General features: G+C 41.5%; 56 protein-coding genes (1 of these 56 running past the window's edge). 31 read left to right on the top strand and 25 right to left on the bottom strand.

Annotation, left to right across the window (positions count from 1 at the left end; genetic code table 11):
• The 5 genes from PROVALCAL_RS13320 to PROVALCAL_RS13300 form a co-directional block, all read left to right on the top strand.
• Positions 1–347, top strand: the end of a protein-coding gene (locus PROVALCAL_RS13320) for an EamA family transporter (protein WP_006659814.1). It extends 532 nt beyond the left edge of the window; the window shows 347 of its 879 coding nt (coding positions 533–879); its start codon lies beyond the left edge, outside the window; its stop codon occupies positions 345–347.
• Between the two features lie 45 nt (positions 348–392).
• Positions 393–1,034 (top strand): DNA oxidative demethylase AlkB, encoded by a 642-nt coding sequence (gene alkB / locus PROVALCAL_RS13315; RefSeq protein WP_006659813.1) that lies wholly within the window; start codon positions 393–395, stop codon positions 1,032–1,034.
• 102 nt (positions 1,035–1,136) lie between these two features.
• Entirely contained in the window at positions 1,137–2,162 is a 1,026-nt protein-coding gene (locus tag PROVALCAL_RS13310; protein WP_006659812.1) for a threonine aldolase family protein, read from the top strand.
• Between the two features lie 155 nt (positions 2,163–2,317).
• On the top strand, positions 2,318–2,776 hold the full coding sequence (locus PROVALCAL_RS13305) for a YaiI/YqxD family protein (RefSeq protein WP_006661738.1): 459 nt from the start codon (positions 2,318–2,320) through the stop codon (positions 2,774–2,776).
• A 121-nt stretch (positions 2,777–2,897) separates the two neighbouring features.
• The gene (locus tag PROVALCAL_RS13300) at positions 2,898–3,542 is read left to right on the top strand and encodes a LysE family transporter (protein ID WP_039862128.1); all 645 of its coding nucleotides are present in this window, start codon (positions 2,898–2,900) and stop codon (positions 3,540–3,542) included.
• 104 nt (positions 3,543–3,646) lie between these two features.
• On the opposite strand, the gene PROVALCAL_RS13295 is transcribed toward PROVALCAL_RS13300, so the two are convergent.
• Together PROVALCAL_RS13295 and mnmH are read right to left on the bottom strand one after the other, a co-directional pair.
• Entirely contained in the window at positions 3,647–4,855 is a 1,209-nt protein-coding gene (locus tag PROVALCAL_RS13295) for an ADP-ribosyltransferase family protein (RefSeq protein WP_006659809.1), read from the bottom strand.
• A 128-nt stretch (positions 4,856–4,983) separates the two neighbouring features.
• On the bottom strand, positions 4,984–6,105 hold the full coding sequence (mnmH, locus tag PROVALCAL_RS13290) for a tRNA 2-selenouridine(34) synthase MnmH (protein WP_006659808.1): 1,122 nt from the start codon (positions 6,103–6,105) through the stop codon (positions 4,984–4,986).
• Positions 6,106–6,249: 144 nt separating this feature from the next.
• Here mnmH and PROVALCAL_RS13285 point away from each other — a divergent pair, with 144 nt between their 5' ends.
• Together PROVALCAL_RS13285 and gss are read left to right on the top strand one after the other, a co-directional pair.
• Positions 6,250–6,513, top strand: a complete 264-nt coding sequence (locus PROVALCAL_RS13285) for a YjbD family protein (protein ID WP_006659807.1) — start codon at positions 6,250–6,252, stop codon at positions 6,511–6,513.
• A 161-nt stretch (positions 6,514–6,674) separates the two neighbouring features.
• Positions 6,675–8,570 carry a bifunctional glutathionylspermidine amidase/synthase gene (gss, locus tag PROVALCAL_RS13280; protein ID WP_006659806.1) on the top strand — a complete coding sequence of 632 codons (1,896 nt, stop codon included), beginning with the start codon at positions 6,675–6,677 and terminating at the stop codon, positions 8,568–8,570.
• 55 nt (positions 8,571–8,625) lie between these two features.
• On the opposite strand, the gene PROVALCAL_RS13275 is transcribed toward gss, so the two are convergent.
• The 7 genes from PROVALCAL_RS13275 to PROVALCAL_RS13245 form a co-directional block, all read right to left on the bottom strand.
• Complete coding sequence (locus PROVALCAL_RS13275) at positions 8,626–9,720, bottom strand: porin (RefSeq protein WP_006659805.1); 1,095 nt, start codon at positions 9,718–9,720, stop codon at positions 8,626–8,628.
• 267 nt (positions 9,721–9,987) lie between these two features.
• Entirely contained in the window at positions 9,988–10,884 is an 897-nt protein-coding gene (locus tag PROVALCAL_RS13270; RefSeq protein ID WP_006659804.1) for a GNAT family N-acetyltransferase, read from the bottom strand.
• Positions 10,881–12,146, bottom strand: a complete 1,266-nt coding sequence (locus tag PROVALCAL_RS13265) for a phenylacetate--CoA ligase family protein (protein WP_039862051.1) — start codon at positions 12,144–12,146, stop codon at positions 10,881–10,883. The genes PROVALCAL_RS13270 and PROVALCAL_RS13265 overlap by 4 nt, the downstream gene beginning before the upstream one ends.
• A 62-nt stretch (positions 12,147–12,208) precedes the next feature.
• Positions 12,209–12,523 (bottom strand): hypothetical protein, encoded by a 315-nt coding sequence (locus PROVALCAL_RS13260; RefSeq protein WP_006659802.1) that lies wholly within the window; start codon positions 12,521–12,523, stop codon positions 12,209–12,211.
• 321 nt (positions 12,524–12,844) lie between these two features.
• Entirely contained in the window at positions 12,845–14,026 is a 1,182-nt protein-coding gene (locus tag PROVALCAL_RS13255) for an MFS transporter (RefSeq protein WP_039862050.1), read from the bottom strand.
• A gap of 87 nt (positions 14,027–14,113) precedes the next feature.
• Entirely contained in the window at positions 14,114–14,536 is a 423-nt protein-coding gene (locus tag PROVALCAL_RS13250) for a MerR family transcriptional regulator (RefSeq protein WP_006659800.1), read from the bottom strand.
• Entirely contained in the window at positions 14,533–14,955 is a 423-nt protein-coding gene (locus PROVALCAL_RS13245; protein WP_006659799.1) for a GNAT family N-acetyltransferase, read from the bottom strand. Before PROVALCAL_RS13245 ends, PROVALCAL_RS13250 begins: the two co-directional genes overlap by 4 nt.
• Positions 14,956–15,098: 143 nt before the next feature.
• On the opposite strand from PROVALCAL_RS13245, the gene PROVALCAL_RS13240 reads away from it, so the two are divergent.
• Positions 15,099–15,269, top strand: coding sequence for a VOC family protein (locus PROVALCAL_RS13240; protein ID WP_006659798.1), 171 nt, complete (start codon positions 15,099–15,101; stop codon positions 15,267–15,269).
• Between the two features lie 27 nt (positions 15,270–15,296).
• Here PROVALCAL_RS13240 and PROVALCAL_RS13235 read toward each other — a convergent pair whose 3' ends face one another.
• Entirely contained in the window at positions 15,297–15,575 is a 279-nt protein-coding gene (locus PROVALCAL_RS13235) for a VF530 family protein (RefSeq protein WP_006659797.1), read from the bottom strand.
• A 495-nt stretch (positions 15,576–16,070) separates the two neighbouring features.
• Here PROVALCAL_RS13235 and PROVALCAL_RS13230 point away from each other — a divergent pair, with 495 nt between their 5' ends.
• Positions 16,071–17,192, top strand: coding sequence for a ribosomal protein uL16 3-hydroxylase (locus tag PROVALCAL_RS13230; protein WP_006659796.1), 1,122 nt, complete (start codon positions 16,071–16,073; stop codon positions 17,190–17,192).
• A 302-nt stretch (positions 17,193–17,494) separates the two neighbouring features.
• Entirely contained in the window at positions 17,495–19,120 is a 1,626-nt protein-coding gene (locus PROVALCAL_RS13225; RefSeq protein WP_039862048.1) for a mucoidy inhibitor MuiA family protein, read from the top strand.
• 216 nt (positions 19,121–19,336) lie between these two features.
• On the opposite strand, the gene PROVALCAL_RS13220 is transcribed toward PROVALCAL_RS13225, so the two are convergent.
• On the bottom strand, positions 19,337–20,203 hold the full coding sequence (locus tag PROVALCAL_RS13220) for an SGNH/GDSL hydrolase family protein (RefSeq protein WP_165480222.1): 867 nt from the start codon (positions 20,201–20,203) through the stop codon (positions 19,337–19,339).
• 168 nt (positions 20,204–20,371) lie between these two features.
• Between PROVALCAL_RS13220 and ydfG the strand changes: the two genes are divergently transcribed.
• Both ydfG and PROVALCAL_RS13210 read left to right on the top strand, forming a co-directional pair.
• The gene (ydfG, locus tag PROVALCAL_RS13215; RefSeq protein ID WP_006659793.1) at positions 20,372–21,118 is read left to right on the top strand and encodes a bifunctional NADP-dependent 3-hydroxy acid dehydrogenase/3-hydroxypropionate dehydrogenase YdfG; all 747 of its coding nucleotides are present in this window, start codon (positions 20,372–20,374) and stop codon (positions 21,116–21,118) included.
• A 90-nt stretch (positions 21,119–21,208) separates the two neighbouring features.
• Positions 21,209–21,580: a DUF1283 family protein gene (locus PROVALCAL_RS13210; protein WP_006659792.1), complete on the top strand. Its 372-nt coding sequence runs from the start codon at positions 21,209–21,211 to the stop codon at positions 21,578–21,580.
• Positions 21,581–21,649: 69 nt separating this feature from the next.
• Here the strand turns inward: PROVALCAL_RS13210 and bioD are convergent, their stop codons facing one another.
• The 3 genes from bioD to PROVALCAL_RS13195 all read right to left on the bottom strand — a co-directional run bounded on the left by bioD (position 21,650) and on the right by PROVALCAL_RS13195 (position 24,696).
• Positions 21,650–22,327: a dethiobiotin synthase gene (bioD, locus tag PROVALCAL_RS13205; RefSeq protein WP_006659791.1), complete on the bottom strand. Its 678-nt coding sequence runs from the start codon at positions 22,325–22,327 to the stop codon at positions 21,650–21,652.
• Between the two features lie 141 nt (positions 22,328–22,468).
• Positions 22,469–23,680 carry an ROK family protein gene (locus tag PROVALCAL_RS13200; protein ID WP_006659790.1) on the bottom strand — a complete coding sequence of 404 codons (1,212 nt, stop codon included), beginning with the start codon at positions 23,678–23,680 and terminating at the stop codon, positions 22,469–22,471.
• 110 nt (positions 23,681–23,790) lie between these two features.
• A complete protein-coding gene (locus PROVALCAL_RS13195) occupies positions 23,791–24,696 on the bottom strand; it encodes a LysR family transcriptional regulator (protein WP_006659789.1) in 906 nt (301 codons plus the stop codon).
• A 112-nt stretch (positions 24,697–24,808) separates the two neighbouring features.
• Between PROVALCAL_RS13195 and PROVALCAL_RS13190 the strand changes: the two genes are divergently transcribed.
• The 3 genes from PROVALCAL_RS13190 to tus all read left to right on the top strand — a co-directional run bounded on the left by PROVALCAL_RS13190 (position 24,809) and on the right by tus (position 27,819).
• Positions 24,809–26,071, top strand: coding sequence for an MFS transporter (locus tag PROVALCAL_RS13190; protein WP_039862046.1), 1,263 nt, complete (start codon positions 24,809–24,811; stop codon positions 26,069–26,071).
• A 115-nt stretch (positions 26,072–26,186) separates the two neighbouring features.
• On the top strand, positions 26,187–26,756 hold the full coding sequence (locus PROVALCAL_RS13185; protein ID WP_006659786.1) for a lytic polysaccharide monooxygenase: 570 nt from the start codon (positions 26,187–26,189) through the stop codon (positions 26,754–26,756).
• Between the two features lie 157 nt (positions 26,757–26,913).
• Positions 26,914–27,819, top strand: coding sequence for a DNA replication terminus site-binding protein (gene tus / locus PROVALCAL_RS13180; RefSeq protein ID WP_006659785.1), 906 nt, complete (start codon positions 26,914–26,916; stop codon positions 27,817–27,819).
• 61 nt (positions 27,820–27,880) lie between these two features.
• Here tus and fumC read toward each other — a convergent pair whose 3' ends face one another.
• The gene (fumC, locus tag PROVALCAL_RS13175; protein ID WP_006661708.1) at positions 27,881–29,278 is read right to left on the bottom strand and encodes a class II fumarate hydratase; all 1,398 of its coding nucleotides are present in this window, start codon (positions 29,276–29,278) and stop codon (positions 27,881–27,883) included.
• Positions 29,279–29,456: 178 nt separating this feature from the next.
• Here fumC and manA point away from each other — a divergent pair, with 178 nt between their 5' ends.
• The 3 genes from manA to add all read left to right on the top strand — a co-directional run bounded on the left by manA (position 29,457) and on the right by add (position 33,518).
• The gene (manA, locus tag PROVALCAL_RS13170) at positions 29,457–30,632 is read left to right on the top strand and encodes a mannose-6-phosphate isomerase (RefSeq protein WP_006659783.1); all 1,176 of its coding nucleotides are present in this window, start codon (positions 29,457–29,459) and stop codon (positions 30,630–30,632) included.
• A gap of 109 nt (positions 30,633–30,741) precedes the next feature.
• Complete coding sequence (locus tag PROVALCAL_RS13165) at positions 30,742–32,382, top strand: YdgA family protein (RefSeq protein ID WP_039862043.1); 1,641 nt, start codon at positions 30,742–30,744, stop codon at positions 32,380–32,382.
• A 134-nt stretch (positions 32,383–32,516) separates the two neighbouring features.
• Positions 32,517–33,518, top strand: a complete 1,002-nt coding sequence (gene add, locus PROVALCAL_RS13160; RefSeq protein WP_006659781.1) for an adenosine deaminase — start codon at positions 32,517–32,519, stop codon at positions 33,516–33,518.
• Between the two features lie 179 nt (positions 33,519–33,697).
• On the opposite strand, the gene PROVALCAL_RS13155 is transcribed toward add, so the two are convergent.
• Together PROVALCAL_RS13155 and PROVALCAL_RS13150 are read right to left on the bottom strand one after the other, a co-directional pair.
• Positions 33,698–34,675, bottom strand: a complete 978-nt coding sequence (locus PROVALCAL_RS13155; protein ID WP_006659780.1) for a bile acid:sodium symporter family protein — start codon at positions 34,673–34,675, stop codon at positions 33,698–33,700.
• Positions 34,676–34,734: 59 nt separating this feature from the next.
• Positions 34,735–35,778 (bottom strand): oxidoreductase, encoded by a 1,044-nt coding sequence (locus PROVALCAL_RS13150; RefSeq protein WP_006659779.1) that lies wholly within the window; start codon positions 35,776–35,778, stop codon positions 34,735–34,737.
• Positions 35,779–35,906: 128 nt separating this feature from the next.
• Here PROVALCAL_RS13150 and PROVALCAL_RS13145 point away from each other — a divergent pair, with 128 nt between their 5' ends.
• The 10 genes from PROVALCAL_RS13145 (at position 35,907) to osmB (ending at position 45,128) form a co-directional block, all read left to right on the top strand.
• A complete protein-coding gene (locus PROVALCAL_RS13145) occupies positions 35,907–36,347 on the top strand; it encodes a DUF2569 domain-containing protein (protein ID WP_006659778.1) in 441 nt (146 codons plus the stop codon).
• Between the two features lie 87 nt (positions 36,348–36,434).
• Positions 36,435–37,016: an electron transport complex subunit RsxA gene (gene rsxA / locus PROVALCAL_RS13140; protein WP_006659777.1), complete on the top strand. Its 582-nt coding sequence runs from the start codon at positions 36,435–36,437 to the stop codon at positions 37,014–37,016.
• On the top strand, positions 37,016–37,618 hold the full coding sequence (rsxB, locus tag PROVALCAL_RS13135; RefSeq protein WP_006659776.1) for an electron transport complex subunit RsxB: 603 nt from the start codon (positions 37,016–37,018) through the stop codon (positions 37,616–37,618). Before rsxA ends, rsxB begins: the two co-directional genes overlap by 1 nt.
• The gene (rsxC, locus tag PROVALCAL_RS13130) at positions 37,611–39,521 is read left to right on the top strand and encodes an electron transport complex subunit RsxC (RefSeq protein ID WP_006659775.1); all 1,911 of its coding nucleotides are present in this window, start codon (positions 37,611–37,613) and stop codon (positions 39,519–39,521) included. The genes rsxB and rsxC overlap by 8 nt, the downstream gene beginning before the upstream one ends.
• Positions 39,522–39,532: 11 nt before the next feature.
• Positions 39,533–40,612, top strand: a complete 1,080-nt coding sequence (rsxD, locus tag PROVALCAL_RS13125; RefSeq protein ID WP_006659774.1) for an electron transport complex subunit RsxD — start codon at positions 39,533–39,535, stop codon at positions 40,610–40,612.
• Between the two features lie 9 nt (positions 40,613–40,621).
• Positions 40,622–41,251 (top strand): electron transport complex subunit RsxG, encoded by a 630-nt coding sequence (gene rsxG / locus PROVALCAL_RS13120; RefSeq protein WP_006659773.1) that lies wholly within the window; start codon positions 40,622–40,624, stop codon positions 41,249–41,251.
• The gene (locus PROVALCAL_RS13115; protein ID WP_006659772.1) at positions 41,251–41,967 is read left to right on the top strand and encodes an electron transport complex subunit E; all 717 of its coding nucleotides are present in this window, start codon (positions 41,251–41,253) and stop codon (positions 41,965–41,967) included. Before rsxG ends, PROVALCAL_RS13115 begins: the two co-directional genes overlap by 1 nt.
• Positions 41,968–41,986: 19 nt before the next feature.
• Complete coding sequence (nth, locus tag PROVALCAL_RS13110; protein ID WP_006659771.1) at positions 41,987–42,628, top strand: endonuclease III; 642 nt, start codon at positions 41,987–41,989, stop codon at positions 42,626–42,628.
• 121 nt (positions 42,629–42,749) lie between these two features.
• Positions 42,750–44,693 (top strand): exoribonuclease II, encoded by a 1,944-nt coding sequence (locus tag PROVALCAL_RS13105; protein ID WP_006659770.1) that lies wholly within the window; start codon positions 42,750–42,752, stop codon positions 44,691–44,693.
• A 228-nt stretch (positions 44,694–44,921) separates the two neighbouring features.
• Positions 44,922–45,128, top strand: a complete 207-nt coding sequence (gene osmB / locus PROVALCAL_RS13100) for an osmotically-inducible lipoprotein OsmB (protein WP_006659769.1) — start codon at positions 44,922–44,924, stop codon at positions 45,126–45,128.
• A gap of 55 nt (positions 45,129–45,183) precedes the next feature.
• On the opposite strand, the gene yciH is transcribed toward osmB, so the two are convergent.
• The 5 genes from yciH to PROVALCAL_RS13075 all read right to left on the bottom strand — a co-directional run bounded on the left by yciH (position 45,184) and on the right by PROVALCAL_RS13075 (position 48,651).
• Positions 45,184–45,510, bottom strand: a complete 327-nt coding sequence (gene yciH / locus PROVALCAL_RS13095) for a stress response translation initiation inhibitor YciH (protein WP_006659768.1) — start codon at positions 45,508–45,510, stop codon at positions 45,184–45,186.
• Positions 45,507–46,244, bottom strand: a complete 738-nt coding sequence (pyrF, locus tag PROVALCAL_RS13090; protein ID WP_006659767.1) for an orotidine-5'-phosphate decarboxylase — start codon at positions 46,242–46,244, stop codon at positions 45,507–45,509. Before pyrF ends, yciH begins: the two co-directional genes overlap by 4 nt.
• Positions 46,245–46,289: 45 nt before the next feature.
• On the bottom strand, positions 46,290–47,462 hold the full coding sequence (lapB, locus tag PROVALCAL_RS13085) for a lipopolysaccharide assembly protein LapB (protein ID WP_006659766.1): 1,173 nt from the start codon (positions 47,460–47,462) through the stop codon (positions 46,290–46,292).
• 6 nt (positions 47,463–47,468) lie between these two features.
• The gene (locus tag PROVALCAL_RS13080) at positions 47,469–47,786 is read right to left on the bottom strand and encodes a LapA family protein (protein ID WP_006659765.1); all 318 of its coding nucleotides are present in this window, start codon (positions 47,784–47,786) and stop codon (positions 47,469–47,471) included.
• Between the two features lie 154 nt (positions 47,787–47,940).
• Positions 47,941–48,651, bottom strand: coding sequence for a phosphatase PAP2 family protein (locus PROVALCAL_RS13075; protein ID WP_006659764.1), 711 nt, complete (start codon positions 48,649–48,651; stop codon positions 47,941–47,943).
• 214 nt (positions 48,652–48,865) lie between these two features.
• Between PROVALCAL_RS13075 and ribA the strand changes: the two genes are divergently transcribed.
• Together ribA and hemB are read left to right on the top strand one after the other, a co-directional pair.
• Entirely contained in the window at positions 48,866–49,462 is a 597-nt protein-coding gene (gene ribA / locus PROVALCAL_RS13070; protein ID WP_006661700.1) for a GTP cyclohydrolase II, read from the top strand.
• A gap of 247 nt (positions 49,463–49,709) precedes the next feature.
• Positions 49,710–50,687 (top strand): porphobilinogen synthase, encoded by a 978-nt coding sequence (hemB, locus tag PROVALCAL_RS13065; RefSeq protein ID WP_006661699.1) that lies wholly within the window; start codon positions 49,710–49,712, stop codon positions 50,685–50,687.
• Between the two features lie 94 nt (positions 50,688–50,781).
• Here hemB and PROVALCAL_RS13060 read toward each other — a convergent pair whose 3' ends face one another.
• The 3 genes from PROVALCAL_RS13060 to cysB all read right to left on the bottom strand — a co-directional run bounded on the left by PROVALCAL_RS13060 (position 50,782) and on the right by cysB (position 55,158).
• A complete protein-coding gene (locus PROVALCAL_RS13060; RefSeq protein WP_039862037.1) occupies positions 50,782–51,231 on the bottom strand; it encodes a hypothetical protein in 450 nt (149 codons plus the stop codon).
• Positions 51,232–51,417: 186 nt separating this feature from the next.
• Complete coding sequence (gene acnA / locus PROVALCAL_RS13055; RefSeq protein WP_006659760.1) at positions 51,418–54,090, bottom strand: aconitate hydratase AcnA; 2,673 nt, start codon at positions 54,088–54,090, stop codon at positions 51,418–51,420.
• A 93-nt stretch (positions 54,091–54,183) separates the two neighbouring features.
• Positions 54,184–55,158, bottom strand: coding sequence for an HTH-type transcriptional regulator CysB (gene cysB / locus PROVALCAL_RS13050; RefSeq protein ID WP_006659759.1), 975 nt, complete (start codon positions 55,156–55,158; stop codon positions 54,184–54,186).
• 287 nt (positions 55,159–55,445) lie between these two features.
• Between cysB and PROVALCAL_RS13045 the strand changes: the two genes are divergently transcribed.
• The gene (locus PROVALCAL_RS13045) at positions 55,446–57,479 is read left to right on the top strand and encodes a M13 family metallopeptidase (protein ID WP_006659758.1); all 2,034 of its coding nucleotides are present in this window, start codon (positions 55,446–55,448) and stop codon (positions 57,477–57,479) included.
• Positions 57,480–57,671: the final 192 nt, after the last annotated feature.

The raw sequence follows: 57,671 nt of genomic DNA, 5'->3' as shown, positions 1-57,671 counted from the left end.
AATTAACTGCCGGAGGGGTAGTTTTACTGCCATTCGCATTGCTTCTTGAGCCTGCATTGCCATCGTTGAGTGTCTTAAATATTGTCGGGTTGAGCTATTTAACGCTGATTGGTGGCGCACTGACGTATGCATTATGGTTCAGAGGACTCGCCATTTTAGGTCCGAGTTCTGTGGCATCATTGGGCTTTTTAAGTCCGATGAGCGCAGTGATTCTGGGGTGGTTATGGCTTGATCAACAGTTGAGTCCATTGCAGTTACTGGGAATGTTAGTGATTTTACTCAGTGTATGGGGGAGCCAAAGAGTGGAGAGCAAATTAGCCTTGAAAAGGCGACAGCAAGAGGTTTAAATAGAAAAGCGCCGAATAGGCGCTCATTTCTGATACGTGGTGATTATGCTATTTCCAGATGAAGACAATACGATCGACATTGCCTCAGATGCTTACCTTCTTAAAGGTTTTCTGCTTGGGCAAGGGGAACAAATACTCGCTGAATTATCGGCGGTGATATCCCAAGCACCTCTACGTCATATGGAAACACCCAGTGGCTATGCCATGTCAGTCGCGATGACCAATTGTGGAGATTGGGGCTGGGTGGCTGATCATCATGGTTACCGTTATTCTTCGATTGACCCGAACACTCAACAAGCATGGCCGCAAATGCCTGCATTATTTAAACAATTATCGATAAATGCCGCTGAAAAAGCAGGTTTCGTTGGTTTTGCCCCCGATGCCTGCTTAATAAATCGTTATGGAGTAGGTGCGAAAATGTCGTTGCATCAAGATAAAGATGAAGCCGATTTTTCTCAACCCATTGTCTCTTTTTCATTAGGGTTACCGGCGATATTTGATTTTGGCGGCTCAACGAGAGAGCATCCTCGTAAATCCATTGAATTGGAACATGGCGATGTATTCGTTTGGGGGGGACGTTCACGACTGAATTACCATGGTGTACGCCACATTAAATCAGGGGTTCATCCTCAATTCGGCGCGTATCGATTTAACCTCACATTTCGTCGTTCACAATCAGCAAAGTAATGCGATATCGATCCCCGATAAAATATCATTGAATATTGAATAATATACGCATATAACTGTTGGCTTGTTTTTAACACAACACGAGTTAACGGTAGGTTGCCAATGTACAGTTTTATTAACGATTATAATGAAATAGCGCACCCAGCAGTGATGGAAGAACTCAATAGTTTAGTGGGTAAGCGTTTTGAAGGGTATGGTACCGACACGTTATGCGCCAGTGTGGCTGAGCAAGTAAAACAGCGTATTGGTCGTCCAGATGCAGATATTCATTTCTTTAATGGTGGAACGATCACCAATTTAACGGCTATCTCCCATGTATTAAGACCGCATCAGGCAGCTATTGCTGTGGATTCGGGGCATATCGCCGTACATGAAACGGGTGCGATTGAAGCAACAGGACATAAGGTATTCACGGTACCTTCAGCGTCCGGTAAGTTGACACCCGCATTGATTAAACAAGTATTAGCGCACCACACTGATGAGCATTGTGTACAGCCAAAATTGGTATATATCAGTAACTCGACAGAGATTGGAACGGTTTATCGCAAAGATGAACTGATTGCACTGCGCCAGATTTGTGATGAACAGGGTTTATGGCTCTTTATGGATGGCGCGCGTTTGGCATCAGGATTAATGTCTCATGCAAGTGATGTCACCATTGAGGATCTGGCTCAATTGACCGATATTTTTTATATTGGCGGCACTAAAATTGGCGCATTAACTGGCGAAATTTTAGTGATTCTAAACCCAAGCTTAAAATCTGATTTTCGCTTTAGCATCAAGCAAAAAGGTGGGTTACAGGCTAAAGGTTGGTTACTTGCAGCGCAATTTAACGCCCTGCTTAAAGATGATCTTTATTTTAAATTGGGTAAACATTTAAATGAGATGGCAATGCACTTAGCGGCATTCTTTACTCAGCAAGGTTTTGAATTCTTAGCGCCAGTTGAATCGAACCAAGTGTTTGTCGTATTACCGGACGATTTAGCGAAAAAACTGCTCACTCACTATGTATTAAGTAGTATGCCGGCACCGGAAGCGGGTAAAACGTGTGTGCGTTTATGTACTTCGTGGTCAACAAGCGAGCAAGATGTTGAGGCGTTTATTCGCGTATTCAAATCACTGCGTTAATTAAGTTAGTGTAAGCCCTGTGATTAGGGCTTACTTTCCAGCTTTCATGCTATCATCCTCAGCTTTAACGCTAAGCAGTGAGTTCCTTCTCAATTTTCATCACTGCTATAGATGTGTGGCAACAAATTTTTAGATACATAGGTTATAAGTTAATGATGGTAATTTGGGTTGATGCGGATGCTTGTCCGAAAGTAATTAAAGAAGTGTTATATCGAGCAGCAGATAGAGAGAAAGTGCAAATTACGTTTGTGGCCAATCAGCGCTTGTCCGTTCCGCCTTCACCATTTTTAAAAACGTTACAAGTACCTGCGGGCTTTGATGTTGCGGATAATGAAATTGTTTTACGAGCGCAAGCGGGGGATTTAATTATTACCGCGGATATCCCATTGGCAGCAGAAGTGATGGAAAAAGGGGCTGTTGCGTTAAATCCACGAGGTGAACGTTACAGTGAGGCAACCATTCGTGAGCGTTTAACCATCCGAGATTTTATGGATACGATGCGAGCAAGTGGTGTGCAAACAGGAGGCCCCGCGAGTTTAAATCAGCGAGATCGTCAACAATTTGCTAATGAATTGGATAAGTGGTTACTGCAACGCAGAAAATCGTTGGCATAGTTGTTTTTGGGGAGCACATTTTTCGCTTAGGATGGATTTTCAATAACCTGACATAGATTGCACTACGGTGAGTTATCTGTGTCTATAATAAAAAAATCCTCCTCAAATGTGAGACACCATGATGGATCCACTGCACAGTATTGTGATTACGCTGTTTTTATTTGTTCTGACTTTTTTTAATCCCGGAGCTAACTTATTCACCGTCGTCCAAACGACGTTAAGTTCAGGTAAGAAAGCCGGATTAATATGCGGTTATGGTGTTGTCTTAGGGGATGCGATTTATTCAGGATTAGGGTTATTTGGGCTGGTGGCTTTAATGACCCAATTTGAATCGTTATTTTCTCTGATTAAGATTTTAGGTGGTTTATACCTACTGTATTACGCGATCAGTGTTTTTCGAAATAAAACGCAACTGTCTCTTGCAACTGAAAATAAAACTGAAATTTTTCCGACAGGGGTTTATTTCCGTAGAGGATTAATTGCTGATCTATCTAACCCGCAAACCGTTTTATTTTTTATGAGTATTTTCTCTACGACGATTTCACCGTCAACACCGCTTTGGGCTAAACTTTTGATTTGGTTTGGAATTGTTTTGGCATCTCTTATTTGGCGTATTATATTGTGCCAGACATTCTCATTATCCTCTGTTAGACGTACTTATTCCCGTATTCATAAAGTTATTGGTAAAGGGGTGGGATTGATTATAAGCGGATTAGCTTCTAAATTGATTTACCAAGGTGTTACTGAGCTTGTCTTTAAAAAATAGACTCATTGGAAGATCAAGCATAGGAATAGGGTTTTGTTAATTGGCTATATCATCAATATTCCGTGACGGTGTCATGTTTTTCGATGATATAGCCGAGGTTTGGCTTAGTAAGGAAGTAATTTTGCCCCTTTCTGTGATGGGACTTCTTTTAATGTAACATGATACATATTTTTCGCTGAATTTCGGGTTAAATCGGTCACCGTAAAATTTGCGAATGGAGAATAAAGCATCTCACTCTCATTATCCTTAAAGCCAAATCCATTAGAAACATAAATCCCGTCTCCACTATTACCCATGACAGTAAACATGACTTTTACCTTATCAAGGCTACGCTGAGCGAAGTCTTCAGCGATAGCTAATCTTGAAGAGGTGGAGAAAAACTGCCCTGGTTGATAAACCGTTTTATTATCGTGATTTTTATCAGCATTAAAATGCTCTATTAATGTCTGGATCCCTCGACTCGTCATTCCTTGCCCACGATACGTTGTCGTATTTGTACTTGTTGGGGTATACCAGTTATTTGCAGCAGTTGTGACCAGTGTTGTCAGTCCCTTGGCATAAGAGTTTAAGTCAGATTTGTAATGTTTATTGCCTTTGCTAAAAATATTATCGCCATGAACACGCTCATATTCTGCGATGATGTCACTACCTTTTAAGCTTGCGCTTCGAGTGGATGAACCATAAAGATGTCTCGCTTGCGCATTAATCGCCTTACAGCCAGCATTACTTTGGTAAATCAATGCAAAATTTCTACAATCTTTTTTGCGTTGTTCTGCAATTTTTTGGGCTTCGACTTCTTGTGATTTAATATCTTCTAATTGTTTTGTAATTGGCTTCCGTTCATCTCTAACTTTATTGAGAGCATCTTCTTTAATGCTCATGTCATTTAGTAATGAATCACATTGTTTGAGACTCTCTTCCGATTTTTGATGGTAATACATCATGCCTTCAATGACTGTCACGCTACTCTTTGAAGGCTCTATTTTACCAGCCGCAGCCTGCAGCTCTAATTTATAACGGCTGCCAAACAAGAACTGTTTAAGAAAATTGCTACTTGGTTGCTTTCGAAACGTGTTGTTTTTGAAACGGATCAGACTGTTACCGCCCACGTCATTGCATATAATTTTCAATTTCTTATAAATTTGTCTTTCATTCAAAAACTTATTTTCGCTTACTTTATACCGTGATTCATAGTTATCCAGTGTACGCTCGATTTTTATAATCTGGTCGGTGAGCGTTTTTTGTTTCTCAATAAGTGCTTGCTTAGAAAGTATAGGTGTATGTTGAGTTGATTGAGTACTAATAGTAGACATTGTTTTCTTCCAAAGTTAATTATATGTGTTGATACATTCATAGCTAACATACCAAACGGTTATTAAGTAACTTGCAAAAAGCAATGTTATGCATGGAAAATCACCAATATCTAAAAAAATGGCGAAGGTTATTTATATGATGGAGGGGGGCATTCCTCGTTGGCGGTCAGTTTGACCCATTCAGAGACTTCGTCATATGTCCCTTTGAATACCACTCGATCCAATTTTTTACTCAATTGATAACGATACATCGGGTCATAATATTCATGGAGAAGTGGGGTTAGCCACGAAAAATGGACATCTGTTTTTTCGGTTTGGCGCTGAGCGATTAAAGCTCCATCGAGTAATTTTGTTAGCTCAATGGCTCGTTGGGAGCCTAAACGTTTGCGTATCGCATACAATCCATGATGTAAATATTCACTGTAGGCAATCCAACCTTGTTCTTCACCGAATGCAGCCCAAAAATCATGGGTCATTCGGTCAAAGTATTCTTCTTTTAACCTTTCAAGGCGTCGCTCAAAAGGATCCTCAACGACAGCGATGGTTGCGGTTTCCATTGCTCGACGTAGTGAATCAGGCAGGCTGTTAACACCAATCGCACGACCTTCATCTTCTACTATCCATCGGTTATGCTTGGGGGCTTTTTTTAACATAGAAACCGCTAGATGGTTCTCGAACGTGGCTTGTGAAAACTGGGTTTCTAATGTACGACCAAAAGAGGAGCCGCGATGATGAGCAATACCTTCGAGATCAATTCCATTATCGAAGCTTTGGACCAATAATGTTTTTCCATTCCCCGTACAGCCACCAATTAATAGTATTGGGCGCAGTGCTAATTCATCAATGGCATCAAGGGTGGTTTGGCGCAAATTTTTATACCCTCCATTGATGAGTGGGTAGTCTATACCGGCGTCTTTTAGCCATTGTTGGGCTATATGCGAACGCATTCCACCACGAGCACAACAAAGATAGCCCTCAGGGTGTTGTTGGCACATTGTTTTCCAAGCATTAATTCGATTTTCTCGCACTTCTCCAGACACTAATTGATGACCTAACTCGACGGCTTTTTTTGAGCCTTTTTGTTTATAGCACGTACCTACAGCAGCACGTTCCTCGTCATTCATTAACGGTAAATTGAGTGCAGATGGCATGGCACCTTGTTGAAACTCAATAGGAGCACGAACATCAATAATTGGGGTGTCAGAAGCGAGGATCTGGCGAATTTCAAGAGTGGATAGCGCTAATTCCATAATAAATAAAATGATTCATATCAATTCAGATTTCAATGAAGGCTACTATACTCCTAAATAGGCAGGATGGCACCTTATCTGGGACGAAAAGAGAATGGAGTGCTATATTGAAAGTCGTCTTTCAACTTTCGAAGGGGTAATGACATGAAAATACTAACGCTGCAAGAAATGACTGAAACTCAAAAAATGCGGGTGAGACAACGGTTAGCTCAAGAGCGTAAAAGTGTAGGGCGTGATTTAACCAATTCAGAAGAGAACAAAGTCAGAAAACAGATCATTACTGAAATATCAGCTGAAGTTGAAAAAGAAGTGAAAGCAAAAAGAACCCAAAAGAAAAAAGAACGTGTAAGTGAAAGTTCTGCGACATACAACTGGTCATCGAATAACCATACTCGAGGTCATCGCTAGCAAAATTTTAGTATTCCATCCCATATTCACTCGATGAGCACTTACTGGTAAGTGCTTTTTTTTATGCCATAAAAAAGCCAAGTTTTTTAAATATTACAGGCGTATACTGATTATTAGCATTCTTATAATTGCAATTTAAATAATATCAGTGGGGCTGTAATATGACTCTGAGCAAGACAGAAGAACATGAACCGTTTGGTACTTTACTTGGCTATGCCCCTGGTGGTGTTGCGATTTATTCATCAGATTACAGCTCTATTCCTGATCTCGAAAAGCAAGAAGATATCTCTTTTCGCAGCTATATCAATAATGAGTACATGGGCTATAAATGGCAATGTGTTGAGTTTGCCCGCCGCTTTCTTTACCTCAACTATGGCGTCGTATTCACTGATGTCGGGATGGCGTATGAAATTTTCGCATTACGCTTTTTACGCCATGTGGTAGACGATGGTATTTTGCCATTGCGCGCCTATCAAAATGGCAGTCGCATGAAACCTTCCGCGGGGAATTTGTTGATTTGGGATGAAGGTGGAGAATTTCAAAATACTGGGCATGTCGCTGTTATTACACAGGTTTTTGACAACAAAGTGAGGGTTGTGGAGCAAAATGTTTTACACCATAAACTACCTGTGGGGCAACAATGGACTCGCGAACTTCCGTTAACGTGTGATGACGGAATCTATACGTTATCTGACACATTCACAGATACCACAATCCTCGGTTGGATGGTACAGACGGATAATGACCTGTATGCCTATGAAGAGCCTGAGATTGATCCCCAATTAATGAAGTTGCATGCTGCTAGAGTAGATAGCCAAATTAATTTCAATCAGAATTGGTTAGATGAATCTAACCCTATCGAATTAGCGTATGTTAAGGCGAATCACGGTCATAAGATTAGTGCCGATCCGCACGAGTATTTCACGATTTCAAGTACCGCTGAAAACCAATTGATGCAAGCGACAAACGAAGTTCACTTGATGTATTTACATGCGACTGAAAAAGTTTTGAAAGATGATAATCTTTTGAAATTATTTAATATTCCTGAAATCCTTTGGCCTCGTTTACGTTTGTCATGGCAAAATAGAAGGCATGACATGGTAACGGGGCGACTTGATTTTTGTATGGATCAGCGAGGACTGAAAGTGTATGAGTATAATGCGGACTCAGCATCTTGCCATACAGAAACTGGATTAATCATTGATAAATGGTCAAAAATCAGTGGGATAAGCACAGGGTGGAATCCCGGTGAGCGCTTGCAAGAATTGCTCACAGATACTTGGAAGCATACAACAGCAAAACCCTTTATTCATATCATGCAGGATAAAGACAATGAAGAGGACTATCACGCACTGTTTATGGCTCAATCGATCATTGCTGCAGGATTTGAATGCAAGATTATTCATGGTTTAGACGAATTAGTCTGGAATGAAACGGGTCAAGTTGTGGATGGTGATGGGCGAATACTTCAATGTGTATGGAAAACATGGGCATGGGAAACTGCGTTGGAACAATTACGCCAAGAAAGTGAGAACGATATTGAATTTTCGGGTTTGCCTATCCGAACAGGACACCCTCACCATAATGATGTTCGATTGATTGATGTGTTGTTGCGCCCAGAAATTTGTGTTTTCGAACCGTTATGGACCGTGATCCCTGGTAATAAAGCTATTTTGCCTATTTTATGGTCACTGTTTCCGCATCACCCATATTTATTGGATACCGACTTTGAAATTAACGATGAGTTACGTCAAACCGGTTATGCCGTGAAACCGATAGCGGGGCGTTGTGGTAACAATATTGGCTTGGTGGATCATCAAGATGAAGTTCTTGATGAAACGTGTGGTCAATTTGCCTATCAAGAGAACGTTTATCAACAACTGTGGTGTTTGCCTAAAGTTGCTGACCGTTATATTCAAGTGTGTACCTTCACCGTTGGCGGGCATTATGGTGGCGCATGTTTGCGTTCAGATCCTTCTTTGGTGATTAAGAAAGACAGCGATATTGAGCCTCTTTGGGTGCTTGAAAACGACGAGTATTTAAAGCAAGGTAAGTAAAAAAATGGCGCTATCTTTGATATTGAAGATAGCGCCACTTTCGACAGACGACTAATTAGAATTGGTACACTAAACCAAGACCTAATACGTTATCAGTGTTGATATCGTGATCACGTGTAAAATCATTTTTATTGAGTAAGTTAATTTTGTAATCAATCACGGCCGACATGTTGTTATTGAAATCATAAGCGGCACCAACAGCCAAATATTTAACTAAATATTTGCTACCGTAATCACCCAAATCTTTCCCTTTAGATTGGTTATAGCCAATAGAAGGGGTTAGACCAAAATCTAAAGTATAAGTCGCTACAACTTCTAAGTTTTCTGATTTATTCGCAACAGCCTCTGCATCATCATGACCATAACGGGTTGTATTCAGCGCTTGACCATACATTGCGGCGAGGTAGAAATCTTCCCATTCAAATTTACCACCGACATTCCAAACTTCCGCTCGTTTACCGGTTGCGCCAACTGAGCCATCACGTTGTCCAGGAGTACGCGTTGAATTGGCATAGCCACCACCCAACGTGACGCCGTAACCTAATTCATAAGCGGTTGAAAAGCCGTAACCATCACCGTTGTTTTGTAATGCATCATCGCCTGAAGATTTGTTTTGATCGCCATTTTTTCCTTGGTATTGCAGGGCAAAACTTAATCCATCAACATAACCGAACATATTATTATTACGGTAAGTGAGTAGATTACGGTTACGACCTGTCATGAAGTTATCTTCTTGATCCATGGTGTCTGCGCCCCATAAAGGCAGAACATCAGTCCAAGCGTTAGTATCGTAAATCACACCATAGTTACGACCATAATCCAGTGAACCAAAATCAGCAAACTTTAACCCTGCATAGGCTAAGCGATTTTGGTTTTCATTGTCACTCTCAGATTTATTGGTTGGTGTTTCCCACTCATAGCGACCATAGCCAGTGAGTTGATCGTTGATTTGAGTGTCACCACGGAACCCTAAACGAACGCGTGAATCATCACCATCCTCACCACTTTTCGAGTCTGCAATATAGTGACGTACGTCAATTTGTCCGTAAACATCAAATTTATTGCCATCTTTGTTATACACTTCGGCGGCATTCGCTGAACCGGTGACTGCTATAATTGTGATAAGTGTTGCTAATTTATTGTATTTCATATGAAAATCCTTTAAAAATCGTATAAATCAGTTGATTTTATGCATAGATAAGAAATAAATCGCACATATTATCAATGTAAGTTACTAATTCAGGCAATAAAAAATTAAATGAGAATTATTCAATAAGTCGATTCAACTGAACTAAATGTGATTACTCGCAAATTATATCACTAAGTCATTGTTTGAACGGTAATAACAGAATACTGAGGAGTTCAGGGTTATGGCCTCATTGTGGTGAGCCATAACCCTTTAAGAATGAAACTGGAGCTAATTTAAAAATAAATCTGTTTGTAGTTTTTGTGCAATGGGGCAACATAATTGAAGATATTGCCGTTTAAACCCACGCTGAAATAGCCAAAACCACTCTCCGCTATTGTCGAGTATTAGACCTGCATCTCGATAGCCGGCTTGATAAAGTACGGGATGGTATTTTGCTAATCCGCCATTTATTGGCACTTGAAGATAGATAAGCCGACCATGAGGCAACTCACTGAGTTCATTGACAATTTCTTTTGTTACTTGATGAATAATGACGTTTATGCGCGCATTAACATCAGTTATTTCTATCGGGAACGCGTGTGGTGTTGACTCGATGGAAGACGGTGATTTGTTACCGAATGGAACACTCAGTAATGAAAGTGTATTGGGTTGTCCGTTGATCTTACCTAATGTTGGCACGGGTCTAGGTTGTAAAGCCTGAACACCGACAACAACGCTCTCAAAATGACTCGATTCAAATGGTGAACTGACATAGTCCCGTAAAAGAGCTGTCGTATGGAAACCTAGATTTATTGCCAACTGCTGTGAACGAGAATGGCTACATACCATTTTAATAGTGAGTGTTGTTAATTGCTGTTTATGTGCTTCATCATATAGGTACTTGCCAAGTTTGAATGCTATACCACGATGCTGGGCCATGGGATGGACAACAATCATCGCCAACTCTGCACAAGTGGCATGGCTATTCTCCCGCCTTAAGGCTGCGTGTCCGATAATCTTATTGTTTATTACTGCGACAGCACTGTACCAGTCGTGTTGTGTATTACGCCAAGTGATCATTGCTGGAACATAAAGATCAGAATAAACATAGCGTTCAGCGTATACCTCACGAAAGAGAGCGCTGATTTCATTGGCATCTGTGACTTGAAAGCGTCTGATAATCATCTTCTACTCTTCTTCGTCACATATGTACGGCGATCGATGATGCGCTGTAATTTACCCGTTCGAGTGCTACAGATGAGCTCATCGGGTTTGCACCATTCAATAATCCAATGTAATGATTCAGATTTATGCCCCTCTCTTTGGATGATATTAAACAGCATATCGGAATGCGTTTTATTGCCGGAAAAAGCAATACGTAATGTTAATTGGTTACTGTGTTCATCGTGCGTCAATATTATTTGCCATTGTTGTCTACCGAGTTTTTCGGTAATAAGCATGTCAATATCGTCAGGGTAAATCGTCGAGATACCAACTCGGATGCGATGACCAAAACTACTTCGACCATGCAAAATAAACTTACGAGCCGGTTTTCCCATAGGTTCCGACCAAGCAGCAATATCACCAACAGGGTAGCGAATCAGCGGCATAAGTTTGCGCGTTAAGTTTGTGACAACCAGCATGCCTGTCCGATTTTCATCCTTAATAGGTTCACCTGTCATTTCATCAATAATTTCGACAATAGTTTCGGGTTCAAAAACTCGGTGCTCACCAACATGACACTGTGGGTCACTCTGGCCTATCAAACCTGAATCAACACCGGCACACCCGATAGAGGCAATACGGGCATGAGGAAAAATACGTTTAAGTAATAATAATTGTTCTGCAAATAAGCTTTCGCCGCCAAAGAGAATAAGCGAAATTTCAAATAGTTGTTTATGTTGCTCCTCGGCTTTTGCTGCTAACCGTAATAACGTGGCGGGCACACCAGCGAGGACATTAATTTTATATTGGCTTATTTGATCAAATAAGCTTTGAGGCTCTATTGACCCAGTAAATGGATACACACATATGGGAATATCCACATGGGAAAGCGCCTGATGAATGAATAAGAAGCTAGAGTATAGGTCTCCAGCAAAGAATAGATTTCCAACGCGATCGCCCGATTGTAATTGGGCTGATAGGCTACGGCTAAAGCTGTTCACGAAGGTATGCCATTCGCTATGAGTATAGAGGGATAATTTACAGGCGCCACTGGTGCCTCCTGCTGTTTTAAAGGCAAAACCATCGGTAAAAGGGGCAGTTAATACTGACCAACGGGTCAACTCATGACTTTCAGCCCAATAATTTGCAGGTTCTATCAGAGGTAAATCACATAGCTGCCAGCCATGTTTGGGAACTTGCTGATAATGTCGAGCATAATAAAGAGAATGCTGGCGAGCAAATTCGACAAGTTGTTCAAGAGATAATGTGGACGTGTCATTCATACATGTTTTCATTGTAGTTATACTCATCTATTCCAACAGTTATATTTGGGAATGCTTAACGTTTATCTATGACTAATTTTTTGCCCCATCGTGCCTGAAGATGTTAGCTCCAGTGCGTCATGATCCGTATGACTGAGTAAAAAGTTATATTTGAAATAGTTAGCAAATATTGGGGATAAATCACCCCATGAGCTGAGCTGTGGAGACTCAGGATCAATATGATGATGAATTAACCACAGCGCATATTTGGGTGTGTTTTTGACATGAAAAGCAGTGAGTTCTCGCATCGCGTTGTTGAACAATAATTCACTTGCCGCTGTACAATGATAAGGGTGCTGTAGTTTACATAACTCATCTACAGCAGGGACTGATATCATGAGATATTTCCTTTAAAAATGGTTACATCCGAGGAATACTCAGAAAGTATCCAGTTTAGGATGTATTTCATTATTTTTTATATTTCAATTGATTAATGATATTAGTGCGTGAGATATGTCAACATTACAATAGCTGCCTAATACCATTAGAGGATGATAAACGGATGGAAAAAAAACAAAATTATTAAGATTGTTAGACAGTAACAGCAAAATAAGCGAGTTATGCAGGAGGGTGCTACGGTTAAAAGGAAGATATTGTTGGTGAGCTATCATTGTAATGGCGGTCAAAAATAGAATATGACTGCCATTAATTAATGATGGTTAACTGAACGATTTTTCATTCAGGCTGTTTCGTAATAATCCCATCGCTATAATAATGCCAACTCCTATAGCTAATCCCATGATATTAACGAAGTCCCATCCCATAAAATAAAAAGCAAATCCTGCAATTAGACTACCAAAAGCGCCAAAACCAAAAATCAGGAAATCTGTTGCACCCTGAACTTTGGCTCTTTCATGCTCATGGTAAGTTTTTGGTAATAAATGCGTAGTACTGATTAAAATAAAGTTCCAGGCTAATCCTACCAACGTCATTGTGAATAAAAAATGTGCGTAACTAGAGCCAGTGAAACCAATAATATTGGCAATGACTAAACACATTGCTCCCAACCAAACGAAGGTTTTTACACCAAAACAACTAATAAGCTGCCCTGTAAAAAATGAAGGGGCAAACATGCCTAATATATGACACTGAAATACAAAGGTGATAGCCGCGAAATCAAATCCTTGAGCTTTCATTGCCAATGGAAATGTTCCGACCATATATACGACTAAGGCATAACCCACAGCACTGACTACAGCAATTAACCGTAATAGTGGTTGAGAATATAGCTGCCGATATGAGCGATGTACCAAGGTATACTCTGTTTTTATTTGAACTTGGTGCGGTTTTAACGGTAAAAATAGTAACAGAATAAATGCAAGAATATAGATAATGGACAGGGCACCAAAAGTGCCCATAAATGGGTAATTGGCGATTATTGTTCGAGTTGAAACGGCAAGTGATGGACCAATTAATACAGCGACAATTCCACCACTCATGGTTAAGCCAATGGCTTTTGAACGTAATAAAATAGGCGTTTCTTCTAATGCGGCAAATCGGTATTGCTGAGCTGTACCGATAGCAATACCGGTAAAAAATGTGCCAATAGAGAAAAGCAGTAAACTTTGCGTATAAACACCAATAATGGCAAATAATGCGCCAGCTAATCCCCCCATATTTCCAAGAATAAATCCTGACCGCCGACCAAATCGCATCATAAAGTGTGCCATGGGAACGGAGGTAAGAATTAGTCCAATATATTGTGCGAGAAGCGGGACTGTCGCGTAGGCAGGGTCGGCAGAAAGTTGTGAACCGACTAAAACGGCGACAGATAATACCAGTGCATTTCCTGTCGTAAATAGCGCCAAAGCGGCAGCAAGCCAAAAAACAGAACGAGGCATAATCATTCCTTACTGTTTATTAAAACAAGTCAAAGTAGAGGGTAAAAATGAATATGCCGGATGATACAACTTCAAGTTAACTTTAAGTCAAGGGGTGTTTTTAGTCAGCTTTGCGATATTGTGTTTTAAGCTTACGGATAAAATTTTCTGGAATTTAGGGCACTGTAAGTGATTCTCTGCTGTACACTGCTCAACGTGTATTAATCCTTGTTTGAGTTTTTGTAACTCTTGAATTTTCTGATCAATTTCATCTATTTTTGACCGAAGAAGAGGGCGTTCAATGCCTTTTTCTGCAAGCTTACCGAGTATTCCAACGATTTCATCTAATGAAAACTGTGCTTGTTTTGCCAGAATAATCAATGAAAGGTGAGTAAGAACGTCAGGGCTATACATTCGGGTAAGCCCTTTACGACCGATAGGATTAATTAGGCCTTTACTTTCATAGAAGCGGATCGTAGCGGCAGTGAGACCTGTAAGGTCAGAGACTTGGCTGATAGAGAGTGTTTTCATAATATTTTATTTATGTAAAAGATGAGTTCTGGATCATTTTCATCAAGATTATTAATTTGTCCACTAGGAATAAAGCCAGATTTTAATAGCAACTGTTGCATCAATAGGTTCGATTGATTTGTGGATGTGAATAATTTAGGATGTTGGCAATGGTTCTTTAAGGCGTTTAATAACATATTGCCAATACCTTGGTGGCGAAATTGTTTACCAACCATGATCATTTCAATAAACCCACAGCCAAAAAAGTGGTAATTCAATACACCATATCCTAAAACCTCCCCGTTTTCCTCGGCAAGATAACAGTGCTTATTTTCAATCCAATTTTGAATTTGCTGAACACGCGTAAGATCTGTTACCACGCAGGTATCAAGACTAGTTAATACGGCAACATCAGATAAACAAGCGGAGCGAATAATCATAAATATCTTTTTCTCTCAATGAATAAAGGTTGTCCATTAACGGTAGGCTACTTATTTTAAAGTACAAGAATGGATAGGATAGGGCATCAATATTTGGTCGAGGTATTAATTTTCAAATTGAAGTCGATGAAATTGAATCCATTTTGGCATCATTAAAAGAAGCAAATATATCACTATTTTCTGAGCCACAAGAGGTTTGGTACCAAGCGGATGATATTGAGCATGGGCAAATTCAATTTTTAGTACAAGATCCTGACGGTTATTTATTACGTTTAGTTAAAATTATAGGTGAGCGTGACGTTAGACATAATTAAGCTGTCAGCACATTGGGATCTCTACGGCTATTTGCGGTGATTTTCCCATGGATCAGTGGAAGGCAATTGAGCTTCTTCAATAGAATCATCTTCTAGCATATCAAGATAGAGAGCTTCAACTTCAGTCCGTGCCCACGGCGTTCTACGAAGGAACTTTAAACTGGATTTAATACTCGGGTCTTTGTTGAAACAATTAATTTTGATAATACGACCTAGTTGTGACCATCCATAGTGGTTTACCAATGCGGTTACTTGCATTTCAAGTGTAATTCCATGCAAGGGATCTTTAGAAAGGCGCTCATTCATTTTTATTACCTTAACGGATGCTTCATATTTTTAAAGTTTGCGAAGATTACAAGAAATAAAAGATAGAGGCAATCGATACAAGATTGGTCATGAAATAAAAGTCAGCTTATACAAAGTTGACTATCAGGTGTTTGGACTTTTAGATCATGGGAGATAAAAGAAAGGGGTGCACCATAATATGTTCTCAGGCATCGATATTTAAGTCCATTTATTCTATTTAACATAATATGCATTATGCGAATCTATGTATGAAATAAAGAAATCCAGTGTTCTGGCTGGTTAATCGTGTTGGTTCTTTTTCAGCTATAAACTCAGCTCGACCTTATAAATCTTTTGTTTTGAAGTGATTCCTAAAATCTACTGATGGCATCTGTTAGTTCTCATGCTTCAGATATTCCCTCAAAAGTTATTAACCGACGTTTGATGCCAAACAAAAATATGGCAGTGTATTACTTCTATAATGACAGGCTTATTTACTCATATAGATGTGGTCACATGGTTAACAAACTAAATCTTAACTGGCCTGAATTTTTAGAAAAATACTGGCAGAAAAAACCCGTTGTATTGAAAAATGCATTTCCTGATTTTGTCGACCCGATCACTCCGGATGAACTCGCTGGTTTGGCGATGGAACCGGAAGTTGACAGCCGCCTAGTCAGCTTTATTGACAATAAATGGGAAGCGAGTCACGGTCCGTTTGAGGACTACAGCGAACTAGGCGAAAAAGGATGGTCACTGCTAGTGCAAGCTGTTAACCATTGGCATATGCCGGCCGCTGAACTGGTCAAACCGTTTCGGGTACTACCTGAGTGGCGTCTAGATGATTTGATGATTTCATATTCGGTGCCTGGCGGTGGTGTTGGACCGCACATTGATAATTATGATGTATTCATCATCCAAGGAATGGGACGTCGCCGTTGGCGCGTGGGTGACGCCCTTCCCATGCGTCAGTTCTGCGCACATCCGGCATTATTGCATGTCGAGCCATTTGAACCGATTATTGACGTGGAAATGGTACCGGGAGATATTCTGTACATCCCGCCTGGATTTCCTCACGATGGTTTCACCTTTGAAGATACCATGAACTATTCTGTCGGCTTTCGCGGTCCGACCGGACGCGATCTGCTGAGCAGTTTTGCAGACTATGCGCTAGAACAGGATCTGGGTGGGATAAATTATGGCGACCCTGACCTGAAAGTGACAAAAAATGCGGGAACCATGGAGATTCATGAGGTGGAACGCCTACGAGCTATGATGATTGAAATGATCAGCAAGCCTGGTGATTTTGAACAATGGTTAGGTCGTTTTGCAACCACCCCACGCCATGAACTGGATATTGCGCCTGTTGAACCGGTGTATCAGCCGGAAGAAGTACTGAGCGCTCTGAATGCCGGTGAAAAACTGATACGACTGAGCGGGCTACGTGTTATGAGAATCGGAGATCATTTCTTCGTTAATTCAGAAGGTTGGAATACCACAGAAATACAGGCTGCCGACGCATTGTGCCAGTTTACAGAAGCCGGAATAAATGAACTCGGTGAAGCACTGGAGAACCCAATTTTTGTTGCGGAGTTAACAGAATTTATCAATCAGGGATATTGGTATTTCGACGAATAAGTGGTATCAGACTGACAAGATAGAACACCTGTTTGCGGGTGTTCTATCTCAAGTCACTCGGTTACCAAAAGTTGCTGCTACATCTTTCGTATAATTGAACCGAATGACATTTTAATATGCTGATAACCCTACTATCTCCCCCCTTTTTTAAGTAACCCATTGAAGTTAAAAATCATTTCAAAAGGTCCGTTACGAATAACGGTTAGGATAATCACTGTACTTTAGGCTTATTCTGTTATCTCTGTGGATCAAAATCCAATATGATTTATAAAATATATTTATTTAAGTCATGGGGTATTCGCATGTTTGTCATACATAAATTCACTAAAGGGATTTTATTCGTTTCGGCATTAGCGTCATGGCAAGCATTTGCTGAATCTACGCCTGTCCTTCATCCTCTTAAATTAAATCAAGCTACTGTCTTTTTACGTGGTGCAGAGTTAACAAATAGTGCAACCGTAAATTTGCCACAAGGTGAAAGTCAGATCATTTTTACGCATGTTGCGGACCATATTGATCCAAAAAGCCTCTCAATTAGCTTAGATAATGATGATGTTTTAATTCGTTCTATTGATGTGCAAACCGTGGCGGTAAATCCGGTTTATTCGGGAGAAGCGGCAAACTTAAAAGCACAAATAGAGGCAATAACAACACAAATAGCGGAACTCAATATCAAGATAAAAGTAGGCGATGATCAACTTGCCTTACTAAAAGACCAACGTTTTTTTGGGGAAACGACGACACAGTCCCTCGAGCAATCCGCCTCTAAGCTGGAATTTATCCGTAAACAGATGTCCACTATCTTGGGGGAAAACCTAGCATATCAACAACAGATTGAAGCATTGACAGAAAAACAAGGACTCTTACAAACTCAATTTGAGGAGAATATTCCCAGTAATATTGGCGAGCAAACTCAAATTGTGCTGAATATCGAAACGCCCAAGAACCTGACCAGCAACATGCAAGTGTCGTACGTGACTCCTGATGCTGGCTGGTCACCGAGTTACGATATTCGTGCAAAAAGTATTGATAAACCAATCAATATTACTTACAAAGCTGACGTTATCCAAAATACGGGACTGGATTGGAATAAGGTAAAACTCACCCTTTCCTCTGCCAACCCAACTCGTAATATCACCCCGCCATTTTTAACGCCGTGGCTATTGTCTATCTATGATGAATACAATCAAGGCTATACGAATAACAAAATGTCAGCCTCTATGGATATGGCGATGCCCGCAGCCCCCGTTGCTGAAGTTTCCGCAGTAAAAAAACGTAGCCCTGGTATGGCAAACTACGTCTCGACAAATACCAATGGCGTCAATCTTAGCTATGACATTGCATTGCCATTCAGCCTAGCCTCTACGCCTAAAGCAAAATCCATTACCATCAAACAAGCGAATGTGGATGCAAAGTATCGTTATACGTCCACACCTAAAATTGCTGAAGAGGTCTATTTGCAGGGGCAGATTGATGATTGGGATAGGCTGAATTTACTTAATGGTCCCGCCAATATCTATTTTATGAATAGCTATGTGGGGAATTTTTATGTCAATTCCAATCAATTAACCGAGACATTGGATATTCCATTTGGCGTGGATGATAATATTCAAATTTCTCGAGTTAACAATGCCAGTGTACGTAGCAAGCCCTCATTTATGGGGTCTAGCGTTGAACAAAAAGAAAGTTTCTTAATTAAAGTACGTAACACACGGAATAATGACATTAAATTGTCTGTTTATGACCAATTGCCTATCAGCCGCGATACGGATATTAAGGTACTTAATCCTGAATTCACAGGCGGAAAATTGGATGAGAAAGAAAACAAAATTGAGTGGGATTTAACGCTTAAACCTCAAGAAGCTGTTGAATTACCATTAAGTTACACACTGAAGTACCCTAAAAATAAGCAAATTAATGGGCTGTAGTTAACGGAATAAGCAAGGTGTATATAGCACTTTGCTTATTCAACTCAATATTATGCCGCTTAACGTAAGTGTAAAAATGGTGCTCCCTTCCTTGGTGTTCATTTTCTATCGCTTATGCAAACGTTGATTTGATAAATTTTTCCATTTCATAAGCAAGAATAAATTGTACTTCTTGTGAGGGATGTACTTTGTCATTAAAAATATATTTATGATTAATTACCATTTTTTATTTTTAAATAGTTTGATATACCATTTCTTATAGAAGCTTTCTTTGGTGTTGTAATCAGAAATTTGATTAGCTTCATTTATGATGACTTTCATCTTTTCACCAATATCAAAGTAATGAATGCGAATATCGCTGTCTTTATTGCGAGAATTTAGTTTTTCAATCATCAATTTCGTTCTAGCATTATGAGTATCTGTTAGTACTGCTAATTCAGTTTGTCGTTGGTGAGAACGCCGTGCTGCTGCGGGGGTTGATGACATATCGGGAGTACCAACAACCACAATATTTTTAGCCCCTTTCCTTATTAAAGTTTTAAGGTTTGCCAGTTGATCTATCTCGACTTTTCCTGTGTCATATTTATGTAGCGTCATATAATCGTTAGCGCCAGCAAAGACAATGACTAAATCATCACTATTAATCTCAGTCTCAGAAATTTGTTTCTTTAGGCAAGACATGACTGATGATTTGAATCCATCTTTTAGCTTGTAACTTCCTATAACAGCTCCTCCCATTGCTTTATTTACACAGCGAGAAAATAGACCATTTGGACGGGCTAAACTATCAACCCAGGTAAACCCATTAGTAAAACGTCCTTTATAGTGTTGATTTGTAGAGGGAAATATTTTATGGGTCTTTTCATACATATTGCCAGTATCAGATAAGCTATCACCAAAAACGGTTAAACCATGAATCCCATCTAATTTTAGGTGGGTGTTATGGATATTATTGATATGATTATTAATCTGATCCTTATCAATATGATACTTATATAAACCATATTCAACACCAATATATGATTTAGGATTCACGCCATTTCTAGGGCTAATAAAATATTGTGAAGCATTAATTTCAGCCATAACCAACTCCTTGAAGTATAATAAATTTGCAGATAATCCTATATTCATAGAGCTACTACTTCTTTAAAAAAAAGATGGTATTCTAGTATGCGTAAGGTTCTTGGAAGAGCCTAAGCTATAAAGTTAGAATGACTCAAAATAAACAACGATAACGACCTGAGGTACCTAATGATTATTCTCGTAACTGGCGCAACATCAGGGTTTGGTGAAGCCATCGCCCGTAAATTTATTCAACATAATTTCACAGTGATTGGCACTGGACGTAGAACCGAAAGATTGAATGCTTTACATCAAGAATTGGGAGATAAGTTTTACCCATTAACATTAGATGTTCAAGATAGAAAAGCCATTCAATACGCCATTGCAAACCTTCCTACTCATCTCAAAAATATCGACCTTTTGGTTAACAATGCAGGGCTTGCATTGGGTCTGGAACCTGCATTTAATGCTAATCCTGATGACTGGGAAACCATGATCAATACGAACACCAAAGGTTTGGTCAATATGACTTATGAAGTTTTGCAAGGTATGGTAGAAAAAAACCACGGACATATTATTAATATTGGTTCGACCGCAGCATCTTGGCCCTATAAAGGCGGTAATGTATACGGTGCAACTAAGGCATTTGTGAAGCAATTCTCATTAGGATTACGTGCAGATTTAGTGGGTAAAAAAATTCGAGTGACAGATATTGAGCCTGGATTAGTGGGCGGGACTGAGTTCTCAAATGTTCGTTTTAAAGGTGATGACGAGAAAGTCACAAATACCTATAAAGGCGCCGATGCCCTTACCGCTGATGATATCGCCGAGACAGTTTATTGGGTTGCGACGCTGCCTGCTCATATGAATGTAAACACATTGGAATTAATGCCCGTGTGCCAAACATTTGCAGGTTTAACCGTACATAAACAATAATAAAATTTCGTACTATTCTATAAAGACGGCATTATTATTTTTTAGCTATACTCTGGTTATATATTGAGTATTGAAACAAAAGGAAATTACATGAGCACGTCACAAAAATTTATCAAAAATGGTCTGGCTGCAATTTGCTTCTGCCTTCCTTTGATGTGGGTTAATGCGGCGCAAGCAGCAAATACATCATGCGCTGCGGGTAGCACTTGTGTTTCTGTTGGTAATGGTAGTAATGACCCGTTGAATAAAGAACAGGCGCGCCAAGATAAAGAACAGTGGGATGAAACTAAAATGCTACGTTCTAAAGTGAACCGCCGTACTGAAAAAGAGTTTGATAAAATTGATGCTGCATTCGATGCAAAAGATAAATGCGAGAAAAGCTTGAATCTTAATGCCTATTGGGAACCCAATACTCAGCGTTGTCTAGATGTGAATTCAGGACGTCCGATTATCAATCCATAATAGAAAGTATATTCCAATCAGCATATTAAAGGGCGCTATCTGCGCCCTTTTAATTAGGAAGAATAAAGTTTAAAGAACCGGTACGGAGACAAATTCTTGCAGTTTTTCCCCATCCAAATAGTGCCCTAATTCTTTTTCTTCAGGGCGCAACAAATAAGGGATCTCTCCCAATAATGGTGCATTAATGTGCTGTTGCACGCGCTGAATTATTTGGGCGTAATGCGCTAGACCTGGGTTAATTCTATTTGCGAGCCAGCCAACAAGAGGTAATCCATCTGCACGGATGGCTTCTGCCGTTAATAACGCATGATTGACGCACCCGTGTTGAATACCAACCACTAAAATCACACCGACGGATTGTTTTTTTAACCAATCGGCATAAAAAGTATTATCATCAAGAAGATAGCGCCAACCTCCGTTCCCCTCGATGACAACCATATCACTGTGCTCATGGAGGTGATCTAGCCCTTTATTGATTTTAGTAAAATCGATACTGTTCTCATGGCTATAATTATCACCCAGTCTGACAGGATTAACTTCATCATATGAGACAAGATCTTGTGATACACGATGAATAAGAAGTGCATCCTTATTGCGCTTTCCTTCCGGTGTATCGATACATTGATCTGCAATAGGTTTATATCCTACGGCTTTAATACCTTGATTATTCAGTGCTTGTAATATTGCTAGCGTTGATACCGTCTTCCCGACATCTGTATCTGTCCCGGTAATAAATAGATTGTTCATGGTTGTTCTATCCTGAAGTGACAGACTGTGATCAGCAAAATGCTATAAAAATGATATGAATTCAGTTTATGGGAATGGGGAAATGATAAGTTTGCGTTAGCTCAATTTTGTGTAAGATAATGAGAAGTTTATCAAATTGTATTAGCCTTGCAGTAATTGCAACAACAATGAGCCGTTATACAACGCATTTTGGATTAGCGCAGTTTCACACTCTTTAATTGAACTGGCTGATTTTTCAAATATTAATTTTGAACTATAGCGTGGGTTACCGTATAACGTAACAAAGTGTTGTACCCGAGTGAACCAATAATGGTGTTCATCATTTAATGGCGAATTGATCAAAATTAATTCAGAACCGCATAAATTAATTATCATTGCTAATGGATAAGCAAGTCGTTGAGCCGCATTATCAAGTAATGACTTACATAATGGGTCATTCTCTACTGCGCCTTGGCTAATTATGTTAATACTAATATTTTCTTTATGTAATACTGACTCAGGATAATCTGCAAGTAATTCCTTTGCTTGCTGGATGATTGCTGGAATTGAAATCAGCGTTTCTAAGCAGCCTTTACCACCACAATAACAGGATTGAGTTTGTGATAGGTCAATTTGAGTATGGGCAAATAAGTTGGGCTGCCGAGTCATGACATCTAATGAATAACCATGATTCATCACTGCGATATTAACGACATCTTGAATTTGTAGATAAATAATATTTTTGGATGTTCGAGTCTCAGAGTATTTTAAATGATCAGCTAAGGCCAAAGCATTAACTGGCGGATAAAGATAGACAGGTAATCCTGTTTTCTCCGTCAATATTTCGCCAATGGCTAATTCATGAACGTCGCTATGCGCGAGTTTATAGATAACTCCTGAATAAGAATCTAGAATACCATCCAGTAAAATACTGATCGCAGTAACTCTTTCTAAATAAGCTTGATTTTCTTCGAAAAAAAGGCTGATGAGTTCCGATAACCGATCACTAAATTGTTGGTTACCTTTTACATTAAAGGGGTAGCATTGCTCCGCCAATGTTTTAGTATTAATTTCTTTTAACGAAATAATCGCCTGCTGATCTTCGATTCGAATGGCTAAAAATTGCCAGCCTTCACTTTCTATCACTAATCCAACAGCGGGACGACCTCTTAAGCCTAAAACGGGAAACTCACGTTCTTGAATTAAATGTGCATCCATCAATTCACGCGTGATTTTGGTGATGCTTGCAGGTGCTAGTTGAGATTGTTTTGATAGCGCAATACGGGAAATAGGACCATGTTGTGCAATAATTCGGTACACAAGCCCAGTATTCAATTGCTTGATTTGGTCAGTATTCCCCGTTTGGTTTGTCATCTTAACACTCAGAAATCGTTATAAATTATAATTGATTATGCCCTATATAAATGAAAATTAGGCTTCATTTACATAAAAAACGTGATATGAATCGCGTTAATCATTCAAGGCTATACACCAACAATGTTATGCAATAATAACTCTGTGAGTTTTTTCGCTGCCGCAGGTGCTGTTCTGCGCGTATTGTAAACTAGCCAAACTTCAAAAGTGGCTTGAATATTAGCCAGCTTGAGGTATCTAACTCCGTCAATTTTCATGCGAGTAAAGGATTCTGTGATAATTGAAATTCCCATTCCCGCAGAGACTAAGCCTAAGATAGTCATCGCTTCCCCAGCTTCTTGAGAAATAGTGGGAACTATCCCTTCAGATGCTAATAATTGGTTTATCTCATCATACAGCGCTGTACCGACTTCTCGCTCGAAAAAAACTAATGGATAAGCAGCAAGTTGCTTAATATCCACACCATTTTCTTCATAAGCCAATAATGGGTGCCCTTCATAGACGGCAAGCATAAAGGGCTCTCTGAACAATAATTGATAGTCCAATTGTTCAGGTAATATTGTATTGCGCATGATGCCAATGTCTATGCGCCCAGTCACTAATGGGGGGATTTGTTGCTTCGTATTCATCTGATGCATATGAATAGAAACATCAGGATAAGCTTCTCGATATTGACGCAAGCTCATGGTGACTTTATGCATAAATGGCGTTGTTGAGGTAAACCCAATGGAAAGCTCACCTAGCTCCCCCTTTTCCATTCGAGCCGCCTTTGTGGCTGCGGCATCCACTTGCCCTAAAATTTGGTATGCCTCTTTTAGAAACATCGCCCCTGCGGGGGTTAATGCTACATTACGGTTATTGCGTTCTAATAGTTTCGCATTAACCATTTCTTCAAGAGCTTGAATTTGCTGACTTAATGGAGGCTGAGACATGTGCAAACGTTCAGCCGCACGCCCAAAATGCAGCTCTTCGGCAACGGCAATAAAATAACGTAAATGGCGTAATTCAATGTTCATCAGATTGATATTTTAAATGTATCATTATGTATTATTAATATATTAGACAAAAAAATAGAAAGTTTCTATTCTTTGATCGAAATCAAGTCCGTTTAGTCGTCAAGGAATTTACATGGAACAGCAGTCAAAAAGCCTCTCACCGAGTTCATCTTTACAAGGAAAACCAAACGCAGCCTTGACGAGTTCCCCACCGAAAAAACACTATATTCAACGAGATGACGCCTTATATCTGCGCGTTACGCTGTCATTTTTTACTGTGGGTTTTGCGACCTTCGCCTTGCTCTATTTTGTCCAACCTATTTTGCCAATGTTGTCGGCTGATTTTAATGTTTCGCCGGCTACCGCGAGTTTGTCGTTATCATTAAGTACTGGATTAATGGCATTAGGATTATTGGTCACTGGACCTATTTCCGATGCGATTGGTCGTAAAAATGTTATGGTGATTTCCCTGACTTGCGCAGCGCTTTTTACTTTGATGAGTTCAATCATGGAAAGTTGGCAAGGAATTCTAATTGCTCGCGCTTTAGTGGGACTTTCCCTTAGTGGCGTTGCTGCGGTGGCGATGACCTATTTAAGTGAAGAAATTCATCCCAGTTATGTCGCACTTTCTATGGGGCTCTACATTAGTGGTAATTCTATTGGAGGAATGAGCGGACGCTTAATGACAGGCGTTATTGCTGACTATTATTCATGGCGAGTTGCTGTGGTTATTTTAGGCTCCTTGGCACTGTTAGCCGCTATTGGTTTTTGGCGATTATTGCCCCCTTCTCAGCATTTCCGAGCCAGCTCATTAAAACCTAAAAACCTTTGGGTTAACTTACACTTACATTTGCGTGATACCGGTTTACCGTGGTTATTCATTGAGGGGTTCATTTTAATGGGCGGTTTTGTAACGATGTATAACTACATTGGATACCGCTTACTTGAGTCGCCTTATAATTTTAGTCAATCTGTTGTGGGTTTCTTATCTATTATTTATTTAACAGGAACTTACAGCGCGACAAAGACAGGAAGTTTGACACAAAAATACGGCTTTGGACGAATTCTGATCGCCGCAATTGCGATGATGTTGATGGGCGTCATTCTGACCCTACATAGTAATATCTGGGTGATATTGCTGGGTATGACTGTACTGACAACGGGATTTTTTGCGGGACACTCTGTCGCCAGTAGTTGGGTTGGACGTCGAGCGAAACGAGCACGGGGTCAGGCTTCCTCACTCTATTTATTTAGTTATTACGCAGGTTCCAGTATTGCTGGCACATTAGGTGGGTTATTCTGGGCTTCCTATGGGTGGGATGGCGTAGCGTTATTTATCGCAAGTTTGTTGCTACTCGGCGTCGGTATTGCTTATAAGTTAAAAACAAAATGTTAATCGCTTCTAGGTTACCTAATTAACGTAATAAATTAACTCCTGCTAAAGGTTAGAATTCACATCCTCATCATAATTAATAGAAAATCTATAAATTAATCAATGATGAGGATATTGAATGAAAAAACTATTATTACTTCCCTTACTACTCTGCTATAGCTATTTTGCATTACCTCATGGCTACATCGAGTATCCTGCCAGTCGAGCCTATCTCTGTAAACTGCAAAGCAACCAAAATTGTGGCGCTGTTCAATACGAACCACAATCAGTTGAAGGTTTAAAGGGATTTCCGCTAAAAGGTCCTGCAGACGGTAAAATTGCGAGTGCGAATATTGCCTCTTTCTCTCCGCTTGATGCACAACAACCGTTTCGTTGGACTCGGATGTTAATAGAAACCTCGACTTTCGATTTTTTCTGGCGCCTAACTGCCATTCACCGAACAACTAAGTGGGAATATTTTATTACACGTAAAGATTGGGATCCCAGCAAGTCTTTAACCCGCGCCCAATTTGAGTTAACGCCATTTTGTAAGTTCGAGAAAGTCGAAATGCCACCTAGTTTAGTGATGCATACTTGTCATCTTCCAAAAGATTATCAAGGCTATCATGTTGTTTTAGGTGTTTGGACCATCGATGATACCGCTAATGCATTTTATCAAGTAATTGATTTGGAAATTGACTATAAATAATAATTGTCAGTAAACCAGACAATAGGGATAGTATGTAATACTCTATCGGCTATCCCTTAGATTCACTAGTAAGCTTGTTGAAAAACTCAAATGTTAATGTTAATTTAGTTATTCTAACTATTAGAATGTTGTAACTAAATATAAAGTTAAGGATGTTATGTCAAAACAGCAGTTAGTGAGTTCATTCAATCAGCTTGAGTCAAATATCAACCTTCTTTGCCAATTACTTCAAACTCAGCAAAATGTTAAAGCCGCTGTATTTAGCTTACCGGAAACATTAAAAGGTGATGAGAATAATGAAGTTAGCTCGATCTTAGTGGATAAACACACTGGTTCAGATGCGCTAACACGAGCAATAGACCTTTTTACATTGCTATTTATACATAAAAAATCAGAGTTAGTGAGCAATAAAGCCGCTATTCGATTACCTGGTGCTATCTGTCTTGCGCCCTCTCTGGCAGACTATAAACGCTTCCAGCATTTACTCTTCGAGATCAATCAACTAAAAATAGAAATAAAGCAGATTGTAACCCACATTGATGAAGCCCATCGGTTTGAATTTATTCGAGAAAGCTTGCATGGTTTGTTAACACTAAATACCTATCGTACCCTCACTTCTGTTGTTGATCCTGATACCATTCGATTCGGTTGGGCAAATAAGAAAGTCATCAACAAAGTGACTCAAGAAGAGATGCTCAATCGCTTACAGGCGAGCCTAGAAAGTGGGAGAACGCCCTCTCATTTACAACGTGAGCACTGGATATTGCAATTAAAAAATGAAATCCAATTAATTCGTTCTCTTCCCCATGATTGTGTATTGAAAACTCAACGCCCCGTTAAAGTTCAACCTATCGCGCGAGTTTGGGACAAAGAAACACAAAAGCAAACACAATATCCTTGTGCAACACCGCTGTTGATTTTCGCCATTGATAAAGAATTAAGCGATATCAAGCTTGGTGAGTTAGCGGATTATCATCAAGATAACATCGCCCTGCGTAATCGCCCAAAAGCAAAACCCGTCGAATTATTGATCCCGCGTTTAAACCTATATATTGAACGATAAAAAAGCCCCTGCACTATTTCTAATGCAGGGGCTTAACATTCATTATCCAAGAGATGGATAATTATGATTTCATGCTACCGACCATATCTTCAGGACGAACCCATTCATTAAATTGAGCTTCAGTTAAGTAGTTCAATTTCAGTGCAGATTCTTTCAGAGTCAGACCTTCTTTGTGCGCTTTCTTCGCAATTTCTGCTGCTTTATCATAGCCAATGTGGGTATTTAACGCTGTTACCAACATCAGAGATTCGTGCAGTAATTTTTCGATACGTTCACGGTTTGGTTCGATGCCTTCAGCGCAATGCTCGTTGAAGCTGCGCATACCATCTGCTAATAAACGGATAGATTGTAAGAAGTTGTCGATAACCATTGGACGGAATACGTTCAATTCAAAGTTACCTGATGCGCCACCAATATTCACAGCAACATCATTACCCATGACCTGGGCACACAGCATGGTTAATGCTTCACACTGTGTTGGGTTAACTTTACCTGGCATAATAGAGCTACCCGGTTCGTTTTCAGGAATCGAGATTTCGCCAATACCACAACGAGGACCTGATGCTAACCATCTAACATCGTTAGCGATCTTCATTAATGATGCCGCTAAACCTTTCAATGCACCGTGAGCATGCACTAAAGCATCACAAGTCGCTAATGCTTCAAATTTGTTTGGTGATGTGACAAAAGGCTGACCTGTTAATTCAGCAATTTTCTTCGCGACACGAACCGCATATTCAGGGTGAGTATTCAGACCTGTACCCACCGCAGTACCGCCTAATGCTAATTCACAAATATGTGGCACTGCGTTTTCAATATGTTTTTCGTTGTGGGCTAACATTGCCGCCCAACCTGAGATTTCCTGACCCAATGTTAATGGTGTCGCATCTTGTAGATGTGTACGACCAATTTTAACAATGTCTTTAAATTCTTTTGCTTTCGCATCGAGGGTTTTGTGCAGAACTTTTAATTCTGGCAGCAAATGTTCACGAATCGCAACAACGGCTGCAACGTGCATTGCTGTTGGGAAGACGTCGTTAGAGCTTTGGCTCTTGTTAACATCGTCATTTGGGTGGATTAGACGGTCGTTACCGCGCTGTCCACCGAGGATTTCGCTACCACGGTTAGCTAGCACCTCGTTCATGTTCATGTTACTTTGAGTACCAGAACCAGTTTGCCAGATAGCGAGAGGGAATTCTGTTGGATGCTTGCCAGCAAGGACTTCGTCTGCCGCAGCGATAATCGCATCACCGCGATCTTTTGGCAGTAAACCTAAATCCATATTCACGCTTGCAGCCGCTTTTTTAGTTACCGCTAATGCGTGGATCAGAGCAACAGGCATTTTCTCTACAGAGATACGGAAATGTTCTAAAGAACGCTGCGTTTGCGCGCCCCATAAGTGGTCAGCAGGTACTTCAATTGGTCCCATTGAGTCTTTTTCAATGCGAGTGGCTGCCATTACTAGCTCCTTAGGTACATATTCAGAATAATTAATTTTAGAATCATCTGCTTGCAGGTAAGCAAATAACCGAGCAGTATAATGCCACAAATTGAATTTCAATTATGAGACTTGGTCGAGCTTATTGTGCTGTAGTAAAAAGGAAATCAGTTGATTTTTGCAAAAAGAGAGTTTTGATATGCTAAAAATGATGAACCAAATCCAACACTATGATTGGGGAAGTAAAACCGCCCTCAGCGAACTGTATGGTTACCCTAACCCGGATAATTTACCAATGGCTGAGCTTTGGATGGGGGCTCACCCCAAAGCCAGTTCTGAGGTTATATCACCCTTAACACATCAGAAAATCTCGTTAGATGCTTTCATTAAGGAAAACCCAGAAAAAATATTGGGTAAACATATCGCCGAACGTTTTGGCCGACTTCCTTATTTATTCAAAGTGCTATGCGCAGCTCAGCCATTATCCGTTCAGGTTCACCCAAATAAACACGATGCGGAAATCGGTTTTGAAAAAGAAAATGCACAAGGGATCCCATTGAACTCCCCTATCCGTAATTATAAGGATAATAATCATAAACCAGAGCTGATTTATGCTTTAACCCCCTTTAAAGCAATGAATGCATTTCGTCCTATAGCAGAAATTGTCGAGTTATTTAGCTTTATTGCAGCAGCCCATCCTGAAATTCAATTTTTTGTTCAATCCCCAAGTGAAGATAAACTAAAAAAATTATTTGCACAGATTCTTAATTTGACTGGTGAGCAAAAAGAGCTTGCATTGGGTGTATTAAAAGCAGCATTGAATAGCAAACAAGGTGAGCCGTGGAATTCAATTAAACAAATGGTGAGCTTATATCCAGATGATAATGGTTTATTTACGCCTTTAATGCTAAATATCGTTGAATTACAACCTGGTGAAGCCATGTTTTTAGCAGCAAGAACCCCTCACGCTTATTTAGAGGGTGTTGGGTTAGAAGTGATGGCTAATTCAGATAACGTCTTGCGTGCAGGCTTAACGAGCAAACATATTGATGTAAAAGAACTCGTTGATAATATTGATTTTAAGTCAATTAAAGCTGATGATTTGTTCAATATTCCCGAAAAATCTGGAAATGTCTGGAAATATAAGATCCCAGTGGAAGATTTTTCATTTAAAATATATTCTATTGACTGCTCTGGGTTATCCCTAACTAATCATACAGCTTCAATTTTGTTTTGTATTGAAGGTAAGTTAGTATTGCGATCAGGTAATCAAGAATTAAACATGAATTCTGGTGAATCTGTTTTCTTACCTGCTTATGAGGATAACATTTCTATTCAAGGAAATGGCCAAGTAGCCCGAGTATTTAATTTTTAGGTCATATTTTATATTTAGCCGTTGGTACACACAGCCAAACGGGTAATAAAAACTTATATTATTTATACATAAGTGCGTTTCATGCGCACTGAAAGGATGGATGTTGATAATGAAAAAGTCATTAGTTGCGGTAGGTGTTATCGTTGCTCTGGGCGCAGTATGGACTGGCGCATCATGGTATACAGGTTCAAAAGTTGAAGCTGAACTGAATAAAGTGATTACGAATTCAAACGCGTTTATCACGGCTAACGATCCAAGTGCTGATGTTGTCTTTAAATTAGAAAACTACAAACGTGGTGTGTTCTCTTCTCAAGCTGACATCATCATTACCTCAACCGCTTCTGCTGACGAAAACATCGTCTTTAAAGCGGATATCTCTCATGGTCCACTACCATTATCCCAAGTAGCTAAATTCAATCTGATGCCTAAATTAGGTGCAGTTAATGTTGAATTAGCAAATACGAAAGCGACTAAAGAGCTGTTTGAAGCAACCAAAGGCAAGCCATTCATGCATGGTTCTGCTGTTATTGGTTACAGCAAAAACGTGGATTCTAGCATCGAGCTGATCCCTCTTGAATACACCAAAGAAGATGGTAAATTCTCATTTAGCGGCGCTAAGTTTGATATTGCAACTGGTTCAGACTTAAGTACTGTTGATGCATCTTTAGTGACTGATAGCTTAGTGATCAGCAGCACTAAAGAAGAAGGTACTATCACAATGAAAGGCATGAAGCTGGTTTCTAATGTTAAGAAATCTCAACATGGCTTCTATACAGGTACCCAATCTTTCGTTATCGCAGATACCGATGTTAATATCCCTGAAACTAAGTTCTCATTCAAAGATTTGAACGTTTCAAGTGATACCTCTATCAATGGTGACGATGTTAAAGGTAACCTGTCTTACAAAATCAGTGATGTTAAAGCATTAGATCAAAACTTAGGTTCTGGTGAGCTGACAGTGGCTATCGAAAAATTAGATGCGAAAGCATTAGGTCAATTTGTTGAGCAATACAACAAAGCGTTGGCTGAAGGCTTAGCAACAGGCAACCCAACTGAAGCAAGCGAAAAAATCGCAATGCAGATGATGACCACAACTCTGCCTGAGCTGATGAAAAGCAAACCAGTATTTACTGTTAGCCCGTTCTATTGGAAAAACGAAGCAGGTCAAAGCTCTATCGACCTAAGCGTTACTTTCAACAAGTGGAACCAAGACGAAATTACTGCGTTAGCAATGCAAAACAAAGTGGATGAAGCGTTCAAACAACTGATCACTTCTTTCGATTTCAGCATGAAACTGAATAAGCCAATGGTCATCGAGTCAATGACTCAAGCCATGATCTTAGATGGCGGTGCAGCAGTTTCTGCGGAAGATAAGAAAGTTGTTAAAGAACAAGTAACTGAAGAGTTCGCTGGTGTTCAACAAATGCTAACTGCGGATATGTTCTCTAACCCGTTCGAAGAAATGTTCATGACTGATGAACAACGCGCAGAGAAAGCGAAAGAGAAAAAACATCCTTGGATGATCGACAGCGAAAACGATTTAACCATGACCGTTAAATTCTCTGGTAATGACCTAACCTTCAACGGTGACAAATATACCTTAGCTGAATTCCTGACTAAGATGAAAATGATGTCTGGTCCAGAAGATGAAATGGGCTACGAAGAAGAAGCTCAACCTGCTGATGGTGCTGAAGTTGCTGAGCCAGCAATCGAAGCTGAACAACCAGCAGAAGCGCCAGCTGCACAATAATTTATCCTTAAGATAAATTACTTAAACGCCAGTCTCCTCGACTGGCGTTTTTGTTTCTATTTAGCCTATTTATCATTGATTTTTATTCAATTACATACAAAATGGATGCAGAATATCTATAAGGATCATTTATCGTGATAAACAAACAGCTCCCTTTAACAGACTTACATCGCCACCTTGATGGTAATATTCGCCCAGAAACCATTCTTTCTTTGGCACAACAGCACCGTATCCAACTCCCCGCAGATGAAATTGAAGCCTTACGACCTCATGTGCAAATTATGGGGCAAGAAGCTGATTTAGTTGGCTTTCTAACTAAACTGGATTGGGGTGTCGCTGTATTAGCTGATTTAGATGCCTGTAAGCGTGTCGCTTTTGAGAATGTGGAAGATGCCTTTAGAGCGGGCATTGACTACGCTGAATTACGTTTTTCCCCTTACTATATGGCAATGAAGCATCAACTTCCTGTTGAAGGCGTTGTTGGTGCAGTTATTGACGGTATTGCTGCGGGCTGCCGTCAATACGACATTCAAATCAATCTGATTGGTATTTTGAGCCGTACTTTTGGGCAGCAGGCCTGTGCTATTGAATTAGAGGGTCTTCTCGCACATAGAGATAAATTATGTGCCCTTGATTTAGCCGGTGATGAACTGGGATTCCCAGGTGCATTATTTGAAGAACATTTTACCAAAGCTCGTAATACTGGACTCAATATTACCGTGCATGCTGGTGAAGCGGCAGGTGCAGCCAGTATTTGGCATGCTATCAAGCATTTAGGCGCTCAACGTATTGGACATGGGGTTAAAGCAATTGAAGATCCTGAGCTCATTGAATTTTTAGCGAAAAATAACATTGGTATTGAAAGTTGTTTAACCTCGAATATTCAAACCAGTACCGTCCCTTCACTGGCTCAGCACCCGTTGAAAACCTTTTTATCCCACGGTGTTTTAGCATCCATTAATACCGACGACCCTGCTGTTGAAGGCATCGAGTTACCTTATGAATATAATGTTGCTGCACCGCAAGCGGACCTAACACAGGCTGAAATTGAACAAGCTCAGCGCAATGGACTCACCATGGCATTCCTTTCTGATAGCGAGAAAGCGGCATTGGCGCGTAAAGCTGCAAACCGTTAATTCAACTGCTAACTGCTAATAAATCTTTTTATAGGGTAGGACTCATGTTCTGCCCTATTTAACCCATTAAAACGTTCAAATTTTCTCAGTCGTTAATCTATTTCATGATAACACCTCATAGTATGTTGTAACTAAATTAGTTGTTTTATATAGGCAGCTTTCGCTGCCTTAGTGGATATTTAGTGTTTTTCGAGCCGTTTAGCGTACTTCTGAGCTATCACTGCACACACCATTAATTGAATCTGATGAAAAATCATTAATGGCAGCAAAATTATCCCTACTGTTGCGGCTGGAAATAGCACATTTGCCATAGGTACACCATTTGCCAAGCTCTTCTTCGACCCACAAAAAAGAATCGTAATTTCATCTTCTTTGCTAAACCCAAGAATACGCGCTGACATCACGTTAATCACCATCACCACGACTAATACAACACAAGAAACTAACGTAATGATAAACAGTGAATAAGCATCAATGGTTTGCCAAATCCCCTCAACCACCGCTTCGCTAAATGCCACATACACAACAAGTAGAATGGAAGACCGGTCAGTGGTATTGACCAACCTTTTATGGCGATTAATCCAGTTAGCGATGAGCGGTCGACATAAATGTCCGACAATAAATGGCACCATCAATTGCAGCATAATTGAGCCAATCGCATTGAGTGTATCCATTGCTTGGCTGCCATCAGTGTCCATCAACACTCCGACTAAAACAGGAGAGAGAAAAACCCCTAAAATACTGGAGGCTGAAGCACTGCAAATTGCCGCAGCGACATTCCCACCGGCAACCGAGGTGAATGCAATGGCAGATTGAACAGTGGCGGGCAATGCACATAAATACAAAAAGCCCATATACACCGTTGGCGACATCCAATGTGGCACCATAAAGCGCAATGCAATACCAATAATAGGAAATAGAATGAACGTGCTGGCAAATACTAATAAATGAAGTCGCCAGTGCCCCATCCCTGCAACGATAGACTCTCTGGATAACTTAGCACCATGCATAAAAAACAGTAGCGCTATCGCTGCGGTTGTTAAGTGCTGGAAAACAGTTTTAACCTGCCCCTCACATGGGAAGATACTGGCGATAATGACAACGCCAATCATGATCAACAGAAACGAGTCTATTTTAAGTTTTGCTAATAAATTCATTCGATTTTCCACAAATAAAAAGCCAGTTTTTACACTGGCTTTATCTTCAACGTTGAACCTTAGAAAATATTTTCGATAGTCCGTTTTTCTTTCGCTGATTGCATACCGGCTTCAATCAGTTTCATAATATCAATGGCTTCGCTTGGTGTAACTGGGTTTGGCTTACCGAAACGAATAGCGTCATAAATGGCTTCATAATATCCACCATAATTGCCTTTCTCATTTGCCCATGACTGACTCACCATATCATCGCCTTGTGACAGCGTCACAACACCCAGATTAGGGTCTTCTCCCCAATGTTCACCTCGTGGAACAGCACCACTTTTTAGCGCATCTTCCTGCGTATCTAGCCCATATTTCACGTAACTCCCTTTCATACCATGAATGGTATAAATTGGCATCGGCGCTGCCGCGAGAGTTGTTGAATGTAATACGATTTTCTTATCTGCATAATCCAGCATTGCATGGAAATAATCTACTGCTTCCGCGCCTGGACGAATAGCCCCCAGATCAACGGTAATCGCTTGCGGTTTACCAAAATATTGCAGCACTTGGTCAATCATATGCGGTCCCAGATCGTACCAAATTCCCGCTCCCGGAATATTAGCCTCTCGCCAGCGTTGTCTCACCACTGGACGAAAACGGTCAAAATGAGATTCATAATATTTAATGTCACCTAAACAGCCATCTTGCAGGATTTTTTTCACGGTGCGATACCCTGAATCCCAACGACGATTATGGTAAATTGATAATAATTTTCCGGCTTTTTCAGCTCGTTGCTGTAAATCTTCGGCTTCTTTAACATCAAGAGTAAACGGCTTATCTACCACCACATGCTTACCCGCAGCTAACGCTTTGCAGGCTAATGGGTAGTGAGTGTCATTCGGCGTTGGGATCACAACAAGCTCAATTTCAGGATCAGCAAACAATGCTTCGGGCGAGCTAGCTACCGTAACATTAGGATAATCCGCATGAACTTTACTCGCATCACTACTGGAGATAGTCGTTAGCTCAAATCCTTCTAACATGGCTAAAAATGGAGCATGAAATGTTTTGCTGGCATAACCATATCCAACAATCCCGACTTTAATTGGTTTGGGCATATTGACCTCACATAAGTGGCATATTTTGCTATTTTAAAAAAGTACCATCAGAATGAATCAATTAGCAAATAAATCTATGATAGGATTATTAATTATCAGGATTATTTAGCAATAACGGATCCCTACTTATGACTTCTGTTTATAACACTGACCGTATTACCGGCTGGTTATTAGCCCCTGCTAGCTATTTACTGCTGACATTGTTTGCGGCTTGTAGCATGACTGTGATGTACTGCATTAAATTTTATGAGATTGTCACCACGGTGGATAATTGGAGTAGTTTCATTACCCCACAGTGGTATTTGTCTTTCGCAATCAGCCTAGCTATGTCACTTTTTAGTGTACATGTTACACAACTGATGTTTAAGCGCTCTCGTCATTTTCCCCGTCGTTTTACCCTATGGCTATTAGCATTAATGTTAATCGGATTAAAAACATTCGCATTTTCCCCTATTGATGACCAAACTGCCCTACAAATCCTCGCATGGCCACTATTAGGTGCTGGATTTTTTGTCCCTTATTTGAAAATGTCTAAACGAGTGAAAATGACTTTCACACAAGATCGATAAGCATCACAAAAATAGCTTTGATATCATAGCCTCCGTTAAACTGACTGTGGTCAGTTTTTGGGCTTTTTTCTCTCTTCAGGCTATGAAATGACCGACTATCTTCTACTTTTTATTGGGACAGTGTTAGTCAATAACTTTGTCCTCGTTAAATTCTTGGGATTATGCCCATTCATGGGCGTATCAAAAAAACTAGAAACCGCCATTGGTATGGGTTTTGCGACTACGTTCGTTATGACCCTCGCCTCAATAAGCTCGTGGTTAATCGATACGTTGATCTTAATCCCTCTAGACCTAGTCTATCTACGTACACTGAGCTTTATCCTTGTGATAGCCGTAGTAGTACAGTTTACTGAAATGGTTGTGAGAAAAACCAGCCCAACCTTATACCGCCTATTGGGGATCTTTTTACCGCTGATCACCACTAACTGTGCGGTGCTTGGGGTTGCTTTATTAAACATCAATCAATCCCACGGTTTCTTGCAATCTGCGGTATATGGCTTTAGTGCCGCCGTCGGATTCTCTTTTGTTATGGTTCTCTTTGCCGCCATCCGTGAGCGCTTAGCTGTAGCAAATGTCCCAGCACCTTTTAAAGGTTCGTCAATTGGTCTGATCACTGCGGGGTTGATGTCTCTCGCATTTATGGGCTTTAGTGGTTTGGTGAAATTCTAATGATGTCTTTGTGGATTGCGATTGGCATATTAGCCGTTTTCGGGCTGATCTTTGGTCTGATCTTAGGCTATGCCTCATTACGTTTTAAAGTTGAGGAAGATCCGATTGTTGAAAAACTGGATGCTATTTTACCGCAGAGCCAATGCGGGCAATGCAGTTATCCAGGTTGCCGTCCCTACGCTGAAGCAGTAGCCAACAACGGGGAAATGATAAACAAATGCGCCCCCGGCGGCGAGCAAGTCATGCTCAAAATTGCTGAGCTGATGAACGTTGACCCTCAACCCATTGATGGCGATGAAACTGCGCAAAACCCTGTTCGTAAAGTTGCCATCATCGATGAAGAAAATTGTATTGGGTGCACAAAGTGTATCCAAGCTTGTCCTGTCGATGCCATTGTGGGCGCTACTCGTGCCATGCATACAGTGATTGAAGATTTATGTACGGGTTGCGACCTGTGTGTTGCCCCATGTCCTACGGATTGTATTGAAATGGTGCCAGTTAAAACCACTACCGCCAACTGGAAATGGGATTTAAACACCATCCCAGTTAAAAATATTACCGATGAATCCTTATTGTCAGCCAAAGAGGGTTCCCATGCTTAATTTATTTAAGTGGTTGAAAAAAGATAATATTTGGGACTTTGATGGCGGTATTCATCCCCCTGAGATGAAACTACAATCCAGCAGAACGCCAATGCGTGTGGCTTCCGTTCCTGATGAGCTAATCATCCCTCTGCAACAACATTTAGGTCCGGAAGGTGAACTCATCGTCAACATTGGCGACACCGTTCTTAAAGGTCAACCATTAACGAAAGGTACAGGTCGTACCGTGCCTGTGCATGCTTCAACATCCGGTACTATCACCGCGATTGAACCTATGGTGACCGCTCATCCTTCAGGATTAAAAGAACTCTGCGTCAAAATTAAAGCAGATGGTCTGGATACTTGGGCTCCTTTACAACCCGTACCTGACTTCCAACAACTTTCGCGGGCTGATTTGCTCAACAAAATTGAGCAAGCAGGTATTGCAGGTTTAGGTGGTGCTGGCTTCCCAACAGCCTCTAAGCTAGCAGGCGGGAAAGATGCCATTAAAACGTTGATTATCAATGCCGCAGAATGTGAACCTTATATCACTGCTGATGACCGTTTAATGCAAGAACATGCTCAAGAAGTCATTGAAGGCTGCCGCGTTCTGCAACACCTGTTAAACCCCGACCAAGTATTAATCGGCATTGAAGATAATAAGCCCGAGGCAATCCGCGCCTTAAAACGCGCCCTTACCTCCATAGATAAACAGATTTTTATCCGAGTGATCCCCACCAAGTACCCATCAGGTGGTGCAAAACAGTTGACCAAAATTTTAACGGGAAAAGAAGTTCCTTCAGGTGCACGATCTTCCCAGATTGGCGTATTGATGCAAAACGTGGGTACTGCCGTCGCTATCAAGCGCGCAGTCATTGATGGTCAGCCGCTCATTGAACGTGTTGTCACGGTCACCGGAGAAGCGATTAAACAGCCAGGAAACTTCTGGACTCGCTTAGGTACGCCAGTTAAACATCTACTTCAGCAATCTGGCTTTGAGCCTGAAAATGAGCAAATGGTGATCATGGGGGGACCATTAATGGGCTTCACATTGCCCGATCTCAATGTTCCTGTAGTCAAAATTTGCAACTGCTTACTGGTCCCTACCCAAGAAGAGATGGGCAAAAAACCTGTCGAAGAAGCTTGCATTCGTTGTGGTCTCTGTGTTGATGCTTGCCCTGCCAGTTTATTACCTCAGCAATTATATTGGTTTAGTAAAGGTAAAGAACACGAAAAAGCGCAGAAACATAATCTGTTTGACTGCATTGAATGTGGTGCTTGTGCTTATGTCTGCCCAAGCAATATTCCGCTGGTACAATATTATCGCCAAGAAAAAGCAGAAATTCGCGAAATAGACCAAGAAGAACGCCGTTCCATCGAAGCTAAACAGCGCTTTGAAGCTAAACAACAGCGCATGGAACGTGAAAAACTTGCCCGCGAAGAACGCCATAAGAAAGCGGCTGTTCAAGTGGATACCGCAGATAAAGACGCAGTTAATGCGGCACTTGCTCGTGTTAAAGCGAAGAAAGCGTCAACGGCTGAGCCAATAAAAATCATTTCAGGTGAATTGCCTGACAATAGTGCTGTTATTGCAGCAAGAGAAGCGCGTAAAGCTCAAGCGCGCGCCAAACAAGCGCAAAAAGTCGCAGAGCAAACCCAATCTGACAAACCCGTGATTGCAGATGGCGCGGAGGGAGATGACCCACGCAAAGCCGCCGTGGCTGCTGCCATTGCTCGCGCGAAAGCGAAGAAAGCTGCCGCACAACAGACTTCAGAGCCTGTTATCGACGCTCCGGTTGAAACCGCTGAGGAAGTCGACCCACGCAAAGCCGCCGTTGCCGCGGCAATTGCTAGAGTTAAAGCTAAGAAAGCCGCGCAATCATCTGTTTCTCAACAACCAAATGAACAAACAACCACAGAGTAAGTGATAACCACATGAAATTTAGACCGCTTGATAGCAAAACACGCCGTTTAAAAATTGCTAGCGCCCCATTTACTCATGATAACCAAAGCACGAGTCAGGTCATGTTTTGGGTTCTGTTGGCGGCCATTCCGGGCATTGCCGTGCAAACCTATTTTTTTGGTATCGGCACCTTATATCAGATTGCTATTGCAATGGTGACGGCAGCCTTAACAGAAGCCGTTTCAATCCATTTGCGGAAACAGCCTGTTTTACCTGTACTAAAAGATAACTCGGCCATTGTGACCGCGTTATTGCTCGGTGTGAGCTTACCGCCACTATCCCCTTGGTGGCTGATTGTTCTTGGTACTATCTTTGCCATCATTATTGCTAAGCAGTGCTATGGTGGTTTAGGGCAAAACCCATTTAACCCTGCTATGGTCGGTTATGTGGTATTACTGATTTCATTCCCAGTGCAAATGACCAACTGGTTGCCACCTCAGGAATTGCAACAACTGCATATTTCAGGTTTTGATAGTTTGATGGTGATCTTTAGCGGGCATACCTCGACAGGAATAACGCTGGATCAATTACGTACCGGTATTGATGGGATGAGCCAAGCAACACCGCTTGATAGCTTTAAAACGGGCTTACTCACCCACTCCATTTCCGATGTACTACAGCAACCAATTTTGCAAGGCTCTTTAGCCGGTATCGGTTGGCAGTGGGTGAACCTTGCCTATCTGGCTGGCGGATTAATTATGCTCAGCCGCCGGATCATCAGCTGGCATATTCCCGTGGCATTTATTGGAACACTTGCCCTGCTCGCTGTGGTTAGCTGGCTAATCGACGATAGCCGTTATTCACCACCATTAATCCAATTATTATCAGGTGCGACGATGCTTGGCGCGTTCTTTATTGCCACCGACCCAGTCACAGCGTCAACAACACCAAAAGGACGCATAATTTTTGGGGTATTAATCGGGTTCTTAGTGTGGGTGATCCGTGTTTATGGTGGATACCCTGACGCCGTCGCATTTGCTGTCTTGCTTGCGAATATTACCGTGCCATTAATTGACCACTATACGCAGCCACGTGCGTATGGACATAAGTAAGGAGCCTCCATGTTAAATACGATGCGCCATCATGGCACAATCTTGGCTCTGTTTGCTGCGGGAACCACTGCGCTCAGTGCTGCGGTTTATACGCTAACCAAAGACATCATTGCCGAGCAAGCTGCCCTTGTTCAGAAAAAATTGCTCGACCAAGTGGTGCCTGAATCCTTATATGACAATGATCTCGCCAAAGAGTGCTATCTGGTCACCAATGAAGCTATACTGGGAAATAAACTCCCTCGACATCTGTATATTGCCCGTAAGGATGGTCAACCTGTTGCTGCGGCATTAGAAAGTACCGCACCAGATGGTTATTCTGGTGCCATCCATTTATTGGTTGGTGCTGATTTTAATGGCAAAGTATTGGGCGTACGCGTTACAGAGCATCATGAAACGCCAGGGCTTGGGGATAAAATTGAAACCCGAATATCCGATTGGATCACCCATTTTACAGGCAAGAAATTGGAATCTGCCCAAGATCCTCATTGGGCAGTGAAAAAAGACGGTGGCGATTTTGACCAATTTACAGGGGCAACGATTACCCCTCGTGCAGTTGTCAATGCCACAAAACGTACCGCCGCATTTATTCAAACGGTACCTGAAGAATTAGCAAATTACCCAATTTGTGGGGATGAATAATGAGTAGCGAAACCAAAGAGTTATTTGCACAAGGGTTATGGAAAAATAACTCTGCTTTAGTACAACTACTGGGTTTATGCCCATTACTGGCTGTATCATCGACAGCAACTAACGCACTGGGGCTTGGGCTTGCAACAACCCTCGTTCTGGTTTGTACCAACGTGGCAGTCTCTGCTTTTCGCCGTTGGGTTCCTGCTGAGATTCGCATACCTATCTACGTAATGATTATCGCCTCAGTAGTAAGTGCAGTACAAATGCTGATCAACGCCTATGCGTTTGGTTTATATGAGTCTCTGGGGATCTTTATCCCACTGATCGTGACAAACTGCATCGTGATTGGGCGCGCCGAAGCGTATGCTTCACGTAATCCAGTACCGTTATCTGCTATGGATGGACTCGCCATGGGGTTAGGTGCAACAGCGGCATTGTTTGTACTTGGCGCAATGCGCGAAATTTTAGGTAACGGAACCTTATTCAATGGTGCTGACCTGCTATTAGGTTCATGGGCTAAGTCACTACGTATTGAAGTCTTACACCTTGACTCACCTTTTTTACTCGCTATGCTGCCACCGGGTGCATTTATTGGCTTAGCATTAATGTTGGCGGGTAAATACCTTATTGATGAAAAAATGAAAAAGCGCGCGGCGCTAAAATCAGGTCAACAACCTCTACGTGAATACCAAAAAGAACAAGGTTGTGGCACAAATATCTCCTAATTTTGAAGCTTTGTGAGCAATGAATAAAACTAAACGAATCGAAATTCTCACTCGCCTGCGCGATAACAATCCACATCCCACAACGGAGCTAGAATTTAGCTCCCCTTTTGAGTTGCTAATTTCGGTGTTGCTTTCTGCACAAGCCACCGATGTCAGTGTGAATAAGGCGACCGCAAAATTATATCCCGTTGCCAATACACCAGAACAAATGGTTGCTCTTGGGGTCGATGGCATCAAAGAGTATATAAAAACCATCGGATTGTTTAACACTAAAGCGGAAAGCGTCTATAAAACTTGCCAAATTCTGATCGAAAAACATCAGAGCCAAGTTCCCGAGAACCGTGAAGCGTTAGAAGCCTTACCCGGTGTAGGACGTAAAACCGCCAATGTGGTACTCAATACGGCATTTGGCTGGCCAACGATTGCCGTCGATACCCATATTTTCCGCGTGTGTAACCGAACCAAATTCGCCCCAGGCAAAGATGTTGTTGAGGTCGAAGAAAAGTTACTCAAAGTGGTCCCTGCTGAATTTAAAGTTGATTGTCATCACTGGTTTATTTTGCACGGTCGTTACACATGCATCGCACGCAAACCTCGCTGTGGATCGTGTATTATTGAGGATCTTTGCGAGTTTAAAGATAAAGTTTACCCTGAAAATTAATCAAGTTAGCCTAAGATGCGAATTTCCACATCGTTATAAAGTCATTCGCATTTTTTTCTTGCTCTAAGACTTTGTCTTACGCAACAATAGAGCCAAACTCAACATCAAATAAACGGTAAGTATGTTTCAAGACAACCCATTACTAGCGCAACTCAAACAGACGTTGCATGCCAAAACACCTCGCGTCGAAGGTCTGGTTAAAAGCACAGAAAAAGGATTTGGCTTTTTAGAAGTCGATGGACAAAAAAGCTATTTTATTCCGCCTCCGCAAATGAAAAAAGTGATGCACGGAGATAGAATTTCTGCCGCCGTTCATACGGATAAAGACCGCGAGTTCGCTGAACCTGAAGAATTAATCGAACCATTTCTCAACCGTTTTGTCGGTAAAATTCAGAAAAAAGATAACGATAATCGCCTGTTTGTCATCCCTGACCATCCGCTGTTAAAAGATGCCATTTCATGCCGACCAATCAACGGTATTACCCATGAATTCAAGCAAGGTGACTGGGTCGTTGCCGAAATGCGCCGTCATCCACTAAAGGGTGACAAAGGCTTCTATGCTGAAATTACAGAATATATTACCTACGGTGACGACCATTTCGCACCGTGGTGGGTAACGTTACGCCGTCACCAATTAGACCGTGCAGAACCGGCAATGGTGGACAGTGAGCGTGATGACGAAGGTTTAGAACGTGTTGATTTAACTCATCTACACTTTGTCACTATCGATAGCGCAAGCACCGAAGATATGGATGATGCACTGTATATCGAAAAAACGGCTGAAGGTAACCTGAAGCTGTATATCGCTATCGCAGATCCAACCAGCTATATCAAGGAAGGAAGTGAATTAGACAAACTCGCTTTAGCTCGCTCATTCACCAATTACCTGCCTGGCTTCAATATTCCAATGTTGCCTCGCCAACTTTCTGATGACTTGTGCTCTCTGCGACCAAATGCCCGTCGCCCTGCTTTGGTTTGCGTTACGCAAATCCTGCAAGATGGTGCTATTGATAGCAATATCGAATTCTTCAGTGCATGGGTCGAATCAAAAACTAAGCTTGTCTACGATGAAGTATCTGATTGGTTAGAAGAAACGGGATCATGGAAGCCACAATCTGATGCCGATACACAACAAATCAGACTATTAAAAGAAATGGCGGATAAACGCCTGCAATGGCGTCATGATAATGCATTAGTGTTCAAAGACAGACCGGATTACCGTTTTGTTTTAGATGAAAATGGTAACGTGGTCGAGATCGTTTCAGAAAGCCGTCGTACTGCAAACCGCATTGTTGAAGAAGCGATGATCACCGCTAACTTATGTGCCGCTAACGTCCTGAAAAACAAATTAGGTTTTGGTGTATTTAACGTCCATATGGGCTTTGAACCGTTGCAGATCGAACAAGTCGTTCAAACGCTGAAAGATAATGGCATCGAAGCCAATGGTGAAGCGTTATTAACGCTTGAAGGCTTCCGTGAATTGCGTCGCCTATTAGATTCGCAGCCAACCCAATTCTTAGACAGCCGCATTCGCCGCTTCCAAACCTTTGCTGAAGTGAAAGCGGACCCAGGTCCACACTTTGGTCTGGGCTTTGAAGCATATGCAACATGGACATCGCCGATTCGTAAATACACCGATATCGTCAACCACCGTTTGTTGAAATCGATTATCGCAGGCGCGCCAACGCCAGCAAAACCAAGTGAAGAACTGTCAATAAAATTAGCAGAACGCCGCCGTGCTAACCGCATGGCTGAACGTGATGTTGGCGACTGGTTATACTCTCGTTACCTAAAACCATTTGAAGGAACTGAGACCAGATTCCCCGCTGAAATTATTGATATTACCCGTGGTGGTGTGCGCGTACGTTTAGTCGATAACGGCGCTGTTGCCTTTATCCCTGCGCCATTCTTACACAGTGTTCGTGATGAGATTCAATGCAGCCAAGAAACAGGCAGTGTATTGATCAAAGGCGAAAAAGCCTATCAATTAAACGATATTATTGATGTGAATATCGCAGAAGTACGCATGGAAACTCGCAATATCGTCGCTCGCCCAGCGGCGTAAGATATCCTTTCATTTTCCATTGAGACCATTATCTTGCGGTAATGGTCTTTTTTATTTGTTCAAATTACATTCAAAATGAATGAGTTAGCATTTAATGTTAAATATCTGGCGATTCTTAACATTTATTTCTGATTATTCCGATCCGTCTATTCGTTTTTCGTGATATTTTAATTTGGCTATATGCTGATACGTAATTATCATTATAAAAAATAGATTGGAGTAAACATCATGAAACGCATCCTCTCTTTTGTCATTATCGCAACAGTGGCACTGGGTCTCAGTGCTTGTTCAAATATGTCAAAACAGAATAAAAACACAGCGATTGGAGCGACTGTCGGTGCTGTTGGAGGCGCAATATTAACGGATGGAAGCGCACTAGGTACTGTAGGTGGCGCAGCTATCGGTGGGATTATTGGACATCAAGTTAAGAAGTAATTCTGACACACAGTATGATGATAAATGGGGGAAATTTCCCCCATTTTATTTTGGTTCAACCACCCGCCAATTTGACTTGGTAGCCTTTTGCTTCAAGTAACTGTTTTAGTAAGTCGCGTTTATCACCTTGAATTTCAATGTCACCGTCTTTGACCGCGCCACCGCAACCACATTTTTTCTTTAATTCTGCTGCGAGTTTTGCCAGTTCCGCATCATCAAGATCTAGCCCTGTGACAACACAGACCCCTTTACCTTTACGGCCCGAGGTTTCACGGCGAATACGCACGATGCCATCACCTTTTGGTCGCACCGCTTTCGGCTTTTCTTCCTCAATGCGCCCAACGTCTGTGCTATACACTAAACGGCTGTTAGCGTCACTCATGCGATATCCCTGATTGATTGGTTGATCTGTTTTAAAGTCAGTGCAGGATCGTCACTCCGAGTGATTGGGCGTCCTATTACCATGTAGTCCACACCCGCCTCGAGCGCCTGTTGAGGCGTCATAATACGGCGCTGATCTCCCACATCACTCCCAACAGGGCGAATACCTGGAGTCACCAGCTTGAATTCTTGACCGCACACTGCTTTCAGTGCTTTGGCTTCATGTGCCGAACAGACTACACCATCAAGACCACACTGCTTGGTCAGGAGTGCTAAACGTTCTGCATGTTCTGCGGGGGTTAAGTTAATTCCAACGCCAGCAAGATCAGAAGCATCCATACTGGTTAATACTGTTACGGCTGTAAGTAAAGGTGCGTCTTTGCCATAGCTCTCAAGGGCTTGACGAGCGGCTTCCATCATACGAGCGCCACCGCTGGCATGGACGTTAACCATCCAGACACCCATTTCTGCTGCCGCTGAAACCGCTCGAGCGACGGTATTGGGAATATCGTGGAATTTAAGATCCAGAAAAACATCAAAACCACGGTCATGGAGTGACTTTACAAATTGAGGACCATTAAATGTGAACATCTCTTTGCCCACTTTTAAGCGACAATCGCGCGGATCAATCCTATCAACAAATGCGAGCGCTGCATCAGAATTTTCATAATCCAGAGCGACAATGATAGGCGAGTCAGTGTTAACGCGAACGAGGTTCTCAGTTGAGGAGTTCATTTCATAGCCTTTATTGAATATTATCAGAAATTAAAAGTGACACTGTCACTGACCATCCAGTCCACGAATCGGCTTAATGGTGTCCCAAGAGCGACAAGATGGACAGTGCCAATAGAGCGAACGGGAGGTAAAACCACATTTGTGGCAACGATAATCAGGTTTGGTTCGAATTTGTTCACCCACCATTTTACGCAGCAAGATCAAGCTCTCTTTCGCTCGACCTTCTTCCGCTTCCGCCAGATGGTAATCCATCAAACGGTAGAATAAACGCATAGTTGGATGACGCTGAATTTGGTCATTGATGTAACTCGCCGCGGCTTCGTGGTTTTGCTTTTCAACGATAATATCGGCGAGATATAACTCGGCAATAGCCCCAGTATTTCCATCAACACATTGTCGTAAATAGGCTTCCCAGCCGTCGGCCAGCCCTGTATGTCGATAACATTCATACAGTAATGGCAATGTTTCAGATACCAATTCTCTGTCTTGATGATAAACCTGCACTAATGCTGCAATGGCTTTCTCATAGTTACCTTGCTCAATAAAAATGCGCCCTTTCATAATCGAAACTCGTGCGCAATTTTTATCAGCCTGCTCACCTTTATTTAGCAAGCTTAGAGCTTCGTCAATATCATCACTCGCCAATTCTTGAGTGGCTAATTCACAGTAAAAATGGGCAATTTGCTCACGTAACTCTTCTGAGCCTAATTTTACCAATTTTGTCGCCGTTTCAATGGCTTTACCCCAATCACTGGTTAATTGATAAATCGACAATAATGATTGCAACGCGCTCTGCTTAAAATCCACTTCATCAGTAAGCTGTTGAAACATATTTTCAGCACGGTCATACACCCCCGCGGTCATATAATCACGACCCAGCTGCTGAGTTGCTAACAAGCGTTGTTCAAATGAGAGTGCGGCACTTTCCACCAGCGACTGGTGAATACGAATAGCTCGCTCGACTTCACCGCGAGAACGGAATAAATTACCTAACGTCAGATGAGCTTCAAACGCGGAGCTATCTTCTGTTTTTAGCATTTCGAGAAACAAATCAACCGCTTTATCTTGTTGATTTGATAATAGGAAGTTCACGCCTGTCACATAGTCGCGTGACAAGCGATTAGCGTGCTGCTGCTTATCTTGCTGAGCACTTCTGCGCCCCATGTACCAGCCGTAGGCCGCGGCAACAGGTAGCAACAGAAAAAGCAACTCGAACATTGAGGATTATTCCTTGTTCTGAGCTGTCACTAATTCGGTTGAGTCAGAAATGGTCTTCTCTCCAGCACCCAATTGTGATTCTAAACGTCTAATTTTACGACGTGCATTCTTAAGGCTAACAATGGTACGCAAATAAAACACCGCACACACCAGCCACCCCAGCACAAAACCGACACCAAACAAGGTTGCAAGTAACGAGGATAACGAAAAATCCCCTTTTGCAATCAGGTAGTTAAATGTAATAACCTGATCATTGCTTGAACCTAGCGTAATCGACACAATAAAAACAGCGACCGCTAGTAATAAAATCAGAAAGTATTTCACATTTTTTCCCGTTATCAGTTCTTATCGTTCCAAAACATATCGCTGATAAGGTAGCATTTTCAGCGCATTCAGACAAAGTAAATTATTAACTTCACCATTCCAATCGCACTAAAAACCGCCCTTTTTCATCAGAATAACTCGATCGGCGTGAAATTCATTTCTCGAATAACCGAGATTGATATATCCAACAGCCTAAAAGCGCAAAAAGTGCACTAATAAGTGTCGACGTAATAATATCTATTGGCCAATGCATACCGAGTAACATCCGACTGAGTCCAATCCCTTCAGCCCAACACAATAACCCGATCCCCAATATATACTGACGCTGTTGCCAGAACAGTGCCATTAATAATAACGCCCAAGCGGCCGCAAATAACATATGGCCAGAAGGGAAAGAATAGCCCGTTTCTACTTGCCAATGCTGACGTTGCCATTTCGGAATCAGAGAATTCGACTTCACGCTATTCTTGATTAAATCCGCGCGTTCTCCACGTTTTAAATTATAGAAGACTTGATGAGGGATTTGGGCAGTCTTCTCCAGCCACATCACATAAGGTCTTGGTTCTTGAAAAGAACTTTTCATCAAAGATTTAACACCTTGCGCACCAAGAATACAGAGCAAAATGATGACCAACAGTTTCAGCCATTGGCTTCGTTGATGACGAAATACCACCAGCGTTAATAACGTTAAGAACACGAAGGTAATATAGCTATACGGTAGCCCTGCGCTATCCGTTAGCCAAAGAAGCCATTTCATCGACGGTTGCTGTTCTGGCGACCAGTGCCAGCCTGTCACTATCATAGCTATCGGCGGTAATAGCAAAAAAATAACACTTATTGCAATAATATAAGCGCTCTTTCTCATCTAGAATGATCCTTAAGTTTTAAATTATTCCCTAATAAACAAATTTCGCATGACCTTGTAATATCTCTGTTATAGTAGTACAGCGTCGGCTGTGTGCAAAGAATGCCGGACTCTATATGCAAACGTCATATAGCATCGATATATTTAACTTTAGTAACTATATCGATTTACGTGTTTAATTCAGCAAGAGTTACTTTAACTAATGAAAGAAAATATGCAGCTAAAACGTATTGCCGAAGCCAAACTACCTACCCCTTTCGGTGAATTCCTAATGGTAGGGTTTGAGGAAATCGCAACCGGTCATGACCATGTTGCTCTCATTTTTGGTGATATTTCAGGCGCAACGCCAATACTCAGTCGAATTCATTCCGAATGCTTAACTGGCGATGCATTATTTAGTTTACGTTGTGACTGTGGTTTTCAGTTAGAAGCTGCGCTCAAGCAAATTAGTGAAGAAGGTCGAGGGGTGCTCCTGTATCACCGCCAAGAAGGCCGCAACATAGGATTACTGAACAAAATCCGTGCATATGCGTTGCAAGACCAAGGTTTAGATACCGTTGAAGCTAACCTAAAATTAGGGTTTAAAGCCGATGAACGTGATTTTACCCTGTGCTCTGATATGTATAAATTATTGGGGATAAATGAAGTCCGTTTACTGACGAATAACCCGAAAAAAATCGACATTATGCGTGAAGCTGGCATCAATGTGGTTGAGCGTGTGCCATTAATTGTTGGACGAAATCCTAGCAACGAACATTATTTAGATGTAAAAGCACAAAAAATGGGTCATATGTTATTTAAGCACCAATAATTAATCTATCTCAATCAGGAAGAGTGTTCCGCGCTCTTCCTATTATCTTGTCTTAATTCCCATTGTTACCATAACACTTGAATCCATAACATTTGACGGATGTTATATTCACATTCTTTTTATAAGGTTTATACTGTTCGCAATTTAATACCATTCATTATTTAATACATCGAAAAATGAGAGTGGAACATTCCCACATAATAATCCGAATGGGAAATGTCTATTTTTCGTCTACCAAGGAGATAGTGTGAATAACCTGCATTCCATCCAACGCATGAGAAGACTGCGTAAAAGTGAACAATTCCGCGACCTATTCCAAGAAACCCATCTCTCCATTAATGATTTATGTTTACCTATCTTTGTTGAAGAAGGTTTAGACGATTACGCCCCTATCGCCAGTATGCCAGGCGTAGTTCGTATCCCAGAGAAACGTTTAGCGCATGAAATTGAGCGTATTGCCAAAGCGGGCATTAAATCTGTGATGACATTTGGCGTTTCCCATCACTTAGATGAAAATGGTAGCGATGCATGGCAAGAAAATGGCCTGGTGGCACGTATGTCTCGCATCTGTAAAGAGACAGTCCCAGAAATGATTGTAATGTCAGACACCTGTTTCTGTGAATATACTTCTCATGGGCATTGCGGTGTGATGCATGGTGACGTTGTTGATAACGATCAGACTATCCATAATTTGGGTCTACAAGCGGTTGCTGCGGCACGTGCAGGTGCTGATTTTATTGCGCCATCCGCAGCAATGGATGGGCAAGTTGCCGCTATCCGCCATGCGCTGGATGCGGCTGGATTTACAGATACCGCAATCATGTCTTATTCCACTAAATTCGCCTCTGCCCTGTATGGTCCATTCCGTGACGCAGCGGGTTCATGCTTAAAAGGTGATCGTAAAACTTACCAAATGAACCCAATGAACCGCCGCGAAGCGCTACATGAGTCTCTCATCGATATGCAAGAAGGTGCAGATGCACTCATGGTGAAACCGGCAGGTGCCTATTTGGATATCATCCGAGACCTACGCGAATGCACTCAATTACCGATCGGGGCTTACCAAGTCAGCGGTGAATACGCCATGATCAAATTTGCAGCCCAAGCGGGAGCAATTGATGAAACACGCGTGACACTGGAAAGCTTAGGTGCTATCAAACGTGCAGGTGCTGACTTAATCTTTACCTATTTCGCACTGCAATTAGCAGAAAATAAAATCTTATAATTTATTATTTAGATAGAAAAAACGCCGATACTGGATATAAATACAGTATCGGCGTTTTCGTTCATTTTAGCTTAATTATTAAACAACTTGCTAGTTAACTCGCCTTCTTTTGTTGAAAAGCGAGCTGCTCAGATAAACGGTCTGCATACATTTGCGCCGTTTCTGGAGATAATAACCCAGCAATCAGGAGATCTTTTTTACCATTCGTAAGGTCTGCCACCACGCCCCACGTTTCAATATCCATCGTTTCACAATCAAGCTCATGCTCAGTAACAGGCAAAATATCAAAAAAATCTTTTAACGGTGCAATAGAAATTGCGGTGTATTCCGCATTTAGACCTAATGGGAATTCTTTATCTGCATATAATCTTAAATCATGAACTTCCGTTTCTGGCGTTCTCATTACAACGGAATATAGGTTCGGAATATGTTCTAAAATGTCACGAACTTCATCATTAGCACCGGCACAATGTGTCGTACTTAATAAAATGTCTGCTGCCCACAATGCACCCTTGAAAAAATCAGTTTCATTGATAATCGCCATATTAATTTCCTTTACGCTATTTTCGATAAATGCGGTCACATCATTCCATCAAACTACTGAACTTTTTCTGAATACTGACTACCACAATAGCTGAGAAGCTGGCTAAAAAACTTGAGAAATAACAATATTAAGCATTAATAAAGAAAAAACGCCCGCGATAACAATCGCAGGCGTTATAAACGAACGTTAATTGAGCATTTGGCGGATCACATAATGTAAGATCCCACCATGTCGGTAATATTCCATTTCGGTCGCCGTATCAATCCGGCAGCGAGTTTTAATCTCTTTCACCTCACCATTACCATACGTAATTGTCACCTTAAGATCTTGGCTTGGGCTTAAAGATTGAAGCCCTACCACGTCAATACGTTCGTCACCTTTTAAGCCTAAACTTTTGCGCGTTTCACCGCCGGTAAATTCTAATGGGATCACCCCCATTCCAATTAAGTTAGAGCGGTGAATACGTTCATAAGATTCGGCTATTACTACGCGAACCCCCAGTAGATTAGTGCCTTTTGCAGCCCAATCTCGACTAGAGCCTGACCCGTATTCTTTACCTGCAATAATGGCTAATGGACGCTTCTCTTGCTGGTATAGCATCGCGGCATCAAAAATAGCCATTTGTTTACCCGTTGGAATATGCACGGTATAGCCACCTTCAACACCGGGTACCATTTCATTACGAATACGGATGTTGGCAAAGGTTCCTCGCATCATCACTTCATGGTTACCACGACGGGAACCATAAGAGTTGAAGTCTGCTACCGCAACACCATGCTCCTGCAAGTAACGCCCAGCAGGACTGTCCTTCTTAATATTTCCCGCTGGAGAAATATGGTCTGTTGTCACCGAATCCCCAAGAATTGCGAGAATGCTCGCACCATGAATATCAGCAACAGGTTTAGGCTGGGCGGGCATATTTTCAAAAAATGGCGGGTGGCGGATATAGGTCGAATTCCCTTGCCAGTGATACGTTGAAGAACTTTCCACATTCAGCGCTCGCCATGCTTCATCCCCTTCAAATACCGCATTATATTCCTTATGGAACATATCCGTTTTGACTTTCTCAACTGCACTGGCAATTTCCGCGCTGGATGGCCAAATGTCTTTTAGATAGACAGGCTGTCCTTGTTTATCCATGCCTAATGGATCAGTTTTTAAGTTAACGTGCATATTACCCGCAAGCGCATAGGCAACCACCAATGGTGGTGATGCTAACCAGTTAGTTTTAACGAGCGGATGGATACGTCCTTCAAAGTTACGGTTACCTGAAAGCACTGCACCGACCGTCAAATCAGACTGTTTAATTGCCTCCTCAATAGGCGCAGGTAACGGACCAGAGTTACCAATACAGGTTGTACAGCCATAGCCCACAAGGTTAAAACCTAATTGATCAAGATAAGGGGTTAATCCTGCCAATTTGAGGTAATCAGTCACCACTTTAGAACCTGGAGCCAAAGAAGATTTAACCCACGGTTGGCGCATCAACCCTTTTTCTACGGCTTTTTTCGCCAGCAACCCTGCCGCCATTAAAACGCTCGGGTTAGACGTGTTAGTACATGATGTGATAGCCGCAATCACAACTGCGCCATCAGTCAGATCAAATTCGTGCTCTTGATAATTAACCCGCGGATGTGCATGTTTATCCTGTTTATTGAGCTCTAAATCCACAGCGCTTTGGAATGCGTTTGGTACTTGGCTCAGCTCAACACGGTCTTGAGGACGCTTAGGGCCTGCAAGGCTAGATTCTACCGTCCCCATGTCTAGCGCTAATGTACTGGTGAATATTGGCTCATCCCCCTGATGACGCCATAAACCTTGTTGTTTACTATAGGCTTCCACCAGCGCAATTTCATCATCTTGGCGTCCAGTGAGTTTCATGTATGACAATGTGATTTCATCAATTGGGAAGAAACCACACGTAGCACCATATTCTGGCGCCATATTGGCGATAGTTGCTCGGTCGGCTAACGGTAAATCCGCCAAACCATCACCGTAGAATTCGACAAATTTACCCACAACACCCTGTTTACGCAGCATTTGAGTCACAGTTAATACTAAGTCAGTCGCCGTGATCCCTTCTGCCAATTTTCCAGTTAGTTTAAAGCCTACAACGTCTGGGATCAGCATAGAAACGGGCTGACCAAGCATCGCGGCTTCTGCCTCAATCCCACCAACACCCCAACCTAATACGCCAAGACCGTTGATCATGGTGGTGTGAGAGTCTGTCCCGACCAGCGTGTCCGGATAGGCCATTAATTTACCGTCAACCTCTTCATGCCAAATCGCTTTACCGAGGTATTCAAGGTTAACTTGGTGACAGATCCCCGTTCCCGGCGGCACCACTCTAAAACGGTTGAAGGCTTTTTGCCCCCAGCGTAAAAAGAGGTAACGTTCATGGTTGCGTTTCATTTCAATTTCAACGTTGTCATCAAACGCTTGGGTATTACCAAACTCATCAACCATCACGGAGTGGTCAATGACTAAATCGACAGGAGATAACGGGTTCACTTGATTAACATTGCCACCTAACGATTTAACTGCCTCACGCATCGCAGCAAGGTCAACAACCGCAGGAACACCCGTAAAATCTTGCATCAGCACTCGAGCTGGACGATAAGCAATTTCTCTATCTGCATGGGCATTTTTTTGCCAATCAATGATGGCTTGGAGATCGGCGTCAACGACGGATTTACCGTCGATATGACGCAACAAATTTTCGAGAAGAACTTTGAGGGACTTAGGTAATCTTGCCCCGCTACCCAACTGTTTTTCGGCAAGGGCAAGACTGAAGTAATTATACTGTTTGTTACCGACATTCAGCGTTGCTGCACTGTTTGCTTTCAAACTCAACGACATAACTCCTCCTTGGCGTTTTTATCACCTTATTTTTTTACGCAGTATTATTAATCATAGTCCTCATAATCAATTCCTTTATAGATTTTGTGCCAATTATAAGATCGGTAGCTCAATCTCTTTGAAAAACTCTTCAATATCTTCGTTATTACGTAAAGCAATCGCTTTATCAACCACATCGCGAGTCAAATGTGGAGCAAAACGCCAAATAAAATCATACATGTAACTACGTAAGAAACTGGTGCGTTTAAAACCAATCTTCGTGGTGCTATAGCTAAACTTATCGCGCATATCAATCACCACTAAGTCTTTATCCACTTCAGGATCAACTGCCATGCTGGCGATAATTCCAATCCCTAAACCGAGCTTCACATAAGTTTTAATCACATCCGCATCCGTAGCAGTGAAAATGATTTTCGGCTCTAATCCTACTTTTTGGAAAGCGACATCCAGCTCCGAACGCCCTGTAAAACCATGGGTATACGTGACAATTTGGTATTCGGCAATATCTTCAATCGTGACATTCTTTTTCTCTGTTAAAGGATGCCCTGTAGGCACGATGACACAACGGTTCCAGTGGTAGCATGGCAGCATGATCAGATCGCTATACAGATGGAGTGCTTCTGTCGCAATAGCAAAATCACTATTACCTTTGCAAACCTCTTCCGCTATTTGCGTTGGCGAACCCTGTTGCATATGCAAAGACACATGAGGATAACGTTCTATAAAGGTTTTAATGACTGGAGGTAAGGCATAACGTGCTTGGGTATGGGTGGTGGCAATCTTTAAGCTACCGCGATCGGGGATGGTATGTTCACCTGCAACCGAACGAATAGCTTCAATCTTGGAAAGTACTTCTCGGGAAATACGAACAACCTCTTCACCTGCGGGGGTGACATGCGTTAAATGCTTTCCGCTACGTGCAAATATTTGAATACCCAATTCATCTTCTAGCATTCTGACTTGCTTACTGATCCCTGGTTGGGAAGTAAATAGCCCTTCCGCCGTCGATGAAACATTCAGATCATGGTTAACGACTTCAACAATATATCGCAGCTGCTGTAACTTCATATTTGCCCCACCTCTCACAGAAAATCGTTTTTGCTATAGCTAAAAAACATTACATATAACAAAAAGTAATATTGTTTAATATATATATAACCAATATAACATCAAACTAATCAGAATAAACAGTATGATGATAATATTTCATCTCACTGATAAAAAAAGGCAGTCCCAAGTAAGGTATTGCAAAGTCAGATTATTTTTTTCTTCGACTATGCTTGAATAATTAGCATGCGAATTTTATTCCCATTTTGCGGTGAGCATCCTATTTAGACTACAGAGAGGTTATCTAGATGCGTATAAAAGTTTTAGCCATGATGGTCGGTTTATCAACCCTATCCTTTGCGCCTCACTTATTAGCGAAAGAGCTATCTTACGGTCAGCAAAAAATTGTGTTATCCGATTCAATTGTGCCGGGTAATGATTTCTATCAATACGTGAATCATGATTGGATTAATAACGCCAAGATCCCAACCGGCATGCCTCGAATTAACTCCTTCGTGGATTTGTATTTAAGTACCGAAAAACAAACGCAATCCATCATTGATGAATTGAAGCAAGCCCCAGAAAGCAGCTTGAATCATAATCAGAAAAATATTCGTAATTTATATTTAAGCTACCTTGATGAAGCCAGTATTGAAAAAGCGGGATTAACACCGATAAAGGCAGATTTAGCAGCCATTGCTCAAGCGAAAGATCATAACGATATTAGCCGACTAATGACACTGCCAGGTTATACCTCCGTCTTGTCTTATTGGGTCGATTTAGACGCGAAGGCGCCAGATACCTATATTTTGTATCTTGGACAAGGTGGACTTGGGTTACCTAACCGTAATTACTACCTTGACGACACGCCGCAAATGAAAGAAATCCGCAAAAACTATATTGCCTATATTGCGACTATTTTGAAATTAGCGGGCGAAAAAGATGTTAAGAAAAAAGCACAACAGATCTTTAACCTCGAAAAATCCATTGCTGAAGTCCATTGGAGTCCTGAAGCACGACGCGATACCATCAAAAATTACCACCCAATGACCTTAGCCGAAATGAAGAAATTCACCGATGGTTTTGCGTGGGATAGCTTTATTCAGCACTGGAAATTAACTGACCAACAACTGGCTAAAGTGGTCGTTGAAAATGACACCGCAGTAGAAAAAACGGCACAAATTTTTGCCAAAACCCCCGTTTCTATCTTGAAAGATTACCTGACATTCCAGTATGTGAATGACCACGCGAGTTATTTAAACAAAACCCTATCCGATGCTCGATTCGATTTTTACTCGAAAAAACTGAATGGCGTTGAGAAACAACGAACTCGCCAAGAACGTGCACTGCAAACTGTCAACGCATTGCAAGGTGAACCTCTTGGACAGATCTATGTGGAGAAATATTTCAACCCACAGTCAAAAGAGAAAATCCAAGATTTGGTGAGCTATGTACGGGGGACCTTCAATGCACGCCTAAAAGATAATGATTGGATGGATGAACCGACACGCCAAGAAGCGCTGAAAAAATTAGAGCAGTTCACTGTCAAAGTGGGCTATCCGGATAAATGGAATGACTTCAGTTCAATCAATTTGAAACCCAACACATTGATGGACAACTATAAGCAAGTGGAAGCATGGTCGTATAATGATGCCATGAGCAAAATTGGACAGCCTGTACGTAAGTGGGAATGGGGCATGACTCCGCAGACCATTAATGCTTATTTTAATCCGGTACAGAATGAAATAGTGTTCCCTGCTGCCATTTTACAAGCACCATTCTTCGACCCAAATGTCGATCCTGCTTATAACTATGGTGCCATTGGTGCCGTAATTGGTCATGAAATGGGGCATGGCTTTGATGACCAAGGTAGCTTATATGACGGAACCGGTCAGCTACGCAACTGGTGGAGTGACAGTGCTAAAGAGCACTTTAAAGAGAAAACGTCCAAATTGGTGGATCAGTATAATGGCTTTGCTGTCGATGGGCAGAAAGTGAATGGTGAATTAACTCTCGGCGAAAATATTGGGGATTTAGGCGGCTTAAACATTGCACTAAGTGCCTATAAACAATTTGCTAAAGAGAACTACCCAAATGGCGAGCCTCCGATTATTGATGGTATGACGGGTCTACAACGTTTCTTTATTTCGTGGGCAAGAACATGGCAAGAGTTGTCGAATAAGGAATCTGAACGCAATAAGATCCTCACCGATCCTCATAGCCCAAATCAGTTCCGTGCCAATGGTGTTGTCCGTAATATCGATGACTGGTATACCACTTTCGGCGTTGATAAGGATAATGCCCTGTACCTCGCACCAGAAAAACGCATTAAGATTTGGTGATGGTTTTTGGTGTTTTATAAGATAAAGGCGCTAACCAGCGCCTTTTTTTATGATGGTGTTATACCGTCATACATTCTAAATAACGAGAATGATAACTCAGAGCCTTCCTTCTAAATAATTTACGTTAGAACAAGGCGGCGAGCGCGGGTATCTCGGGAAGCATACAAAAGTATGTGACCCGAGTAACCAAGT

Source organism: Providencia alcalifaciens DSM 30120 (assembly GCF_000173415.1).
Taxonomy (GTDB): Bacteria; Pseudomonadota; Gammaproteobacteria; order Enterobacterales; family Enterobacteriaceae; genus Providencia; species Providencia alcalifaciens.
Note: the sequence above shows the minus strand (reverse complement) of the source record. Positions and strands in the feature narration are given on the sequence as shown.

Coding starts and splice junctions, on each gene's coding strand:
- PROVALCAL_RS13230 (WP_006659796.1), top strand. CDS start 16,071: ATGGTTAACAAACTAAATCTTAACTGGCCTGAATTTTTAGAAAAATAC.
- rsxC (WP_006659775.1), top strand. CDS start 37,611: ATGCTTAATTTATTTAAGTGGTTGAAAAAAGATAATATTTGGGACTTT.
- rsxD (WP_006659774.1), top strand. CDS start 39,533: ATGAAATTTAGACCGCTTGATAGCAAAACACGCCGTTTAAAAATTGCT.
- PROVALCAL_RS13185 (WP_006659786.1), top strand. CDS start 26,187: ATGAAAAAACTATTATTACTTCCCTTACTACTCTGCTATAGCTATTTT.
- PROVALCAL_RS13235 (WP_006659797.1), bottom strand. CDS start 15,575: ATGAATGAGCGCCTTTCTAAAGATCCCTTGCATGGAATTACACTTGAA.
- PROVALCAL_RS13250 (WP_006659800.1), bottom strand. CDS start 14,536: ATGAAAACACTCTCTATCAGCCAAGTCTCTGACCTTACAGGTCTCACT.
- alkB (WP_006659813.1), top strand. CDS start 393: ATGCTATTTCCAGATGAAGACAATACGATCGACATTGCCTCAGATGCT.
- PROVALCAL_RS13060 (WP_039862037.1), bottom strand. CDS start 51,231: ATGGCGATTATCAATGAAACTGATTTTTTCAAGGGTGCATTGTGGGCA.
- PROVALCAL_RS13300 (WP_039862128.1), top strand. CDS start 2,898: ATGGATCCACTGCACAGTATTGTGATTACGCTGTTTTTATTTGTTCTG.
- PROVALCAL_RS13190 (WP_039862046.1), top strand. CDS start 24,809: ATGGAACAGCAGTCAAAAAGCCTCTCACCGAGTTCATCTTTACAAGGA.
- PROVALCAL_RS13260 (WP_006659802.1), bottom strand. CDS start 12,523: ATGATATCAGTCCCTGCTGTAGATGAGTTATGTAAACTACAGCACCCT.
- ribA (WP_006661700.1), top strand. CDS start 48,866: ATGCAGCTAAAACGTATTGCCGAAGCCAAACTACCTACCCCTTTCGGT.
- PROVALCAL_RS13075 (WP_006659764.1), bottom strand. CDS start 48,651: ATGAGAAAGAGCGCTTATATTATTGCAATAAGTGTTATTTTTTTGCTA.
- yciH (WP_006659768.1), bottom strand. CDS start 45,510: ATGAGTGACGCTAACAGCCGTTTAGTGTATAGCACAGACGTTGGGCGC.
- PROVALCAL_RS13045 (WP_006659758.1), top strand. CDS start 55,446: ATGCGTATAAAAGTTTTAGCCATGATGGTCGGTTTATCAACCCTATCC.
- PROVALCAL_RS13200 (WP_006659790.1), bottom strand. CDS start 23,680: ATGACAAACCAAACGGGGAATACTGACCAAATCAAGCAATTGAATACT.
- PROVALCAL_RS13115 (WP_006659772.1), top strand. CDS start 41,251: ATGAGTAGCGAAACCAAAGAGTTATTTGCACAAGGGTTATGGAAAAAT.
- PROVALCAL_RS13220 (WP_165480222.1), bottom strand. CDS start 20,203: ATGGCTGAAATTAATGCTTCACAATATTTTATTAGCCCTAGAAATGGC.
- PROVALCAL_RS13295 (WP_006659809.1), bottom strand. CDS start 4,855: ATGTCTACTATTAGTACTCAATCAACTCAACATACACCTATACTTTCT.
- PROVALCAL_RS13210 (WP_006659792.1), top strand. CDS start 21,209: ATGAGCACGTCACAAAAATTTATCAAAAATGGTCTGGCTGCAATTTGC.
- PROVALCAL_RS13255 (WP_039862050.1), bottom strand. CDS start 14,026: ATGCCTCGTTCTGTTTTTTGGCTTGCTGCCGCTTTGGCGCTATTTACG.
- acnA (WP_006659760.1), bottom strand. CDS start 54,090: ATGTCGTTGAGTTTGAAAGCAAACAGTGCAGCAACGCTGAATGTCGGT.
- PROVALCAL_RS13265 (WP_039862051.1), bottom strand. CDS start 12,146: ATGAATGACACGTCCACATTATCTCTTGAACAACTTGTCGAATTTGCT.
- osmB (WP_006659769.1), top strand. CDS start 44,922: ATGAAACGCATCCTCTCTTTTGTCATTATCGCAACAGTGGCACTGGGT.
- rsxG (WP_006659773.1), top strand. CDS start 40,622: ATGTTAAATACGATGCGCCATCATGGCACAATCTTGGCTCTGTTTGCT.
- PROVALCAL_RS13310 (WP_006659812.1), top strand. CDS start 1,137: ATGTACAGTTTTATTAACGATTATAATGAAATAGCGCACCCAGCAGTG.
- PROVALCAL_RS13195 (WP_006659789.1), bottom strand. CDS start 24,696: ATGAACATTGAATTACGCCATTTACGTTATTTTATTGCCGTTGCCGAA.
- PROVALCAL_RS13245 (WP_006659799.1), bottom strand. CDS start 14,955: ATGATTATTCGCTCCGCTTGTTTATCTGATGTTGCCGTATTAACTAGT.
- bioD (WP_006659791.1), bottom strand. CDS start 22,327: ATGAACAATCTATTTATTACCGGGACAGATACAGATGTCGGGAAGACG.
- PROVALCAL_RS13305 (WP_006661738.1), top strand. CDS start 2,318: ATGGTAATTTGGGTTGATGCGGATGCTTGTCCGAAAGTAATTAAAGAA.
- gss (WP_006659806.1), top strand. CDS start 6,675: ATGACTCTGAGCAAGACAGAAGAACATGAACCGTTTGGTACTTTACTT.
- rsxB (WP_006659776.1), top strand. CDS start 37,016: ATGATGTCTTTGTGGATTGCGATTGGCATATTAGCCGTTTTCGGGCTG.
- PROVALCAL_RS13275 (WP_006659805.1), bottom strand. CDS start 9,720: ATGAAATACAATAAATTAGCAACACTTATCACAATTATAGCAGTCACC.
- PROVALCAL_RS13225 (WP_039862048.1), top strand. CDS start 17,495: ATGTTTGTCATACATAAATTCACTAAAGGGATTTTATTCGTTTCGGCA.
- rsxA (WP_006659777.1), top strand. CDS start 36,435: ATGACCGACTATCTTCTACTTTTTATTGGGACAGTGTTAGTCAATAAC.
- pyrF (WP_006659767.1), bottom strand. CDS start 46,244: ATGAACTCCTCAACTGAGAACCTCGTTCGCGTTAACACTGACTCGCCT.
- tus (WP_006659785.1), top strand. CDS start 26,914: ATGTCAAAACAGCAGTTAGTGAGTTCATTCAATCAGCTTGAGTCAAAT.
- PROVALCAL_RS13105 (WP_006659770.1), top strand. CDS start 42,750: ATGTTTCAAGACAACCCATTACTAGCGCAACTCAAACAGACGTTGCAT.
- PROVALCAL_RS13155 (WP_006659780.1), bottom strand. CDS start 34,675: ATGAATTTATTAGCAAAACTTAAAATAGACTCGTTTCTGTTGATCATG.
- manA (WP_006659783.1), top strand. CDS start 29,457: ATGCTAAAAATGATGAACCAAATCCAACACTATGATTGGGGAAGTAAA.
- ydfG (WP_006659793.1), top strand. CDS start 20,372: ATGATTATTCTCGTAACTGGCGCAACATCAGGGTTTGGTGAAGCCATC.
- mnmH (WP_006659808.1), bottom strand. CDS start 6,105: ATGGAATTAGCGCTATCCACTCTTGAAATTCGCCAGATCCTCGCTTCT.
- PROVALCAL_RS13150 (WP_006659779.1), bottom strand. CDS start 35,778: ATGCCCAAACCAATTAAAGTCGGGATTGTTGGATATGGTTATGCCAGC.
- fumC (WP_006661708.1), bottom strand. CDS start 29,278: ATGGCAGCCACTCGCATTGAAAAAGACTCAATGGGACCAATTGAAGTA.
- PROVALCAL_RS13270 (WP_006659804.1), bottom strand. CDS start 10,884: ATGATTATCAGACGCTTTCAAGTCACAGATGCCAATGAAATCAGCGCT.
- cysB (WP_006659759.1), bottom strand. CDS start 55,158: ATGAAGTTACAGCAGCTGCGATATATTGTTGAAGTCGTTAACCATGAT.
- nth (WP_006659771.1), top strand. CDS start 41,987: ATGAATAAAACTAAACGAATCGAAATTCTCACTCGCCTGCGCGATAAC.
- PROVALCAL_RS13145 (WP_006659778.1), top strand. CDS start 35,907: ATGACTTCTGTTTATAACACTGACCGTATTACCGGCTGGTTATTAGCC.
- PROVALCAL_RS13165 (WP_039862043.1), top strand. CDS start 30,742: ATGAAAAAGTCATTAGTTGCGGTAGGTGTTATCGTTGCTCTGGGCGCA.
- lapB (WP_006659766.1), bottom strand. CDS start 47,462: ATGTTCGAGTTGCTTTTTCTGTTGCTACCTGTTGCCGCGGCCTACGGC.
- PROVALCAL_RS13285 (WP_006659807.1), top strand. CDS start 6,250: ATGAAAATACTAACGCTGCAAGAAATGACTGAAACTCAAAAAATGCGG.